The organism is Oleisolibacter albus, assembly GCF_003336875.1.
GTDB lineage: Bacteria > Pseudomonadota > Alphaproteobacteria > Azospirillales > Azospirillaceae > Niveispirillum > Niveispirillum album.
The window spans coordinates 230,522-287,272 of record NZ_QGNJ01000006.1 but is presented as its reverse complement, the minus strand read 5'-3'; the positions used below and the strand labels follow the sequence as shown (position 1 = coordinate 287,272).

The window sequence follows — 56,751 nt, the reverse complement described above, 5'->3', positions numbered from 1 at the left end:
GCCCTGATCTATGTGGTGGCCATGGTCCGCATGAGCGGCGGAGCCCTGCCATGACGGGTCCGGACCGGCTGACCGGGTCCCCCACCGGAACCCCTGCCGGGACCGGCACGGACGGGCAGGGCGGCGGTCGCCGCAACGCCCGCCTTGCCCTGGTGCTGGGCGGTGTCGTGGCCGGCATGGTCGGGCTGTCCTTCGCCGCCGTGCCGCTCTACAGCCTGTTCTGCAAGGTCACCGGCTTCGGCGGCACCACCCAGGTGGCCAGCGCCGTGTCCGAGCGGGTGCTGGAGCGCACTGTGGAGGTGCGGTTCAACGCCGATGTCAATCAGGGGCTGCCCTGGGCCTTCCGGCCGGCGGTGCCATCGATGAGCGTGAAGCTGGGCCAGCCGGCGACCACGGTGTTCCATGCCACCAACCTGTCGGACAAGCCCATCGTCGGCAACGCCGCCTATAACGTCACCCCGGACAAGGCCGGCCTGTATTTCAGCAAGATCCAGTGCTTCTGCTTCACCGAGCAGCGGCTGGAACCGGGCCAGTCCGTGGACATGCCGGTCTATTTCTTCGTCGATCCGTCGCTGGACGACGATGCCAAGATGGCCGACGTGAAGACCATCACCCTGTCCTACACCTTCTTCATGGCCCCGGACCAGACGGCGGCGCTGGCCGTGCCGGTCCGGCCTGTGGCTGGGGCCGGCACGGATGCATCGGCCCAGGCCGCGCATCTGGATGGACGCCCGGGTACGGGGCGGCCGAACTGAGCAGCTGAGCGGACCGGCCCGGCGCGCCGGAACCAACCCAAGAAAAAAGACGTCACACGCGATTTGCGAGGGGAAAAGAGATGGCAGAGGTTCAGGCCCATACCGGCGGCGGTCCCACGGAGGGGATCAAGCAGCCCTATCATCTGGTCGATCCCAGCCCCTGGCCCCTGCTGAGCTCGTTCTCGGCCGGCCTGCTGGCTACCGGGGCCGTGATGTACATGCACGACATGGGCTGGTACCTGCTGGCTGCCGGCTTCGTTGCCATCCTGGGCTGCATGGTCGGCTGGTGGCGCGACGTGGTGAAGGAGTCGGTGGTCCAGAAGGCCCATTCCCCGGTGGTGAAGATCGGGCTGCGCTACGGCATGTCCCTGTTCATCGCCTCGGAGGTGATGTTCTTCGCCGCCTTCTTCTGGGCCTTCTTCGACGCCAGCCTGTTCTACAACGAGCCGATCCAGGTGGACCGCCTGGCCGCCACCGGCGGCGTCTGGCCGCCCAAGGGCATCATCCCGGTCAACCCGTTCGATCTGCCCTTCATGATGACGGTGATCCTGCTGCTGTCGGGCACCACCGTGACCTGGGCTCATCATGCCATCCTGGATGGCGACACCAAGCAGGCCGTGCGGGCGCTGGCCATCACCGTGCTGCTGGGCGTGATCTTCAGTGGCTTCCAGGCCTACGAGTACCACCACGCCGCCTTCGCCTTTAACCAGAACGTCTATTCCTCGGCCTTCTACATGGCCACGGGCTTCCATGGCTTCCATGTGCTGGTGGGCACCATCTTCCTGGCGGTCTGCCTTGTCCGCACGGCCAAGGGCCATTTCACCCCGCAGAGCCATTTCGGCTTCGAGGCGGCGGCCTGGTACTGGCACTTCGTCGATGTGGTCTGGCTGTTCCTGTTCGTCTCCATCTACTGGTGGGGTGGCGGCGGCGCCTGGACGACCGCCGGCCATTGATCCCCGGGGCGCGGCCGGAGCCGGCGGGCGGACAGACCGCCTGCCGGCTTCGGCCCGTCTGTTTTCGGGCTGCCGTTTTTCGGCCATGGTTGGACGTCAGTCTGGGGCATCGTGCCGTCAGGCCCGTGTCCTCCGCCTTCCGTTCTCCGCTGTCCCACCCCGCCCGGTCCTGGATGACGTCGCCCCCCGCCTGCCTGCCGCCGTTGCATCCGGTCCCGCCGGGAGTGGTGTCATGAATGCGCCCGCCGGCCGCCGGCGTTTCCGCCCCACCCTGGGATCGAGCCTGGCGACGCTGCTGGCCCTGACGGTCCTGGTCGGGCTGGGCACCTGGCAGATGCGGCGCCTGGACTGGAAGACGGCGCTGATCACGCGCATCGAGGCCCGCATCCACAGCGCTCCCGAGCCGCTGCCTGCCACCGTCGCCGATCCCGCGGCCTGGGATTACCGCCCGGCCACGGTCACCGGCACCTTCCTGCACGACAGGGAACAGGTCCTGGGACCCCGCACCATGGCCGGCCCGGACGGGCTGGCACGCATGGGCGTGCATGTGCTGACGCCGCTGCAGCGGGCCGATGGCGGCGGCATCGTGCTGGTGGAGCGCGGATGGGTTCCCGCCGAACGGCAGGACCCGGCCAGCCGGGCCGAGGGGCAGGTGGCGGGTCCGGTCACGGTGGCGGGTATCGCCCGCCTGCCCCAGGGCCGGTCCTGGATGCAGCCGGACAACCGGCCGGGGGACCGCTTCTGGTTCTGGTACGATCTGCCGGCCATGGCCGCGGCGGCCGGGGTCGGCGCGGTGCAGCCGGTGATCCTGCAGGCCGGTCCGGCGCCCAATCCCGGCGGGCTGCCGGTGGGGGGGCGCACCGTGGTGCAGATCAAGAACGACCATCTGTCCTATGCCCTGACCTGGTACGGGCTGGCGGCGACCCTGATCGGGGTCTACATCGCCTTCAGCCTCCGCCGCGATCCCGCCTGATCCCGCCGTCATGAGAGCCGCCCCATGAGCAGCCCCGCCTACCGCCGCCTGGAAGCCCGCTTCGCCCGCCGGTCGGCCTTGCAGGGGGCCATGGGCATCCTGACCTGGGACAGCCGCACCATGATGCCGGACACGGCCGGCCCGTCCCGCGCCGAGCAGCTGGCGGCGCTGGAGCATACGGTGCATGGGTTGCTGGTCGATCCCGTGGTCGGCGCGCTGCTGGCCGAGGCCGAGGCGACGGCCCAGGGGGATCTCAGCGACTGGCAGCAGGTCAATCTGCGGGAGATGCGGCGCGAGCATGATCTGGCCAGCGCCCTGCCGGGGGATCTGGTCGAGGCCGAGGCCCGCGCCGTCAGCCACTGCGAGCTGGTCTGGCGCGAGGCCAGGCGCAACAATGATTTCGCCCTGCTGCAACCGTCGCTCCAGGCCGTGCTGGCGATCAAGCGCGAGGTCGGGCAGCGCCGGGCGGCGGTGCTGGGCTGCGGCGCCTATGACGCCCTGCATGACGAGTTCGAGCCGGGCAGCCGCGGGACCGAGTTCGGTCCGCTGTTCGACGCCTATGCCGCCTGGCTGCCGGGCTTCCTGCAGCGGGTCGAGGCCCGGCAGGACGCCGAGCCGGCCCCGCTGCCCATGGACGGGACCTTCCCGGTGGCGGCGCAGCAGGAACTGGCCCTGTCGATCGCCCGGCGCCTGGGCTACCACGGCCGCATCGACCCGACGCTGCACGCCTTCTGCGGCGGCGCCACCGGCGATGTGCGCATCACCAGCCGCTTCGACGAGGCCGACTGGTTCAAGTCACTGAAATCCAGCCTGCATGAGACGGGCCATGCCCTGTACGAGCTGGGCCGGCCGGCGGACTGGGCGGCGCAGCCGGTGGGCCGCGCCCGCGGCCTGGCCGTGCATGAGAGCCAGAGCCTGACCTTCGACATGCAGGTGGGGCGGCATCCCCGTTTTCTGGAGTGGCTGGCCCCGCTGCTGGCCCAGGCCTATGGCCGCTCCGGCCCGGCCTGGACGGCCGACAATCTCAAGCGCCGCTTCCGCCGGGTCGAGCGCAGCTTCATCCGGGTGGATGCCGACGAGGTGACCTATCCCGCCCATGTCATCCTGCGCTGGCGGCTGGAACAGGCCATGATCGAGGGGCGGCTGGATCTGGCCGATCTGCCCGATGCCTGGAACCAGGGATTCCGCGACCTGCTGGGGGTGACGCCGCCCGATCTGGCGCGCGGCTGCCTGCAGGATGTGCACTGGTCCTGCGGCCTGTGGGGCTATTTCCCCACCTACACGCTGGGGGCGATGATGGCGGCGCAGCTGTTCGACGCCGCCCGCCGCGGCCTGCCCGGTCTGGAGGACGATCTGGCCCGCGGCGACTTCGGCCCGCTGGTGGATTGGCTGCGTGCCCATGTCCACCGCTGGGGCCGCTTCCGCTCCAGCCGCGATCTGCTGCTGCAGGCCACCGGCACGCCACTGGACGCCGGCCTGTTCCAGCGGCACCTTGAGACGCGCTATCTGGCCTGAGCCTACGATCGGCCGCAAGGCCGCCCCCGCGGGAGACGATCCGTGTCCGCCTACACCACCCTGGAACGCCGCTTCGCCCGGCAGACGGCGCTGAACGATGCCATCGGCATCCTGGACTGGGACAGCCAGACCACCATGCCCGACGGGGCGGCCGATGGCCGGGCCGGTCAGCTTGCCACGCTGCGGGTGCTGGCCCACGAGGCGGTGACGGCCCCCGACATGCCGGATCTGCTGGCCGCGGCGGAGGCGGAGCTTGCCGGCGGTGGTGGTGACGATTGGCGGCAGGCCAATCTGCGCGAGATGCGGCGGCACTGGGTCCATGCCGCTGCCGTGCCGCCCGCTCTGGTCGAGGCCAGTTCCCGCGCTGTTTCCGCAGCCGAAATGATCTGGCGGACGGCCCGGGCCGACAATGACTTCGCCGCCCTGCTGCCGGCCCTGCGCACGGTGGTGGAGCGCCAGCGCGAGATCGCCGCGGTCAAGGCGGCGGCGCTGGGTGTCGATCCCTATGACGCGCTGCTGGACGAGTACGAGCCCGGCGGACGCGCTGCCCGCATCGACGGCCTGTTCGACAGGCTGGGCACCTTCCTGCCCGATTTCACGGCGGCAGTGCTGGCCCATCAGGCGGCACAGCCGGCCGTTCTGCCGCTGCCCGGCCCCTTTCCGGTGGAGACGCAGCGCCAGCTGGGGCTGGCGCTGATGCGGGCGGTCGGTTTCGATTTCAGCCGCGGCCGGCTGGATGTCAGCCTGCATCCCTTCTGCGGCGGCGCCACCGATGATGTGCGCATCACCACCCGCTATGACGAGGCGGACGCCACCCGCGCCCTGATGGGCGTGCTGCACGAGAGCGGGCACGCCCTCTATGAGCAGGGCAGGCCGCGCGACTGGCTGGCCCAGCCCGTGGGGGCCGCCCGCTCCATGAGCCTGCATGAGAGCCAGAGCCTGCTGATCGAGATGCAGGCGGGCCGGTCCCGCGCCGTCCTGACCTGGCTGGCGCCGCTGCTGCGGCAGGCTTTCGGCGGAACCGGTCCGGCCTGGGAGACCGACAATCTGTACCGGCTCTATACCCGGGTCGAGCGCAGCCTGATCCGGGTCGATGCCGACGAGGTGACCTATCCCGCCCATGTCATCCTGCGCTACCGGCTGGAACGGGCCATGATCGGCGGCGATCTCGATGTGGCCGACCTTCCGGGCGCCTGGGCCGAGGGCATGGACCGGCTGGTGGGCGTGGTGCCGCCGGACGACCGCCAGGGCTGCCTGCAGGACATCCACTGGTCCTGCGGCCTATGGGGCTATTTCCCCACCTACACGTTGGGCGCCATGACGGCGGCCCAGCTGTTCGATGCCGCCCGCCGGGTGCAGCCGGACCTGGAGCCGGCCTTGTCCCGCGGCGATTTCAGCCCGCTGGTGGGCTGGTTGCGCCGGTCGGTCCATGGCTGGGGCAGTCTCCACGACACCGACACCCTGCTGACGCGGGCCACGGGCTCGCCGCTGGACGCCGATATCTATATGGGGCATCTGCGCCGCCGCTATCTTGGCGCAGACTGACCGCTTGCCGATGCGGCCAGATCGGCCAGTGCCGCGGCGACCTCGCCGCGCAGCCAGCTGTGGGCCGGGTCGGCGCTGACCCGGGGATGCCAGCTGATGGCCAGGGTCATGGGCGGGGTCGGGACGGGCAGGGGAAAGGCGGCCACGTCCAGGGACAGCTGCGTTGCCAACAGGGCCGGGGCGGCAGTCACCAGATCGGAACGGGCGACCACGGCCAGGGCCGCCGTGGCGCTGGGGACGGTCAGCAGCACCTGACGGGCCAGCCCGTGGGCGGCCAGGGCCCTATCGATGGGACCCTCGGCCACGCCGCGCCGCGTGGCTGCCACATGGCCGGCGGCAGCGAACACCTCCATCTGCGTCAGCGCGGGCAGCCGGGGATGCCCCGGGCGGGCAAATCCGACCAGTGGCAGGTGCAGCACGGTCCGGGTCACGATTTCCGGAGCCCAATCGTCTCCGCGGGCGCCGATGTCCAGATCGATGCGGCCGTCGCGCAGCGCGTCGCTCTGCTCCTCGCCTTCGGGCAGCAGGCACAGGCGGACACCGGGGGCCTGGGCTGCGATGCGCTCCAGCAGGGGGGGAGCCAGCACCGCCGCCAGATCCTCGCTCGCCCGCAGGGTGAAACGCCGGTCGAGCCGGGCCGGGCTGAAGCTGTCCGGCGTCAGCACAGCGCGGGCCTCGGCCACCAGGGCGGCCACCCGTGGCTTCAGGGCCAGGGCGCGCGGCGTTGCCACCAGCCCGCGGCCGGCCCGGACCAGCAGCGGATCGCCGATAGCCAGACGCAGCCTGGCCAGGGTCCGGCTCATGGCCGGCACGCTGCGGCCCAGCCGTTCGGCGGCCATGGTCACGCTCTCCGTCTCGATCAGCAGGTCGAGGGCGGTCAGCAGGCCGAGGTCGATCAGTTGCAGATTACGCAAACAAAGATACCGATCATCTCAATTTCCGCAATCGAGGCTAGGCGGGAGGATGGGGCGCGTCAAGACAACGGAGTTTCCCCCATGTCCACCCTGCATATGCCCCGCTTCCGCGCGCTGCTGGAGCGCCTCTATGCCGCCGCTGCCGCCCGCGATGGCGCCATTATGCCCGCGATCATTGCTGATGCCCGCCAGCGCGGGATTACCGATGATGCCGTGCTGGCCCCCGCGCTGGATAAGGCCTTCCTGGCCGTTGCGCCGGAGGTGGGGCGCCTGCTGTATCAGCTGGTGCGGCTGCGCCGTCCCACCCTGGTGGTGGAGTTCGGCACCTCCTTCGGGCTGGCGGCCCTGCATATCGCGGCCGCCCTGCGTGACAATGGCAGCGGGTGGCTGATCAGCGGCGAGATGGAACCCGGCAAGGTGGCGGCGGCCCGCCGCCATCTGGCCGAGGCCGGACTCGAGCATCTGGTGGAGGTGCGCCAGGGCGACGCGCGGGAGACATTGGCCGGGATCGACGGCATCGACCTGCTGTGGCTGGACGGGTGGAAGACCCTGTACCTGTCGCTGCTGCGGCAACTGGAGCCGGCCTTGTCCCCCGGTGCCCTGGTGGTGGCCGACAATCTGACCCTTCTGCCGGAGAAGATGGCCCCCTATCTGGCCCATGTGCGCAATCCGGCCAACGGCTATGTCTCGACCATGCTGCCGCTGCATGACGGGCTGGAACTCTCGCTCCGGGATGCGGCGGGGAGATGCTGATCCCGTGTCAGCCGGCGGCGCGGATGGGGGCAGGGTCGGGCGCGGGGCTGGCCTGGGCGGCCGTCAGCGGCGTGGTGCTGAGGATGGTGAAGCCTTCCGCCGTCGGATAGCGTCGCAGGGCCCGGGCCTGGGCGGCCTCGGCGTCCAGGCCCCAGACGCGGAACTGGCGTACCCCGTCCCATGGCGCGCCGGGCTGGTCCGGCGCCTGGATGCTGACAGCCCAGGGCTGATCGCCGGGAATACAGCGCTCGTCCAGCACCACCAGCCGGTTTTCGCGCCGCATGACCGAACGCATCTCGGCCTGGAGATCCCGGATGTCGCGGCGCAGGTCGCGCAGGGATTGTTCCACCTCCCGCTGTTCCCGCAGCAGCAGCAGCGAGTCCCGGGCCAGACGGCGCAGTCGCTCCAGATGGGCCTTCTGCTTCAGGGTCAGGGTGCGGTAACGCGCCTGGGCCCGGCGCACGCGGCGCAGCGATCCGTCCGCGGCCAGGGCGGCCGCGGCCACGACCGAGAGCAGCGCGATGGCCAGGGTCGACGGCATCAGCCCTCCCCCGGCAGGGCGTCATCCGCCTGTTCCAGCCGGATGGTCAGCAGGGTGAAGCCCAGGGGCGGCGGGTAGAGCCGCTGGATGGCCTGCCGGGCGTCTTGGAGATTGTTGGCCCAGGCTTCCACCGGCTGCGGCTGGGCCCATTCGCCGTCCAGGGAGGGATGGCGCTTGTTCTCCGCCAGGGCATGTTGGACCTGCCGGTTGATCAGCCAGGCGCGGAAACGGTGCGGCCCGTCCGCCGCGCTGCCGACCAGGCGCAACGGCGCCTCGGCCTCGCGCCGGGCATCGGCCAGCATCTTCTCCAGGGTGAAGCGCTGTCGTCGTTCCTCGCCCAGCTCGCCCTGGCGCGCGGCCAGCGTCGAGCGGCGTTCGCTGACCCGCAGCTCGAACCGTCCTTCCAGCCGCGCCAGCACGGGCATCATGGCCTGTGCCCGCCGGATCTCCGGCCGGCCCTCGACCGAGGACTGCACCAGCTTCCCGACCAGCAGGGTGAAGAGGTAGGCCGCCGCTGCAAAAAGGCTGCCCAGCATCAGCGCGTGCATCGGACCGTCCGCTCGCTCACTCCGGCGGGTGCCATCCTATCATTGCGCATGGCCCGGTGGAATGTTGCGCTTTCCTGGGACGATATGGTCTCGGCCCGCTTCGGACGCAGATCGGGTGGCGGGGATGCCGCGCTGTCACGGGGAGGCGCCACATGGGAGACTTGTCCGCAGCGGGGCCTGCCAAGCGGGCCGGGGCGCTTGCGCGAGCCGGTGCCGGCTCGCTAGGGTACCGGCCGCAGGCCCGGCGCGGGATTGCCCAGGAGGAGCGGGTGAGGTACGTCAGCACGCGGGGACAGGCCCCCGATCTTGCCTTCGATGATGTGCTGCTGACGGGACTGGCCCGCGATGGCGGCCTGTATGTTCCGGCGGCCTGGCCGCATTTCGGCCCCGATGCGCTGCGGGCCATGCGCGGCCTGCCCTATGACGAGGTGGCGGTGCGGGTCATGCTGCCCTTCCTGGGCGGCACCATCGCCGAGGACCGGTTCCGCGCCCTGGTGCGGGACGCCTATGCCGGCTTCGCCCACCGCGCCGTGACGCCGCTGGTGCAGCTGGACCAGCGCCTGTGGGTGTGCGAGCTGTTCCACGGGCCGACACTGGCCTTCAAGGATGTGGCGCTGCAACTGCTGGGCCGGCTGTTCGACCATGTGCTGAGCCGGCGCGACCAGCGGGTGACGGTGGTGGGAGCCACGTCGGGCGATACCGGTTCCGCCGCCATCGAAGCCTGCCGCGACCGGGAGCGGGTGGACATCGTCATCCTGCATCCCCAGGGCCGCACCAGCCCGGTGCAGCGCCGGCAGATGACGACGGTGCTGTCGCCCAATGTGCACAATGTGGCGCTGCAGGGTACCTTCGACGACTGCCAGGACGCGGTGAAGGCCCTGTTCAACGACCAGCCCTACCGCGATGCGCTGCGGCTGTCGGCAGTGAACTCCATCAACTGGGCCCGGATCATGGCCCAGATCGTCTATTACGTGGCCGCGGCCGTGGCGCTGGGGGCCCCGGACCGGGAGGTGGCCTTCGCCGTGCCCACCGGCAATTTCGGCAATGTCTATGCGGCCTATGCCGCCCGCGCCATGGGCGTGCCGGTGGCCCGGCTGATCGTCGGGACCAACAGCAACGATATCCTGGCCCGCTTCTTCGCCAGCGGCACCATGCAGGCGGCCGGGGTGGTGCCCACCATCAGCCCCAGCATGGATATCCAGATCTCCAGCAATTTCGAGCGGCTGCTGTTCGACCTGATGGACCGGGACGGTGCCGCCGTGGCCGCCAGCATGGACGAGTTCCGTGCCCAGGGCCGCTTTGCCGTCAGCCAGGGTCAGCTGCGGCGGGCGCTGGCCCTGTTCGAGGGCCGGCGCTGCGGCGAGGAGGAGACGCTGGCCACCATGACTTCCACCTGGGCGGAATCGGGCTACATGCTTGATCCGCATACCGCCGTCGCCGTGCATGCGGCCCGGGCCTCGTCCCTGGACCCGTCCATTCCCGTGGTGGCGCTGGCCTGCGCCCACCCGGCCAAATTCCCCGACGCGGTGGAGCGTGCCACCGGGGTGCGCCCCGGCCTGCCGCGTCATCTGTCCGACCTGTTCGAGCGCGAGGAGCGCCTGTCCGTGCTGCCCAATGATCTGTCTGTGTTGAAAGAGTTCGTCCGTACCCGGTCGCGCGTCACCGGAGCCCAGGCATGAAGTCCGGTATCCGCGTCACCACCCTGCCCAACGGCCTGCGCGTCGCCACCGATCCCATGCCCCATGTGGCCACGGTCACCGTCGGCCTCTGGATCGGCGTCGGCAGCCGGCACGAGCCCGATGCCGCCAACGGCGTGGCCCACATGGTCGAGCACATGCTGTTCAAGGGCACGCCGACCCGCGACGCCTTCCGCATCAGCGCCGAGATCGAGGATGTGGGCGGCCATCTCAACGCCTATACCGGCCGTGAGCACACCACCTATTACGCCAAGGTCCTGAAGGAGGACCTGCCGCTGGCGCTGGGCGTGCTGGCGGACATGGTGCAGCATTCCCTGTTCGATGCCGGCGAGCTGGAGAAGGAACGCCAGGTCATCCTGCAGGAGATCGGCCAGGCTGAGGATACGCCGGACGACATCGTCTATGACCATTTCCTGGCCACCGCCTTCCGCGGCCAGCCGCTGGGCCGGCCCATCCTGGGCACGGCCGAGGTGGTGGGGGCGCTGCCGCGTCCGGCCCTGACCGACTATGTGGCCGGACGCTATGTCCCGGCCAACATGGTGGTGTCCGCCGCCGGCAATGTGGAGCATGAGCAGCTGGTGGAGCTGGCGCTGCGCCTGTTCACCGATCTGCCGGCCGGCGACGGGGCACGGGCCGAGCAGGCCCGCTACTGCGGCGGCGACTTCCGCGAGGAGCGGGACCTGGAGCAGACCCATGTCATCCTGGGCTTCGATGGGGTCGGCAGCCACGATCCGGACCTGTACACGGCCTCGGTGCTGTCGACCCTGCTGGGCGGCGGCATGTCGTCGCGCCTGTTCCAGGAGGTGCGGGAGAAGCGCGGCCTGGTCTATGGCGTTCACAGCTTCACCTGGACCCTGGCGGACAGCGGCGTCTTCGGCATCTATGCCGGCACGGGGCCGGAGCGGGTGGGCGAGCTGGTGCCGGTGATCTGCGACGAGGTGACGAAGCTGACCGCCACCCTGGGCGAGGAGGAAGTGGCCCGCGCCCGCGCCCAGCTGAAGGCCAGCCAGCTGATGAGCCTGGAAAGCACCACCAACCGGGCCGAGCAGCTGGGCGGCCAGTTGCTGGTCTATGGCCGCGTCATCCCCACATCCGAGGTGATCGCCCGCATCGATGCCGTGGATGCGGCGGCGGTGAAGCGGGTGGCCGGCCGCATCTTCGGCAGCCGCCCGACGCTGACGGCCCTGGGTCCGCTGGCCGGGCTGGAGGCCTATGACCGCGTCGCGGCGCGGCTGGCCTGAGGGGGGAGGCGGCGGTGATCCGGCTGTTCCCCGAAGGCATCCTGTCCCCGCCGGCGCTGCGCGTCGACGGGGAGCGGGTGTTCATCCGCCCCGCCCAGCCCAAGGACTGGCGCGCCTGGGCGGAGGTACGGGAGGGCAGCCGCGATTTCCTGTCCCCGTGGGAGCCGACCTGGCCGCCCGACGCCCTGACCCGCGACAGCTTCCTGCGCCGGGTGCGGCGGCAGGCGGTGGAGTGGCGTGAGGACGAAGCCTACAGCTTCCTGGTCTTCGCCCAGGTCGGTGAACAGCCGGTGGGCGGCATCAGCCTGACCAATGTGCGCCGCGGCGTGGCCCAGATGGCCTCCATGGGCTATTGGGTCGGCAAGCCCTATGCCCGCCACGGCTTCATCAGCGAGGCGGCGCGGCTGACGCTGGGCTTCGCCTTCGGTCAGCTGGGCCTGCACCGCGTCGAGGCCGCCTGCCTGCCCACCAACGTGCCCAGCATGGGCCTGCTGCTGAAGGTGGGCTTCCAGCGCGAGGGCTACGCCCGCGCCTATCTGCGCATCGACGGCAAATGGGCCGACCATGTGCTGTTCGCCATGCTGAAGGACGATTTCCGCTAAGGCGCCTCTGTCCGGGGCGCGCCTCCGTTCACCCCGGCCTACAGCGGGAATTCCCTCCCGCGTTCTGCCCGCGCTGCCAGGCACCCCGGGCATATGACGCCTCGGTCCTGGACCCACGACCCGCAGGCGGTCGCCATTTGACGGTCAAGGGGAGCGGGCGGATTTTTCTTCAAATGCGAGTGCGGGGTGTGAGAAACTCGCGTGAGTTGTTCAAGGTGTCCACGATGCTGTCGCCAATGGAGGCATCCCGACATGATCCATGCCGCTGCCAGTGGACAGTCTTGGCACCCACCGATGGACGCACCGGAATGGCTCTGCTGGATTCCCAGACCAACGCCACTGTCTATGGCATGACCCCGTTGCTGACGGGAGAGGATTTCCAGCGCTTGCAAGCGCTGGAACACGCGCTTGCCGATCGTTTCACCGTCGCCTCCCCCTTCGTGCCGGTGGCCGGGCAAGCACTTTTGCAAGGCGGGCAGGGGCTCGCCGTCTACGGTATCGCCACGGCAGGGACAAACCGGATTGAGGGCAAGGAGCCGAGTTATGATCTCAATACCGAGATCGCGGCTGAATATGCTGTCGGCCATTGGCGCAGCAGCCCTTTCTGGCAGTTCAGCCTGGGCCTTGTGCGCCAGCTCTATCCGGCGGCCGGGGATGAGGCGCTGATCGCGGGGACGGACGACCCCGATTGTCTGCGGCCGTCCCAGGCTGCCCGCTTCGCCTATGGCAATATGTATCTGCTGGGGGATTCGGCGAAAAATCCGGATGCCGCGCTCCGTCAGGCGCAACATGGACTCTGCTTGGACTTGCTACGCCGACAGCTGGCGCTGATCCCCGCGGCTGCGCTGCTGTTCCTGGGTGGGGATGAATTCGATCGGGCCGAAGATCTGTTCGGTGCCGGCGGCTGGCATGCGGACAAAGCGGCCGGCACCCTCCACAAGGTCGTCGATGGCCGGCTGGTCCTGTGGTGCTACCACCCCGCCACGCTGCGCTACCGCGGCATGACAGACGCTGCGGGACCCCATATCCTGGCCCTGGTGCGGGAGCATTTTGTCCGGACTCCGGCTCCGCACTGATGGCGGCCGATCTGACGGCGGCCGGCCGGGCCAGGGGCGGGGTGGGCCTGTTCTTCGCCGTGCCGACAACGACCCTGCTGGTTGCCCGCCAGCCCCTGGACTTGGCCGTCCTCTATGGTGATTGGTGGACAGCCGAAGCCGGACATGACGCCGTCTGGGCCTTTATGCGCCGCCATGGCGCCGACTGGCTGCGCTCCCGCGGTCTGACTCCAGTGCGAGAGGTCGACTATCTGGACGTGCCGCGTGGCCGGGTGGTGGTCGACTCCTCCGGGAACGCCGCCGCCATTGCCGATGCCCGGTTTCCGCCGGCATGGCGGGAAGCCGTGGCGGCGGCGTTCGGTTGGTCGCCGATCACGGTATGGCGTCGGGACCGGCATTATCTGACGCGGCCGCGCCCCTGGCCAGCCGCCCCTACACAGGTGGTTGAGGTTGCGCTGCTGCCAGGCGGTGCGATGCAGGTACGCACGGATGACAGGGCAGGCGAGGTGCCGACGGGGCGATCTGGCGACCGCTGAGAACAAGCGGGCCGGGATAAGCACGTTCCGGGCGATGCTGGGCTGCGCCTCCGTTCACCCCGGCCTACGGGCGACGTTTCTTCCACCCGTTTCTGGCGTCATCCTCCGCGCAGGCGGAGGATCCAGGGGGCGCAGCAGGTCGGAGCGTCGTTCCAGCCTCCCTGGATGTCCGCCTGCGCGGGCACGACGCGGGGGGGCCGTCGGTCGATGGGCGCTCCCCGACGGGCGACCTGTCCCGCCCCCCCCCCGACGTGCCCTTCCCGGTGCAGGCCGTCAGGCGTGGCCGATCTCGGCGGAGAGTGTGGTCAGGCTGACGCCGAGCTTGGCGATGGCCCGGTCCCATTTGCTGTCCAGGTCGGCGTCGAACAGGATCTCTGCATCGGCGGGGGCATAGAGCCAGCCGTTGGACTGCATCTCCTGGTCCAGCTGGCCGGGACCCCAGCCGGCATAGCCCAGGGCCAGGAAGCCCTGGCGCGGGCCGCGCCCCTCGGCGATGGCGCGCAGGATGTCCACCGTGGCCGTCAGCGCCACCTCGTCATCGACCATCAGCGTGCCTTCGCGCACATAGTCGGTGGAATGGAGCACGAAGCCGCGCCCGGTTTCCACCGGCCCGCCATAATGCACGCGCTGGTCGGCCATGGAGCGGTCGGCCTCGATGTTCAGCTGGTCCAGCAACTCGTCGAAATTCAGCCCGTCGAACGGACGGTTGACCACCAGTCCCATGGCCCCGTCCGCCGTGTGCGCGCAGACATAGACCAGCGTCCGGGCGAAGCGGGGGTCGGGCATCTGCGGCATGGCGATCAGCAGCTGGCCCGTCAAATGGCGGCGGATCTCTGGGTCCTTCATGGGCGATTTGCTCATCCGGTCGGCTCGCTTGCGGTCGACGAAAGCAGGGGCTGATCTCTGTCGGGTGACCCTTTCTCCCTGGTCCGGCAGCAGCCTAGCACAGCCCGACCCGACCCTCCTATGGCTCCTGTGCGGCCGTTCATGCCGGGGAATAGCTTGAAAACCCCCGGCGGCGGCAAAGGTTACTGCCGGGGCGCGAAAGCGGCCAGTGCCGTGCGCGCTTGCTCTGGCCGAGCCGCCGACATAGAAGGACGGGAACGCCCGTTCAACCCCCCGGGGAGATCCATGATGAGCATCAAGGTTGGCGACCGCATTCCCGCCGTCACGCTGAAGCACCTGACGGAGTCGGGCATGCAGGAGATCGGCACCGAGGATTTGTTCAAGGGCCGCAAGGTGGTCCTGTTCGCCGTGCCCGGCGCCTTCACCCCCACCTGTTCGGCCAAGCACCTGCCGGGTTACGTGGAGCAGGCCGAGGCGCTGAAGGCCAAGGGCGTGCAGGAGATCGTCTGCATGGCCGTCAACGATCCCTTCGTGATGCAGGCCTGGGGCAAGGCCAACAATGTGGCCGGCAAGATCACCATGCTGCCGGACGGCAATGGGACCCTGACCAGGGCGCTGGGGCTGGAGATGGACGGCACCGCCTACAATCTGGGCCTGCGCAGCCAGCGCTTCGCCCTGGTGGCCGAGGATGGCGTGGTCACCGGCCTTTATGTCGAGAAGCCCGGCGCCTTCGAAGTCTCCAGCGCCGACTCCGTGCTGAAGCAGCTCTGAGCGCCTCAGGGTCTGGACTGGTGAAGGGGCCGCACCCGCAGGGCGCGGCCCTTTTTCGTGTGCCGAGGAGGACGCTCTCCCGGCGGCAGGGGAGGAGGTTGATGATGGACAACGGGTCTCCGCCGGCCGCCGCAGAGCCGTCGCCGCCCACGGTGGCAGCCCTGTTCACTGGATTTCTCTGGCTTGGCCTCAGCGGCTTCGGCGGCGTGCTGCCGCTGGCGCGGCGCCTGCTGGTGGAGCGGCGGCGCTGGCTGAGCGCGGAGGAGTTCACCGACCTGCTGGGGCTGTGCCAGTTCCTGCCCGGCGGCAACATCATCAACCTGTCGGTGGCTGTCGGGCTGAAATTCCGCGGGACAGCGGGCGCGGTGGCAGCGCTGGTCGGTCTGATCGCGGCGCCCACGCTGGTGGTGGTGCTGCTGGGGCTGGTCTATGACCGCTTCCAGGCGGATCCGCATATCCGCCACCTGTTCGCCGGTCTGGCCGCGGCGGCGGCGGGGCTGCTGCTGGCCCTGGCCGTGAAGATCGCCCGGCCGCTGTGGCGCCGGCCCCTGTCGCTGCTGATGGCGGGGGGCGGCGTGGTGGCCATCGGCGTGCTGAACCTGCCGCTGCTGCCGACGCTGCTGGTGCTGGCGCCGCTCAGCATCCTGACGGCCGGGAGGACCGGGCGATGACGGCTGTCCTGCTGGCGCTGGCGCTGCTGTTCCTCCAGCTGTCGCTGCTGGCCTTCGGCGGCGGCGTCACCATCCTGCCGGAGATGCAGCGGCAGGTGGTGGAGGTGCATCACTGGATGACGGCGCAGGAGTTCGGCGCCCTCTATGCCCTGGCCCAGGCGGCGCCGGGGCCGAACATGATGGTGGTGCCGCTGGTGGGCTGGCATGTGGCGGGCTGGCCCGGGCTGCTGGTGTCGTCGCTGGCCAAGTTCGGCCCGTCCTCGCTGCTGACGGGCCTTGTGTTCCGCCTGTGGGAGCGCTTCAAGGACCGGCCCTGGCGCCGGATGGTGCAGGCCGGTCTGGTGCCGGTGACGGCGGGTCTGGTGGCGTCCAGCGCGCTGGTCATGACCGAGGCGGCGGCGCAGGATTGGCGGCTGGCTGTCATCGCCCTGGCTGCCGCTGCCGCCACCCTGGCGACGCGGCTGCACCCGCTGTGGGTGCTGGCGGCCGGCGCCCTGGCCGGGCTCGTTGCCGGCGGCGGGTAGCGGCATCCTGGTGCCAGTCGATGTACCGGAACGAGGCGTCCGCTTCTCCCACAAGCTTCGGTTCAGCATCTGGGGCGGTGACAATGCCGGTCGCAATGTCTGGATGCGCGGTGGGCAGGGATCAGGTCTTCGGGGTGCCTCATCCAGGACCGGGCTGTCGCGTCATGCCAACTGCGATATGGCGTGGCCAACCCAGGCGCGCTATGCATCGCAGAGCGCCGGCTGGCCTGACCACAGGCCGGGGCGGCCGGGATGGGCTGGAGGCGGTCTGGGCGGCATGGAGCAGATCAATTTTCTCGGCGGCTTGATTCTGGGGCTGGCCAGCACCCTGCATTGCGCCGCCATGTGCGGCGGCATCGCCGGCAGCCTGCTGCTGATCCTGTCTCCGGCGGAGGCGGGACGGCGACCGCTGCTGTCCCTGGCCGGTCTGCAGGCCGGACGCATCCTGGCCTATATGCTGGCGGGTGCCGCCGTCGGCTCCCTGGGGGCGGCCTTCTACGGCCTGTTCGATCAGCGCGACGCCTTCCGGGTCATGCAGTGGGCGGCCGCCACCACCCTGGGCTGGATCGGGCTGTCGCTGATGGGGCTGGTCCCGTCCCTGAGCCTGTTCGACCGGCTGCTGTCCCCGCTCAGCCGGGCCTTGGCCGGCCTGCAGCGCCGTGGTCCCCTGGCAGGCCCCCTGGCTGGTATCCTCTGGGGGTTCCTGCCCTGTGGCATGGTCTATGCCGCCCTGTTTTATGCGGTGATGTCCGGCAGTGCGGCCCAAGGCATGCTGGTGATGGCCGGCTTCGGGCTGGGCACCCTGCCGGCCGTCACGCTGGCGGCGTTGGGCTATTCGCGCCTTGTCCGCTGGGCCCGCCATCCCCGGCTGGGCCGGGTCATGGGAGCGGTTCTGGTGTTGCTGTCGCCGGTGGCGTTGCTGGTGCCCATGCCCGCCGTCGATCTGCTCTGCTGAGGGCGGGCTGGTCCGCCCTCAGCCCTGTCCCGGAACCGGGGGCGTCAGATCTCCTGCAGCCGCAGCGGCGCCACGGTGAGGGTTGCGGGGTCGGAGAGGGACTCTGCGCCATCCTCCACATGGCCGGCCAGCCGCCAGGATTGCCCGTCGCCGCGCACGTGCAGATCGTACCAGCCATGGCTGGCGGCGAAGTCGAAGGTCAGGCTGGCCGTGCCGCGCGGCTCCAGCGTCACGCTGCGGGCCGCCTGCCCATAGGCCATGTCGTCCACACTGAGGCTGATGCGGCCGTCGGTGGCGTTGGCCAGATGCAGCGTTGCCATGTGCGCCTGTCCCTGCTCCAGCCCGGCGCCGAAGCGGTTCGGACGCCCCGCCAGCCGGCGGTGGAAACCGTTGGGGCCGAGGATGAACAGGTCGCCGCCGGTCGTGCCCGCCAGTGGGGCGGCCAGACTCTGTCCGGCGCCCACGGTGTAGCGGGCCGGGACATCGGTCAGCCGGTCCAGTGCATAGACGTGGAAGACAGCCGCCCGCTCGCGGCCGGTGTTGCGGAACAGCAGCCGCGGCGTTCCCCCGGCCTCCAGCGCCACATCCAGCAGATAGGGGGTCGGGCGGCGGCGGCGCGGCCCCGGCTCCTGCGCCGGGTTGGTCAGGGTGGCCGGCAGCGGCGGATCGAAGCCCTGAAGTCCCGCCGCACGATCGGACAGGGGGCGGGTTTCCGGCAGCTTGGCCAGGAAGGCGCTGCTGTCGCTGCGGTCGAAATCGAAGCACGAGGTCAGGTCGCCGCAGACGGCCCGGCGCCAGGCGCTGATATTGGGCTCATGCACGCCGAAGCGGGTCTCCAGGAAGCGGATGACGCTGGTATGGTCGAACACCTCCGACGCCACATAGCCGCCGGTGCTCCAGGGCGAGACCACATACATGGGCACGCGCGGCCCCAGCCCATAGGGCCGGTTGAGATAGGGCGCATCCTTCTCGTCCTGCGAGCGGACATGATACTCGTCCTCGGCGGGCACGGTGGTGCCGCCGATGCTGCGGGCGGGGTCGTTGGGGTCGCGGGCCGGCGGTGCCGGCGGCGGCGCATGGTCGAACAGCCCGTCATTCTCGTCGAAATTGAGGAACAGCACGGTCCGCGCCCAGACATCGGGATTGGCCGTCAGCGCATCCAGGACCCGGGCGGTGTATTCGGCCCCCTGCAGCGGGGTCGAGACGCTGGGATGCTCGGAATAGGCGGTCGGCGCCACGATCCAGGACACCTGGGGCAGGGTGCCGGTCATGACATCCTGTTTCAGGTTGGTCAGGGTCCGCGTGCCGAGGGTCCGCCGGGCCAGTTCGGCCAGGGGGCCGCCGGCAGCGTCGCGGGCGGCGCGATAGACCTTGAAGCCGACCAGCGGGTTGTCACTGAAATTGTCGGCCATGTCCTCATAGATCTGGAAGCTGATGCCGGCTTCCAGCAGCCGCTCGGGATATGTCGTCCAGCTGTAGCCGCCATGGCCCAGCGGGTCGGCGAAGCCGTCATAGCCGTTGTCGATGGCCGGGCCGTTGCCCTTGCCCAGCGGGTCGTGCGTGCCGGTCCAGATATAGAGCCGGTTGGGGTTGGTGCTGAGGTGCATCGCGCAGTGATAGGCGTCGCACAGGGTGAAGGCCTCGGCCAGGGCATACTGGAAGGGAATGTCCTCGCGCGTGAAATAGGCCATGGCATGGTTGTGCTTGTGGTGTGGCCATGCCCCCAGCCGGCCATTGTCCCAGGCGGCCTGACTGTCGGGGAAACTGTGCGGCGTGCCCAGCGGCCGGACCAGGCGGAAATCCTTCTGGGTGTCCAGGCGGAACGGTGTCAGCAGCGCCGGGCCGGGCTTGCCCGGTTCGGCCGGCTGGACGAACACGGTGCGGTCCGGGGCCTGGGGCAGGGGCGGTGCCGGAATGGCGAAGCGGTCACCGAAGCCGCGCACCCCGTTCATGGCGCCGAAATAATGGTCGAAGGCGCGGTTCTCCTGGGTCAGGATGACCACATGCTCCACATCCCGGATGGTGCCGGTCCGCCGGTGGGGCGCGATCGAAAGAGCGCGCGCGATGGACGGCATCAGGGCGCTGGCTGCCCCGCCGCCCGCCAGCACGGTGCGCATGAAGGTGCGTCGGTCTTGGCGAAGGTCCATCGTTCCGGTCCTTTCGAATGTGCCGGTCAAGTCGGGCGGGCGGAGGGATGGGCCCTCCGCCCGCCGTTGGTACATCACGTCATCAGAAGTCCAGGCTGACGCCACCGAAGAAGGTGGTGCCGCTCTGCGTCACGTTGTGCAGACGGTGATAGATGCTGTTGAACTGGATTTCCTTCTCGTTGGTCAGGTTGATGGCGTCCAGCGTCAGCTTCAGGTTGGGTGTCAGCTTCACGAAGGCCGCCGCATCGACATAGACGGTGCCGTCGAAGCCGTCCTTGCTGGCCGGATTCTTGCCGTCATAGCGGCTGCGCAGGTAGCTGGAGCGGTAATTGGCCGACATGCGCAGGCCCCAATCCTCGGTCTCGTAATAGAGGGTGCCGTTGGCATTGGTCTTCGACAGGCCGGTGATCGGGCCGTCCAGGCCGTTGAGTTCGGTGTTGGAGTCGATCAGCGTCGCATTGACCAGGACGCCCAGATTGTCGAACGGGGCGGGCAGGAAGTCGAAATTGGTCTGGGCGGCCACTTCAAGGCCGTCGATGCGGGCATCCGCCAGGTTCACCGGCTTGGAATATTCGGCGATGACCGTATCGGCGCCCAGACCCGGCAGCATGGCGAGCGGCAGGCCGGTGGCGCTGAACGGCACGTTGTACAGCGTTTCCGTGGTGATCAGGTTCTTGATGTCCTTGTGGAACACACCCACGGACACCATGCCGATCTTGCCGAAGTACCATTCGGCCGAGAGATCGAAGGACGTGTCCTTGTACGGCTTCAGGTCGGGATTGCCGACGCTGACGAAATACTCGCCGCTGGAGAATTTGACGCTGCCGGCTGCGGCCATGGAGGACAGGCCGGGGCGGTTGATGTTCTTGGCCGCGGCGAAGCGCACCAGGAAGTCGGGCATGACTTCCAGCGTGGCGTTCAGCGCCGGAAGCAGGCCGGAGTAATCCGACGTGGTCTTGTTGCTGCCCAGCGGCGTGTAGTTCTTGTCGATGATGTCGCCGACGCTCTCGGTGTCGGTGAAATAGGCGCGGGCACCCACATTGCCGCGGAAGCGCATGCCGCCCAGGGCGCTGTCCCAGTCGAGCTGGCTGTAGGTGGTGGTGGTTTCCTCGGTCACGCTGTAGGTGTTCTCGATGTCGGTGGCGCCGGCCACCGTATGGTCGAGCTTGTACTTGGCGAAGGCCTTGTCGTAATCGCCGGTGATCCAGGACTGCTTCTTGTTGCTGGAGAAGATGTAGGCATAGTCGGTGACGGCGTCGCCGGTGAACTGGTGCGCCTGGCCGTCATTGAAGATCTCCGACCCGCTGGTGCGGTAGCGCCGCCAGGCGGCGCCGGCGCGCAGCTTCAGCCAGTCGTTCAGTTCGTAGCGGCCGTTCAGCACGCCTTCGCCCAGGCTGGTCTTGTTCCAGAACTCACGGAAATAGAATTCATTGAAGCTGTAGCGGGAGACGTCGGTCGTGTCCCAGTCATAGACATTGGTGGCCGAATCGCCGTCGGCGGCATAGGTGGTGGTCATGCCACCCTTGGCCTTCATGTACAGCTTGTCGTCATAGGGCGTGGTGTAGGTCGAGCGCTCATAGCCCACATGGCCGTCGATGACGAGCCGGCTGGTGGCTTCCCAGGTGCCGGTCAGGGCGATCTGGTCGAACTTGTTCTTGTTCTGCGACCGGCGATGCTCGCTGGCATAGGTGGCGTTGTCGACGTCGATGGCGTTGACGAAGTTCGAGCTGTCCCAGCTGATCGCATTGATCTTCGAGTTGACATCGAAGGCGACGGAGCCGGAGGTCGTATCCGGCCGCGTGGCCAGATGGTACTCGTCACGGTCGGTCTTGAACTGGCCGTGCAGCCCGTCCAGGGTCAGCCGCACGCTGTCGGTCGGCTTCCACTCCAGGGCTGTGGTCAGGCCCAGCCGCTCCTGCTTGGCATCCCACACCGACAGGCGGTTGCCGGAGGCAAACACCAGATCGCCCGACAGGAACTTGGCCTTCTGGTCGGCGCTGAGCGCGGAGATGTCCAGCCCCTTGGCCACGTAGTCGGCCATCTTGGTGGCGCTGAGCTGGCTCGGCGAATAGGTGTTGTAGCCCTGCTCCTCGGTCTTGCGCTTGGAATAGGCCACCGAGAACAGGGCGCCGAACTTGTCGTTCCAGTTCTGGCTGATCATGGCGGCGACGCGGGGCTGGGCGTCTTCGGTATAGGTGTTCGTGCCCAGCTTGGCCGTGACCGCGCCCTTGGTGCCCGTGTCATAGTCCAGGGGCTTGGCCGTGAACAGGCCGACCGTGCCGGCCATGCCGCCTTCGTTCTGGGCGGCCTGATAGGTCTTCTCCACCTCGACCTTGGAGAACAGCTCCGAGGCGAAGATGTTGAAGTCGAAGGCACGGTCGCGTGAGCGCTGGCCACGGCTGTCCATGGCCGAGTCCACATTGCCCAGCACTTCCATGCCGTTCAGCTGCACGCGGGTATAGTCCGGGCCCAGGCCGCGCAGGGTGATGCGGCGGCCTTCGCCGGCTTCACGGTTGATGGCGACGCCGGGCAGGCGCTGCAGGCTTTCGGCCAGGTTCAGCTCGGGGAACTTGGCCATGTCCTCGGCGACGATGACATCCTTGACGATGTCGGAGTTCTGCTTCAGCTCGCGGGCCTTGCTCAGCGCCTGCACATAGCCGGTGACGACGATCTCCTCCAGGGCATCGGTGGACGCGGGCGCATTCTGTTGCGCTGGCGCGGCCTGCTGTGCCCAGGCTGCGATCGGCATCAGGGCCGTGGTCGCCGCCAGCAAGGGCAGCAGTGCTGACTTTCTCCGGAACATGGAAACCCTCTCCCCCATAGGTGGGACGGCCCCCGGCCGTCCGATCGGGGCAGACACTATGCGCAAGCCATGACAGCTGTGTGACAAAATGTGAGAATCATGTGTTGTTGTGTTGGATTTTGTGACTTTCATGGGCGGGTTGATGTGGATATCATGCGGGAATGAGCGACACAGACAGCCTTGGCGGCAAAACCGGCACGCGTCCCACACAGGCCGCACGGTTGAACTTGTTCATGAAGCTTCTCGAGGAGCGGGGCCATTGCTCGATCACTGAACTCGCGGCCCATTTCGACGTGTCGGAGGAGACGATCCGGCGCGATATCCGCCAGTTGGAAGGCAGCGGCCGGGTGCAGAAGACCCATGGCGGCGTCTCCATCCCCAGCAACCAGCTGGAGGCGCCCTATCGCATCCGTCTGCGCGAACAGTCCGAGGCCAAGCAGCGCATCGCGCAGCACGCCGCCCGCATGGTGCATGAGGGCATGACCCTGCTGCTCGATTCGGGCACCACCTGTTTCTGGCTGGCGCGGGCGCTGGCGGGCCTGCGCGACCTGACCATCATCACCAACAGCGTGGAGATCGCGCACGAGGTGGTGGGCCGGCCCGGCCAGCGTCTGTTCCTGGCCGGCGGTCCCATCAAGCCGGACTACCACGCCGCCTTCGGGCCAGAGGCCATCGCCTTCTGCCTGCGCTTCGTGCCCGATATCACGGTGATGTCCATGGGCGCCATCGACGGGGTGCGTGGCTTCCTGGACTTCGATGCCGACGAGGCCATGTTCAAGCGCTCGCTGCTCGATCAGTCGCGCCGCGTGGTCGTGCTGGCCGACTCCACGAAATTCACCAAGGCGGGCTTCATCCAGGTCGCCGGCTTCGCCGATGTGCGCACGCTCTACACCGATGCGCCGCCGCCCGAAACTGTGGCCACGGCGGCCCAGGCCCATGGCATGGGCATCGAGGTGGCGGACTGAGCCGGCGCCTGCCGGGCCGCCGCCGGGCGCGTCGGCGGCCGCCGATCTCCTCGGTTCAGCGCCCATCCCGCCAGCGCCCGGCCCGGCGCAGCAGGCTGCGGGTGACCAGCGCCCAGAGCAGACGCACCAGGGCGCCGGTCCCGAAGATCAGCATGGCCATGGCTGCGGCGGGGGCGGTGTCGCCGGCATCATCCATGGCCAGCACCGCCAGGGCGGCCAGCATGCTGTCGGGATCATAGAGGAAGACCACGGCCGAGACGGTGGTCAGGGCCGCCAGGAACAGGTAGGACGCCATGTCCAGCACCACCGGCAGGGCCAGCGGCAGCGTGACCCGGCCCAGTGTGACGGCCGGCGGCACCTTCAGCGCCCGGCCCGCCTCCTCCAGTTCCGGGTCCAGGCGGCGCAGGGCCGTCATCGCCGACAGGTGCGGCACGCTGTAGTAATGGGCGATGGTGCAGACCACCAGCAGTGTCAGGGTGCCGCTCAGCGGCCGCAGCGGGTTGGCCGGATCGGCCAGGAAGAAGACATAGCCCAACCCCAGCACCAGCCCCGGCACGGCCAGCGGCAGCAGCGCCAGCCCGTGCAGCCCCTGGCGCAGGGCCATCGGCGCCCGGCCCTTCACCACCAGCCAGGCGGCGGGGAAGATCAGCGCCGTGCCGAACAGGGCCGTCAGGGCCGCCAGCCGCAGCGAATTGCCATAGGCGGTCCAGCCGCCGCCATCCATCAGCTCGAACCGGTAATGGGTCAGCACCGGCGTCAGGTCATAGGGCCAGAGCCTGGCGAAGGAGGCGAACAGCGCCGTCGCCGGGATCAGCAGCAGGCAGAAGGCCAGGGCGCCGCAGAACAGCAGGAAGAAACCGTCCACCCAGCGGTTGGGCGCCGGCACCAGGGCCACGGCCTTGCCGCCCAGGGACGCCGCCGGGCGCCGGGCCATCAGCCGGTCGGCCAGGAACGCCAGCAGGGCCGGCAGCAGCAGCAGCAGGGCGATCACGGCGCCGCGCTGGAAATTCTGCTGGCCGATGACCTGACGGTAGATGTCGGTGGCCAGCAGCGGCGTCTGCCCGCCGATGACCTTGGGCACGCCGAAATCGGTGACGACCAGCGCGAAGACCGCGACGAAGGCCGAGACTAGACCGCCACGGACCGAGGGCAGGGTGACCGTCAGGAACCGCCGCCATGGCCCCGCCTTCAGGGCCCGCGCCGCCTCGTAAAGCCGGGCATCGGCCAGCGACAGGGCGGCGGTGAGGATCATCACCGCATGGGGGAAGGTCCAGAACAGCTCGCCCAGCACGATGCCGATCGGGCCATAGATGCTGTGCCCGCCCAGCATGCCCTTCAGCCAGCCCTGATTGCCGAACAGATAGACCAGGGCGATGCCGGGCAGCAGCGACGGCGCCAGCAGCGGCATCTGTGCCACCAGAGCGAACAGGCCGCGCCCCCTCATGCGGGTCCGCGTCAGCCCATAGGCATAGAGGAAGGCCAGCGCCACGCAGAGCACGGCGCTGAGCGCCGACAGCGCCAGGCTGTTGCCCAGGGCCGCCGACAGTGCCGGATTGCCGAGATAGTCACGCAGATTGTCCAGCCCGACAAAGTGCCCGGCCCGGTCCCGCACCGCCTGGGACAGCACCGCCGCCAGCGGCAATGCCAGCGCCAGCAGCAGGAACAGCAGCGGTGCCGCGACGGCCAGCAGCGATCCCGGCCGCGGCAGGACGGATCCGGCCGGCAGCAGGCTGCCCAGGCGCCGCGGCGACGTCCGGGGCAGGGGAAGCGGCATGGTCATTGCGCACCGTCCCCGGCGAACAGGCGCAGACGGTCCAGCGGCAGCCGCAGCCGCAGCCGCCGGCCCGGCTCCAGCCCGCGGCCCAGCGGCCCCCAGGCCGGTTGCAGCGTGGTCAGGGTCAGCGCGGCCAGGGCCGGGTCCGGTCGGGCCGGATCCTCCAGCCCCAGCTGCACCATGATCTGGGCGCCGCGATATTCGCTGTCCAGCACGCGGCCGGGCAGGGACAGATGCCCGTCTGCGACCAGCGGCGCCGCGAGGTCGCCATCCTCCAGCCCCAACCATTCCGGTCGCAGGCACAGCACCGGGGCAGGTCCCGCCGCCGGATCGGCGGGCAGCGGCAGGGGCCAGCGGCCGAGACGCAGACCGCCATCCGGCGCCCGCGCCAGCGGCAGCCGGTTCATGGCGCCGATGAAGCCGGCGACGAACAGGCTGGCCGGCCGCTCGTACAGGTCCGACGGGCTGCCCACCTGTTCGACCCGGCCATGGTTCAGCACCATGATGCGGTCGGACAGGGTCAGCGCCTCCTCCTGGTCGTGGGTGACCATCAGCGTGGTGATGCCCAGCTGGCGCTGCAGCCGGCGCAGTTCGGCCCGCAGGTCGCGCCGCACCTCCGCATCCAGGGCCGACAGCGGCTCGTCCAGCAGCAGCAGGCCGGGGTTGGGCGCCAGGGCCCGGGCCAGCGCCACCCGCTGCTGCTGGCCGCCGGACAGCTGGCCCGGATATTTGCCGGCATGGGCGCGCAGGCCGATCAGATCCAGCATGGCCTCCAGCCGCGTCCGCCGTTCCGGCCGTGGCAGGGCGCGCAGCCCGTAGGTGATGTTATCGGCCACCGTCAGCGTCGGGAACAGGGCATAGGACTGGAAGACGATGCCCACATCGCGCCGTTCCACCGGCACGGCGGTGACATCGGCACCGTCCTGCCGGATGCTGCCCTCCGTCGGTGGCGCCAGCCCGGCGATGGCGCGCAGCAGCGTGGTCTTGCCCGACCCGGACGGCCCCAGCAGCGTCACGAATTCGCCACGGCGCACCGTCAGATCGACGCCCTCCAGGGCCGTGAACGTCCCGAAGCGCTGGCCGACGCCCCGCAACACCAGATGGGGGGCGTCCTGGGGGGCTTCCCCCCCTTCACCACGGACAGCGTTCATTTGGCTTCCGACTTGGCATCGTAGCGGCGCGACCATTCGGTCAGGATGCGGTCGCGGTTGGCGGCGGCCCAGGCGAAATCCTGCCTGGTCAGCCGCGTCTCCAGATCGGCGGGGATATGGTTGTGCTGCGGCTGGACCTCCGGCCGGGCGACGATGGCGAAGCTGCGGGCGTACAGGGCATTGGCCTCCGGCGTCGCCGCCCAGTCCAGCAGCGTATGGGCCGCGTCGAGCTTGGCCGTGCCCTTGACGATGGCCACGGCCTCCATGTCCCAGCCCAGCCCTTCGGCCGGCAGCACCAGCTCAATGGGGGCGCCCTGGTCGATCAGCTTGGCGGCACGGTATTCGAAGGACAGGCCGATGGCGAATTCGCCCGTGGCCGCCTGCTTGCACGGCTTCGAACCGGAATGGGTGTAGCTGGCGATGTTGCGGTCCAGCGCATCCATGAAGGCCCAGCCCTTCTCCTCGCCCATCATCTGCAGCCAGGCGCTGACCATCAGGAAGCCGGTGCCGGAGGAGGCCGGATTGGGCATGGTGATCTGGCCCTTCCAGGCCGGATCGGTCAGATCGGACCAGCGCGCCGGCACCGCCAGGCCGCGCTTCTCCCGCTCCGTGCGGTTGACGCACAGGGCCGAGGACAGCACATCCATGCCGATCCAGTGTGGCTGCGGCCGCCCGTCGCGCAGGGCCGGCTTCACCTTGTCCAGCCCGGCCGGGGCATAGCCGTCCAGCAGGCCCTCCTGGTCCAGCAGCATCAGCGAGGTGGCGGCCACGCCCATGACCACATCGGCATTGGGGGCGGCCTTCTCCGCCAGCAGACGGGCGGTGATGACGCCGGTGCTGTCCCGCACCCAGCGGATCTCCACCTCCGGGTGCGCCGCCTCGAACGCCTCCTTGTAGGCCTTCAGCTGATCGGCCTCCAGCGACGTATAGACGGTGAGGCTGGTCGCCGCCCACGCGGCCGGTGCCGTCAGGCCGAGGGCCAGGGCAAGAGCGAAGGACAGCAACGAAAGTGAACGGCGCATTGAGGGCACCTCGGGAACAAACGGAACGCGAGCGCAACATCCGCGGGCCGGGGCACCGCCTTTGTTGCGGCCGCACCATGGCAGGGGGGTGACGTATATTGGAAATCCATCGTATCAATGGCCAGCATAGATCCAGCCTATAGGAGATCCCGGTGCTGCATACCCAGCTGCGTGCCTTCCACTGGGTGGCGCGCGAAGGCAGCTTCACCCAGGCGGCGCGGGCCCTGTCGATCTCGCAGCCGACCCTGTCGGCGGAGGTCAAGGCGCTGGAGGAGCGTTACGGCCTGCTGCTGTTCGTGCGGGAGCGGCGGGGGGTGGCGCTGACGCCCGCCGGCCAGACCCTGCACGAGATCACCCACCGCCTGTTCGCCGCCGAGCAGGAAGCCATGGAACTGCTGGCCGGCCACCGCGCCCTGACCGGCGGCACCTTGAATGTGGGGGCGGACGGGCCGGTGCAGGTGATTCCGTTGCTGGCGGAATTCACCCGCCGTCATCCCGGCGTCAAGCTGCGCCTGTCGCTGGGCAATGCCGAGACGATCCGCCGCGACCTGCTGGAAATGCGGCTGGATGTGGCGGTTCTGGCCAGCCCGACCATCGACCCGCGCCTGACCGGCCTGCCACTGGGGCGGGAGCCGGTGGTGCTGATGCTGCCGGCGGAGCATCGGCTGGCCGCCGCCGCCAGCGTGGCGCCGGACGATCTGCGGGCGGAGCGCATCCTGATGCGGGAACCGGGATCGATGACGCGCCGCGTGGTGGAGCGGGTGCTGGCGGAGGCGGAACTGACCCTGCCCGACACCATCGAGATCGCCTCGCGTGAGGCGCAGCTGGCGGCGGTGAAGGCCGGTCTGGGACTGGCCTTCATCTGCGAGGCTGAATTCAGCGGCGATCCGGCCCTGACGGTGCGGCCGCTGCACGGGCTGAAGCTGGAACTGGACGAATATGTGCTGTGCCTGCGTGAGCGCAGCCGGCTGGGCAGTGTGCGCGCCTTCCTGACTGTGGTGGAAACCATGTCCGGCACCTGGCCGCATCCCGTCTGGAGCACCGATCCGGCGGAGTGACAGAACGCATAACGATATAAAGAAGTCCTTATGTGTTGTTGACGCTGTGGCGGCGCTGCGCTAGCGTCTCATGGTCATGGTTCCCCGGCCCGCCCTGGCGGTGGTGCCGGGGCTAAGAGGGAAGCCGGTGCAAGGCCGGCGCTGCCCCCGCAACTGTCAGCGGCGAGCGTTCCGTCCAACATGTCACTGGGGTCCTCGCGGCCCTGGGAAGACCGGGCGGCAGGCGAAGACCCGCGAGCCAGGAGACCTGCCATGAACAGATAACGTCCACGGGCGGGGTGTCCCGGTGTGTCGCCTTGGCAGGCCGCATCGGATCCGTCCGGGGCCTGCCTGTCGCGTCCGCTATGGCCTTTGCCCCCATCCATCATGGGGTCCATGCCAATGTCCAATCTTGCCATTGCCACGCTCGGCGTACCGCGTATCGGTCTGCGCCGCGAGCTGAAATCCGCCCTGGAGAGCCACTGGGCGGGCCGCACCGATGCGGCGGAGCTTCTGGCCACGGCGGCCCGGCTGCGCGCTGAAAGTTGGCGCCGCCAGCAGGCGCTGGGGATCACCCATATTCCCAGCAACGATTTCTCCCTCTACGACCATGTGCTGGACCTGTCGGTCATGGTCGGTGCCATTCCTGCCGTCTATGGCTGGCACGGCGGCCCGGTGCCGCTGTCCACCTATTTCGCCATGGCGCGCGGAACCCAGGGCCGGCCCGCGGGCGATCCGGCCGGCGATCATGGGACCGGACCGGGCTGCGATTGCGGCGGGGATCACGCCGTGACAGACGGTGTGCCGGCGCAGGAAATGACGAAATGGTTCGACACCAACTATCATTTCATGGTGCCGGAGGTGGAGCCGGGCCAGCGCTTCCAGCTGGCCGGCACCAAGCCTGTCGATGAATTCCTGGAGGCCAGGGCGCTGGGCATTCACACCCGCCCGGTGCTGCTCGGTCCTGTCACCTGGCTGCTGCTGGCCAAGTCCCGGCAGCCGGGCTTCCGCCCGCTGACGCTGCTGGAGGATCTGCTGCCGGTCTATGCCGAGGTGCTGCGGCGCCTGCGGGCGGCCGGGGCAGACTGGGTGCAGATGGACGAACCCTGTCTGGTCCTGGATCTCGACGGGGCCGCCCGCACCGCCTTGCGCCGGGCCTATGCGGTGCTGGCGTCGGCGGCACCCGGACTGAAGCTGCTGGTCGCCAGCTATTTCGGACCGCTGGGCGACAATCTGGACACGGCACTGTCCTTGCCGGTGGCCGGTCTGCATCTGGATCTGGATCTGGTCCGCGGTGCCGGCCAGCTGGACGCGGTGCTGGCGGGACTGCGCCCGGATGCCTGCCTGTCATTGGGCGTCATCGACGGCCGTAATGTCTGGCGTGCCGATCTGCCGGCCCTGCTCGACCGCATCGCCCCGGCGGTGCGCCGGCTGGGAACGGAGCGGCTGATGCTGGCCCCCAGCTGCTCGCTGCTGCATGTGCCCATGGACAGTGACGCCGAGGTGCAGCTCGATCCGGAGCTGCGGAGCTGGCTGGCCTTCGCTGCCCAGAAGATGACGGAACTGGCCGTGCTCGGTCGGGCGCTGACGGAGGGATCCGACGCCGTGGCGGCGGATCTGGCCGCCGCGGCCAAAGCCGTCCACGGCCGCCGCACCTCGCCGCGCATCCATAATCCGGCCGTGGCGGCGCGGCTGGAGGCGGTGACCGCGGACATGGCCCGCCGCATCCCCTATGCCGAGCGGCGCTGGCTGCAGGCGCAGCGTCTGCATCTGCCGGTCTTCCCCACCACCAGCATCGGCTCCTTTCCCCAGACCGACGCCGTGCGCAAGGCCCGCGCCGACCATGCCAAGGGCCGGCTGTCCGCCGTGGAGTATGAGACGTTCCTGCGGCAGGAGACCGGAGCGGCCATCCGCTGGCAGGAGGAGATCGGGATCGACGTGCTGGTTCATGGCGAGTTCGAACGCAACGACATGGTCCAGTATTTCGGCGAACAGCTGGAGGGTTATGTCTTCACCCGCCATGGCTGGGTGCAGTCCTACGGCTCGCGCTGTGTGCGGCCGCCGATCATCGTCGGCGACGTGTCGCGGCCGCGGCCGATGACGGTGGGGTGGGCCGGCTATGCCCAATCCCTGACGGAACGGCCGGTCAAGGGCATGCTGACCGGGCCGGTGACCATGCTGCACTGGTCCTTTGTGCGGGATGATCTGCCCCGTGCCACGGTCTGCCGCCAGATCGCCCTGGCCCTGCGCGATGAGGTCACCGATCTCGAGGCGGCGGGCATCGCCATCATCCAGATCGACGAACCCGCGCTGCGCGAAGGGCTGCCGCTGCGGCGGGCGGACGGACCGGCCTACCTGAACTGGGCGGTGGAGAGCTTCCGGCTGGCGGCCTGTGGCGTGGGGCCGGCGACCCAGATCCACACCCATATGTGCTATTCGGAGTTCAACGACATCATCGCCGCCATCGGTGCCCTTGATGCCGACGTCATCTCCATCGAGACCTCGCGCTCGAAGATGGAGCTTCTCGACGCCTTCGCCGATTACCGCTACCCCAACGAGATCGGACCCGGCGTCTATGACATCCACTCGCCACGTGTGCCGACGGTGGCGGAGATGGTTGATCTCCTGGTCCGGGCCGGGAAGAACCTGTCCCCCGATCAGATCTGGGTCAATCCCGATTGCGGACTGAAGACCCGCCGCTGGGAGGAGGTGAGGCCGGCGCTGGCCAACATGGTGTCCGCCGCCCGGACCCTGCGCTCGCAGGCCTGATCCCAAGGCCCGGTGATCGTGGTCGATCACCGGGCTTCTCGGGCCAGTCGCGGTTTCAATTCGCGGCCGGGCAGGGCTGGCCGATACGGGTGAAGCCAACCCCGCGCTCGCCCAGGAAATCCATGACATCCGTGGCCGCCAGGGCGAAGCCGGCGCGGGATGCCTGTTCGACCGAGACATTGATGAAGCTGTTGATGCCGATGACGTTGCCACAGGCATCCACCAGCGGCCCGCCGCTGTTGCCGCCGGAAATGGCGGCGGAATGGGCCAGGGTCATCACGCCCCGGCCGCTGTTCTGGCGGGCCATGACCTGCCCCTGGGAAAAGGCCAGTTCCGGCAGCGCCGTCAGATCCCCGCCGATCAGCGCGGTGAAATTCTGGTCGTTGGCCAGAAGCAGCCCCGGATAGCCGGCGGCCACCACATCGTCCAATTCGCTGGAGAAGCCACTGAGGCCCAGGGTGACAGCGGCACCGGGGCCCTCGATTTCCAGGACGGCATAGTCCCGCTGATTCTGGGCGGAGGTCGGCGCCATGGCCACGATGCGGGCGCGGCGCGGCGTGTTGGTCCCGCGCCCGACCACGATGACCGTCCCGTCCTTGGCCTTCTCGATGACATGATAGTTGGTCAGGATCAGTGTGGGACTGATGAAGAAGCCGGACCCGCTGTCCTCCCCGGCGATCACCAGCACCACGGCGGCTTTCAGCCGCTCCACCAACGCGGCGCGTGACAGCCGGCGTGGTGTGTCCGGCTCCGGCTTGGCCGCCTCGGTCGCCGTTCCGGTCTTGTCCGGCGACGGGGCCGGGGGCATGCCCGCTGGTGCCACCTCCGCCGCGACCGGCTTGGCCGGCGCGCTGCCGGGCGGCGTTGTCGGCGCGGGGGGCGCCCCGGCGGCCAGAAGGGCCTCCGCCTCGGCGCGGTTCTGGCAGATGTCGCGGTCCAGCATGGCGCGCAACGCCTCGATCCGCGCCTGTTTCGCGGCCGCATCGGGGGCCGGCTGGCCCCAGGCGGTGCCGGCCAGCGAGACCGCCAGGGCAAGGACGCCAAAGGCCGTTGCGCTGCCCCACCGCTGCCTGAACCACCGTCCGAACCGCTGCCCGATCAACCCCTGCCGCATCACCCGCTCCCCGCACAACAAAGCCAAAGCGGAGGGTCCGTCCGCTCCCGCGCTCCGGGCCGGACGGACGCCCCTGCCGGTTGCCCGGCCGTCAGCGCTTGACGGCCAGGTCCACCTCCTGCTCCAGCGCTTCCTTCTCCTTGCGCAGAGTCTCCAGCTGCCGCGCCTTCTCCCCGTCATCCAGGTACGGATTCTGCTCGGCCAGGGCGATGCGCTTCTTCAGGCTCTCCACCTGCTGCTTCAGCTTGCTGGTGTCCTTGCGCGCCGTGCTCAGCTTGGCCTGCGCCTTGTCCAGGTCGCTGTTCAGGGCGGCCAGCTTCTGCTCGGCCTGGGTGCGCTGGCGCGCCACGGCCTGCTGCTGCGCCGTCAGGCGTTCGACCTCACGCTGGCGCTGCACCTGCTGGTCCTGGGCGTTCTCCAGCGATTGCTGCTTGTCCTGCAGCCGCTGCTCATAGCCGCCGGAGGTGATGCCCTGGACGCCGGACAGGAAGCCGCCCTTGGACGGGTCGGCATCGGTCTGGCAGGCCGACAGCAGCAGGCTGGCGGCCAGGATCGCGCCGACGCGCGTCATTTGTGTCATGCTGGTCATGGTCTGTTTCCTCAGCCGACGCGGGAGACCTTGCGGCGCTGCACCAGCGTGTCCACCTCGCCCTGGAGCGCCGCGATCTGCGTGCGCAGGGCCTGCATTTCCTTGTCCATCTGCTGCTGCTGGGCCTTGTTGCCCAGGGCGGCGGCCTGCTTCTGGATCTCCTGCAGGTCCTCCTCCTTCTTCTTCAGCCCGTCGAGGGTGGCCAGCAGCACCTTGCGGTTGCTGTCCACCGCCGCCATCTGGCGCTTGGCGTCGGCCACCGACAGGGTGCCGGCGGCGATCTGGCCGTCGATCCGCTCCATCTCCTTCATGTCGCTGGCGATGACCTGGCGGGCATTGTCGGACAGGTCGGCCAGGCGGGCATTCTCCGTCTGGACGTCGGCGATCATGGAATTGTACTGGGCTTCGGCCGTGGCATATTGTTGCTTCTTCTTGGCGATGTAGTTGCCGGCCACGGCGCCGACACCCGCCCCCGCGGCCACACCGATGGCCACATCCTTCTTGTTCCCACCGGAGGCGGCGGCGATCAGACCGCCGGCCAGCGCGCCCAGCAGGGCGCCCTCGACCACGGTGGATTCATAGTTCTTGGCCTGCTCACGCAGGGCCTGCTCCTGCGGTGTCAGCGGCCGGCCCGGATCGCCGCTGGTGGTGGCGCAGGCTGTCAGCAGGAAGCTGGCTGTCACCGCGGTGGCGATGGCGCGGTACCCCTTGGAAAGCGTCATGATAATCTCCCCCATCTCCGCGTGAGTATTTAGAACTTGGACCAATCATCCAGCCACTGGCTGCGGCTGACCTTTCCGTCCTTCTGGTATCTGCTGATGTGCTCGATATGCTTCTTCAGCAGCGGCACCAGCGAGGACAAACCAAGACTGTTCAGTTCGACTGTCAGGATTTCTGCCTGTTTGGCGATGGTGTCGGCGGAATAGTTGCCGGCCGTGCCGATCACCGTGTCGGCGTAGTATTTCAGGTTGTCGGTCAGGGCCGCCTCGTCGGTCTTCAGCTGCTCGGCCATGCTGCGGGTGCGCTCCTCGTCCGGGGCGCTGGCCTGCCGGCGTTTGACGATGTCGCGCAGGCCGGCCACGGCATGGCCGTCGTCGCGCAGCTTCTGGCCCAGGAAGGCGCCCAGGCGCAGGGTGGTGCGGGCCGAGCGGTCGCGCTGCTCGTCGCGCTCGGCGATGTTCTGGCGCAGGGTCAGCCCCAGCTTCTCCAGCCGCGCCTTCATGGCCGGGCTTTCCGCCGCCTTGGTGATGATGCCCAGCTCGTCGATCGGGTCCTCCGCCGCCTTTCCGGCCAGGGGATCGGGTTTGACGGCGTCGGCCTTGGACACGCTGCCCAGCCCCTGCCACGCCGCCTGGATCTCCTTCAGCCGGGCCGGCGAGGTGATGACCGGGCCGGCGACCACCAGACGGAAGCCGGTGGTCTTGACGCGGCGGGGACCCTCGCCCTGGTAATAGGGCACCTCCTGCCGGTAGGCGCTGCGGATATCGGCTTCCGCCGTCAGGTAATTGCCGCCGCGGACCACGAAGCCGCCGGCCTGCCCATGCAGCCGGCCCAGCTTGCTGGCGCGGAACGGGTCCAGCACGATCTCGTCGAGATTGCCCAGAATATCGTGCAGCCCCAGCGGGTTGGGCTTCAGCAGCCCGGTCAGCTGCGGCTTGCCGTTGGCCGACTGGCTGCCGCCATACCAGACATAGGCGCCCAGCCCCTCCGGCATGGGGAACAGCCGTTCCTGGAAATCCGCGGGCGACACGGCCCCGCCGCCGCGGGCCGCGAACTCCCATTCCGTTTCGGTGGGCAGGCGGACGAAGCCCGCCTCGTCCCCGTCATGCGGCAGCCTGTCCTTGGCGTGGGCGCGCAGCCACAGGCTGTATTTGTCGGCGAAGGCGACGGCGTCGATCCAGCTGACGCTGCCCTGGGCCATGCGTCCCTTCATGGACGGCGTCGGACAGGTCTCCGCCGTCAGGGCCTGGTACTGCAGCTCGCTGACCTCGTACTTGGCCATCAGGATGTAGCGCTTGGCCTTGCCGTCGGCGAAGCTGCCGGCGATCTGCACCTGCCGCGACGCCTCGGCATAGCCCTGGGCCGCGTCGCTGCCGCCGATGGTCACCTGATAATCGTCCAGCGGGCCGCCCGACGGCACCACCACCTTGCGGAAGGCCATGGCCCCGTCGCAGGGCAGCGGCAGGATCACGTCGTCCGGCAGCGGCACCGGGTTGTAGAGCTTCTCCTCCCAGCCCGCGGCCACGGCCGTACCGGTCAGGCCCGGCAGGGCGGCCGCCAGACACAGGGCCAGCACGCCTCCCGTCCTAGAGATCGCGCAGACTGTCCGCCGGATCGATCGTGATCGCACGGAATCCTCCGATGAATGAGGCCGTCAGAGCCAGGAGCAGGGTGGAGAGCAGGGCCAGCAGCGCATGGACCGGGGCCAGGCGGCAGACCAGCGTGTCGGCGGGCAGGCCGCTGGCGAACACGGCGTTCAGCAGGGCGGCGACGCCCAGGAACAGCAGCAGCGACAGGCCGGTGCCCAGGCCGGCCACCAGCGCCGCCTGGGTGGCCGGGAACAGTGACACCGCCGTGACCGGGAAGCCGACAAGGCGCAGCAGGGCCAGATCGCGGCGCTTGCGCTCCACATTGGCCCACAGGCTGGCGGCCAGCGACACCAGGAAGCCGCCGACCGCGATCAGCGCCAGCGTGGCGAACAGCACCGACAGGGCGCGGTCGACGGCGCGGACCAGATCGATCTCCGCCGCCTCCGTCTGCACCTCGAAGCCCTGCTGGCGCAGCCAGCCGGCCAGACCGGCCACGTCGTCCAGGCTGCGGGCGAACAGGCGGGCGCTGGCGAAGGGGGGCAGCTCGCCCGTCGTGGCGCCGGTCCCGGCCCCCAGGAACGGCACGGCGAAACCGCTGCGGTAGCGCTCCGCCGCCGTCAGCAGGTCCGGGGACACGAAGACGGTGTTGCGTCCGCCCTGCGCCTCCGGCACCACGCCGACGATGCGCAGGCGCAGGCGCAGGACCTCCTGCCGCTCCTGCAGGCGGCGCGACAGCAGCGCCGCCATGCTGTCGCCGCTGCGGACGTTCAGGGCATCGGCCACCGGGCGGCTGACCAGTACATCCAGCGGCGTCTCCGGCTGCGGCAGGCCGGCCAGCAGCGGGTCGCCGGGGGCTGTGGGCTGCATCGACAGCGGCGGCAGGGCGCGCCCGCCGGCATCCATCACGTCCAGCGTCGCCGCCAGCGAGCGGGTGCGGGGCACGGCGAAGGCCACGTCGGGACGGGCGCGCAGCGTTGTGAACCAGTCCGGCGCCAGGCTGTAGCTGCCGACCAGCCGCACCTCGCGCGTCAGGGGATTGGCCACCAGCTTGTCGGTCATGGCACTGACGATGCCGAATTTCAGCCCGAACAGCACCAGAAGCGGCGACAGCACCGCCACCAGCCCGGCCACCAGGCACAGGGTCATCCGCCATTCATGCGCGGCATCGCGCAGGGCCAGCAGCACGGCCAGACGCAGCGGATGGCGCAGCGACGGCTGCACCGGGACCGGGGTTGGCGCCGGCATCAGCCCGTTCCCCCGAAGCGTGTGGTCGGGACGGCGGCCCCCGCCACCGGCTCGGCGCGCAGGCGGCGCAGCGGCAGGCGGTCCAGCATGTCCCAGTCGTGGCTGACCAGCACCAGCGTCGTGCCCAGCGCCCGCACGGCCTCCAGCAGCAGGGTGACGATACGGCCGGCCGTATCGGGATCGACGGAGGCGGTGGGCTCGTCGGCCAGCAGCAGGGCCGGGCGGTGGGCCAGGGCGCGGGCGATGGCCACGCGCTGCCGCTCGCCCACCGACAGGGCGGCGGGGCGCTTGTCCAGCAGCGGTGTCAGCCCCAGCGTCTCCACCAGGGCTGGCAGGTGGGGCGCATCGGCGCGCTGTCCCAGCAGCCGCAGCGACAGGGCGATGTTGTCACGCACCGTCAGGAACGGCAGCAGCCCGCCCGTCTGCAGGATATAGCCGATGGCGCGGGCGCGCAGCCCGGCCATGGGGTCGGCCCCGCCGCCCTGCCACAGGGCACGGATGTCCACGGCCCGGTCCGGCCCGCCCAGGACGAAGCGGTCGGCCTGTCCCGGCCGCAGCACCAGCCCCAGCACGTCGAGAAGCGTGCTCTTGCCGCAGCCGCTCGGCCCGGTCACCGCCACCGCCTCGCCGGCGGCGATGTGCAGCCGCGGCACTTCCAGATGGAAGCCCCGTCCGGCATCGCCCCGGCGGCAGACCAGCCCCTCGATCTCCAGCATGGCGCCCGGTCCGTCAGGGCATCAGGTCGAGCGGCACGGGATAGACGCTTTCCCCCGGGTCGGCGCCATTGTCCAGGGCCACCCAGCGGTCCACATCGTCATGCATGACCTGATAGAGGCGGAGCTTGCGGTTGACGTCGTCGATGAAGGCCTGCTGCTGGCCGATGCTCCAGGCCGTCCAGGTCTCCTGGTCCAGCTGCAGCACCTTGCTCTGATAGGGCAGGTCCTCCAGATACTCGCCCATCAGCCCCAGATCGGCCAGCCGGGTGGCCTTGGGATCGTTGATGGCGTTGGGGTCGCGCCCCAGCACCGCCGCCGCCGACCGCATCTTGTTGAAGAACTCGGCCGGCTCGAACCGGGCGGCTTCCGCCGCCTTGGCGATGCTCTGCAGCACCGACTGCATGTCGCTCAGCTGGTTGCGCGTCAGCAGCACGCGCACCTCGGTGGTGGCCACGTCCGGCTTCGCCAGATCGCGGTCGCTGATCCAGGCCTTGAACAGCGGCGGGGCCTGGGTGCCGGCGGTGCGGCCGAGATAGGCCAGCTGCATGGCATGGCCCAGCAGGGCGGCCTCGCGGCGCATGCGCTGGGCGGGATCTTCCTTCGCCGGGTCCGTTTTCCCCGGATCCGCCTTGGCTGGATCCGGTTTGGCCGGCGCCGCCTTCGGCGGGGAGGCGGTGGTGAAGCCGGCGGCTGCGGTCTGGGCGCTGCCGGCCACGGCCTGGCCGGTGGCGGCGGCCTTGACATTCTCGGTCAGGGCGTCGGCCAGCGTATCCACCAGCGTGCCGAACCTGCCGACATCACCGGTTTCCACGGCATAATAGAGCGGGGTCGGCAACAGGCTGTGCTGGCTCAGCACCCGGTACTGCTGCTCGGCCTCGGCGTGGTTGTCCTTGCCCTTGGGTGTCTTCAGGTGGAGCGTATAGAGCGCCACGCCGCGATAGGCGGCCTCCGCCCGCACCTGTTCCGCATCCAGCCCGGTGGCCGACAGCGGGTCCTTGCCCGGCAGGGCGCCGGCATCGGTGATCAGCACGATGTAGCGCCCGCCGAACTGGGCCCAGGGCACCTCGGTCAGCGCGGTCATGACGCCGGCATAGGCGTCTTCGCTGAAGCGGGCGCTGGACACGGTGGCCTCCTTGACCTCGGCCACGCGCTGCATGAAGTCATCGCCACCCTTGACCTCGGCGGGGTTGGCGAACAGCTTGGCCGTGTATTCCAGCTGTGGGGCACCCTTCAGGCTGGAGCGGAAGCCCACCATGCCGAAACGGACCTGATCCCCCAGCCCGGCCTTGCCGATCTTGTCATAGATGGTCTTCACCGCCTGCCGGGTGCGGTCGATGTACGGCCCCATGGAGATGGTGGTATCGACGACGAAGACCACGGAGGCCGAGAAGTTGCGCAGCAGGCTGGCCTGCGGCGCGCCACCGGCCGCCGGGGTGCTGGATTGGGCGGCACCCGCCTGGGCCGTACCCGCTTGGGGGGACGCGGCCGGGTCATTGCGTGAGACCGAGGCCACCTCCAGCAGGCGCACGCGGTGCCCGCTGCCGGAGAAGGTCTCCTCCACCCCCAGGATCGGCAGCAGATAGAACTTGTCGCGGATGTCCACATAGGTGTCCGGCTCGACGGCCACCACCTTGGGGTCGCTGCCGCCGGACAGGATCTTGCTGCGCAGCGGCGCCACGGCTTTGGCCGGGTCGTCCGTCTCCAGCAGGCCGGCCAGATCCTCCCGCTGGGCGAAGAACAGCGAGCGGTCGCGGTTGGCCGGATTGGTGAAGGCCAGGGCCAGCTGCTGCTTCCAGGGCAGAGTCATGTCCGCCTGCACCCAGCCGTCGGTCTTGCCCTTGGCCGTCAGCCCCACCTCCAGCCATTCCGTGCCGGCGACCTCGCGCCGGTCATAGACATAGAAGCGGGTCAGGGCCGGCTGGGCCGCGCCCGGCCCGTCGCCGGGCGCGCGCTTCAGCACCAGACCGGGCCGGGCCAGCACGCGCTGGAACAGCGTCTGCTTGCCCGGCATCAGCAGCGGGTCGCGGGCCTGGGCGGCGGGAAGGGGCAGGGCCAGGACCGTCAGCGCGGTCAGGGCGCCGGCCAGCAGGCGGCGGGCCGGATTCATTTCAGCGTCTCCAGCATCTTGGCCGCCTCGGCATCGCCGGCATCCCGGGCCTTGGTCAGCCAGGCGATCCCCTGTTCGCGCTGCTGCGGGCTGAGGTTGAGATCGATCAGCAGCTTGCCCAGCCGGCGCTGCGCCAGCACGTCGCCGGCCTGGGCCGCCGGCTCGTACCAATAGGCGGCCGTCTCGGCATCGGCGGCGGGCAGGGGGCTGGTGGTGGGCGACCAGCTCTCCGGATCGTACATGCGGGCCAGGGCCACCAGTGCCTCGGTCTGGCCGCCGCGGGCGGCGTTCTGGAACAGCAGCATGGCCAGATCGGCCTTGCCGCGCTCCTGCATCTGCTGGCCGGCCTGGAAGGCGTCGGCCGGGCTGGGATTGCCCTGCAGGAAGCGGTTGATGTCGGCCAGCGTCTCCAGCCCGGCCGGCGCCGCAGCCGCTTGGGGGGCGGGCGCCGGGATGGCCGGTGTCGCCTCTGCCTCGGCCGTCTTCGGCGCGAAGGGCGGCACCTTCAGGTACCAGGCGGCGCCGGTCATGCCCGCCAGCAGCCCGGCCAGCCCCACCAGCCAGGGGATCAGCCGGGTCAGGCCGCCGGAGCCGGTGTCCGGCTTGTCGATCGGCCTGTCCACCGGCCCGGTCGTCCCGGTGGTCGTCACCGGCGGCTCGCCGGCGGTCAGCACCGGGGGCGGTTCCAGCGGGCCGGGCGGCAATGGGGAAGGCGGCGGCTGGACCGGCCGCGGTTCGGGCGCGCGGCTGCCGCCGCCGCTGCCCGTGCGCACATCGCTGCCGATGGTGACCTTGGCCGGCTCGTCCCGGCCGTCCAGGCGGAACAGGTACTGGAAGCGGATGTTCGGCGGCGCCCCGACGATGCTGTCCACGATCTCGGGACCGAGCGGCACCTGCAGGTCGCCGCCCTCCACCCGGGCGCCGGACAGCGGCAGCCAGCGTTCGCTGGGTCCCCAGCTGCGGTCGGCGTTGAGGTAATGGCCGTCGCTGTTGCGGGCGATGCGCAGGGCCAGATCGCCGGGAAGCGTGGCGATGCCGGCGATCCGGGCCAGGGCGTGCCCCGGGCCGCGGCCGGCATCATAGGAAAGGTCGACACGCAAGGGCATCGGTCAGGCTCCGGCAGGACGGTGTTCGGATCGGTCGGCGATCAGGGCCAGGATGGCGCCCATGCGCTCATTCTGCTCCGGGGTGATCTCGCTGCCGGCGGCATGGCCGGCATTGTTGATGGCGGTTTCCCGGAAGGCGTCGAACCAGCCCAGGATGTAGCGTTCGGTGAAGCGGGCGCTGTCGTCGCTCAGCACCGGCAGCCCGTCGGGCGGCGGCGGCGCGATGAAGCCGTCGGCCACCCCGGGGACCGCCTGGGGCGATGCGCGCCCCAGCCAGTCCACATACTCGTTGATGATCATGCAGGCGATGCGCACCTGCTGGTCGGCCAGCCGGCTGCGGGTGGTGCCGGCCTGGGCCTCGGCCTCGTCCAGGGCCCGCACCAGCCTTTCCTCCAGACGGTTGCGCAGGGCGCCGGTGATGATCTCGTCGGCCAGCCCCTGCAGCATGTCCGCTGTCATCCCCACATAGGCCAGCACGCCGTGGCTGTCGGGCAGGCCGCGCAGCTGCTTGATCCAGGCGGTGATGCAGGCCTTGGCGAAGCGGGCGGCACGGCCCGTCGCCGGGGTCCCCGCCGTCTTGGCGCCGCCCAGAACCACCAGCCCGCGCTTGGCCGGTGCCGCCTCGCCGCCATCTTCCTCGGCCTGGACATAGAGGGAGCGCAGATGCTCCGGCCCCGGCTGCAGCAGCCGCAGCAACTCGCCGAAGAAGGTGGCCTGTTCGGTCAGGGCGGTGGTGACCTGCTCGGCCAGCAGGCGCTTGCGCGCCACCGCGTCGGCCCCATCGGCCCGGTAATAGCGGCCCAGCTGCACCTCGACCAGATCGTGCCGGATTTGCGCCACCTGCTCGGCGATGCGCTCCAGCTTCACCTCCAGCCGGGCCACCTGGCGCAGATAGCCGGCCAGCCGCGACATGCCGCCGTCATTGGGGCGCAGCATGGCGTCCCAGGCCTCGGCCGTGTCGCGGATATGCTGGGCCGTGCGCGGGCTTTCCAGCAGCGTGCGGCGCAGATCGGCCAGGGTCTGCTGCCGGCTGGGCAGCAGCCCGGTCTCCTGGCGCTGGCCGTCGGTGTCGATGAAAGCGCCGGCCATGCCGGGGCGGCGGACCAGGAACAGATTGTCGAACGGGCGGCCGGCCGCCCAGTCGTTGACCCAGCCTTCGCCCTCGAACCGCTCCAGCAGCACCTGGACGATCAGGTTGTTCCAGCCGATCCGCAGCAGGTCGTCGGGCTTGCCCAGCTCGCCGGAAATGCGCTTGTCGAACTTGGTGATGGCCCAGATCAGGCCGGGCTGGCGCTGCGCCCGCCGCTCCGGGGTCTCGCCCTGGGTCAGGCGGATCCAGCTGCTCAGGGCGTCGGCCACCTCGGTGACGTTGATCTGCTCGTCGCTGGGGGTGCAGAAGATCAGGACGTTCATCTCCTGATCGTCGGTGTAGCGCTCGAACAGATAGGCGACCTTGCCGCGCAGCAGCAGTTCGCCCAGCGCGTCGCGGCTCTGCAGCTTGGACTTGGCGTCATCCAGGCTTTCCACCTTCAGCCGGGCGCGGTAGCCCGGGAAGTCCAGCAGATCGACCTCTTCCAGTCCGCTCTGCCGCGGCGCGTCGGCCAGACCGAAATACATCTCCACCGCCAGCGCGGCCAGCAGCGACCGCGGCAGGTCGGCGGCGGCGCCATAGCCGTCCGCCGTGGCCGGCAGCAGGCTCAGCCGGTCGGCATCGTCCTGGCCCAGCCGGAACATGATGTCGACATTGACGATGTTGTCGAGCTGGGTCAGCCCGCCGGACCCGTCGGGCTGCACCAGCGCCGTCAGCGGCGCGAACACCCGCTCGGCATGGCCCACCCGCTCCAGCCCGGCCCGCAGCTTGATATAGGTGTTGACCAGATCGGGCACCCGCCCGAACAGCGGGGCGAACAGCTGCGCCCGGTCCTGCGCCCCCAGATAGGGGGCCAGCGCGATGGCCGTGGGCCAGAAATCGCCCTTCAGCGGCTCCATGCGCACGGGGAAGCGCTTGCTGAAATAATCCATGACGTCCAGCACGTCGTCGGCGGTCAGGCCGGGGACGGGCTGGGGCTGGCGCCGGTGCTGCAGCGCCTTCAGTTCGGCATGGATGGTGGCGGGGTCGGTGTCCAGCCGCACCTTCTTCTCATCGAAGTCGCAGAAGAAGGTGTTGCCCAGGATCTTGATGATGTCGGCTTCCGACAGCAGCTTCAGCTCCACCGGATAGCCGGCGGGAACCGTGCGGGCACGGCGGGAGAAGCGGGTGACCAGGCCGGTGGCCTCCTTGCCGCCCCCCGGCGGATTGACATGGTCGATGAAGTTCAGGCGCTGGCCGTCCATCACCGTTTCCAGATCGCCGTTGGCGCCGCTGGCCAGGGCGGAGATCAGGTAGGACTTGCCGGCCTGCGACAGGCCGAAGAAGCCGACCGACATGGGCCGGCGCGCGGCGGCGCCCAGGCGCCGCAGCTGGTTGCGGTGGCGGCGCAGCTGCTCGACCAGCCCGTCGGCGTCGCGGTCCAGCCGCTCGGCGCCGGGCCGGACATCGGCCACCCAGTCGATGGCGCGGCCGATGCCGCGGCTCATCTCGTCGCAGCGTTTGGAGAGGGTGTCGGATGAAGCGTTCACGGGTCGTCTCTCCTCAACGGACGATGCTGCCGGTGTCGAGCCAGTAGCTGTTCTCTTCCAGCCCGACGGCGTTCAGCGTCATCAGCCGCACCCGCAGGGTCTTGGTCGACAGGGCAACCCCGGCGGAGGACAGTACCTCCGCCACCTCCACCGTGTCATAGGGCCGCCGCTGGCGTTTCAGCCGCACCTTCAGCACGGCCCCGTCCTGGGCGCCGCGGTCCAGGGCATCGCGGGCGCGGTTGCGGCTGTCGCCCTCCTCCTGGCGGAACTCCAGGCGGTAGAGCGGGGCAGCCCCCCAGCGCGGGCTGGACAGCTGCCGGAACCCCAGGGTGATGGGGCCGCGCATGTCGAAGCTGACGCTCTCGTCCAGCTCGTAGGTCTCGTCATCCAGGTCGATGCCGCTGTAATAGACGTCCTCGTCCTTGATGGTCATGTTGCGGTCGACCATGCCGATATGGCGCACGGTGGAGGTCAGCTTCAGGTTCTGGGCCTGGAAATAGAAGTTCGGCAGCCGCCGCTCGCGGCAGAGCATGCACAGCGTGGCGCCGACGACGGCCGTGGTCTTCGGGTCGACGATGCGGTGCTGGCTGCTGAACGGGTACCAGTCGCCGGTACGATAGTTGTGCAGCGGCAGGATGCGGTCGGGCGGCAGCGGCAGCAGCGCCCGGAACACCGACAGGATGCCCGGCAGCCGGCTGGGCCGGCCGCTCAGCAGCAGCCAGTCGCAGTCATAGAGGTTGGCCACCTCGCACAGGGACTGGATGGTCTTGCAGATCTCCATGTCGCCATGCAGGAAGAAATCGTGCAGGCGGTGCAGCCGCGACGGCACCCGCACCGACAGCAGCTCGAAGCCGCCGACACCGGCCACCTGGCGCACGCAGCGCCGGGCATAGTCGCAGACCGCGGCGAAGGGCTCGTCATCCTCGATGCCCAGCATCTCGCGGATGGTCAGGGTCTGCTCCTCCACCGGGGTCAGCGGATTGTAGCCCTCATAGGCCTTCAGCAGATGCAGGGCCAGCGGGTACAACACCTGCACCGTCAGCTGCTGGCGCAGCACCTTTTCCTGCACGTCGGAGGCCTCGGCCCCCATCATGCGGGAGATCACCGGGCCGGGATCGGTGACGGAGGCCTCCTGCAGCGCCGTCTCCAGCGCCGGGATCAGCAGACGGTTGATGACCTCCAGCACGATATCGTCGCCGGCCACCTTGAAGCCGTCGCGGAACACCTGCCGGGGTTCGATGAAGACGTTGGCGCCGCGCCCCTGGTCCAGCCGGTAATCGGTGATGACCAGATCGGTGGTGCCGCCGCCGATATCGATGGAGGCGATGCGCAGGCTGCGCTCCTCCCGGTCACCCGGCCGCGGCTTGCGGGCCGCCTTGAAGAACTCGGCCGGGCGGCCGCCGAAATGGTTGATGATCTCGCTGTAGAGCCAGACCACCTGGGCGCAGGTCGCCTCGTCCCACTGGATCAGGATGGTGGGCAGCGGCGGATAGCTATCGGGGTCCGGCTCGCCGAAGCGGGGCACGGCGTCCAGCGGATGCCAGCCCATGGCCTTCCACACCAGGGCGATGGCCTGGCGCACGCTCGCCTCGAAGATCTGCCGCTCCGGCTTCGGCATGGAGGGCGGGACGGTCAGGATGACCGAGCGCAGATGGCGCGGGAAATGGGACTGGCGCTGCTTCATGCGCTGTCCCGGGCTGTTCATCTGGATCAGCGCCTGGGCCAGCACCTCGGCCAGCATGAAGGTCATCAGGGCGCTGCGGCTGTAATTGGGGTGGAAGACCGGCAGGTCGTCCGGATTGTCGTACAGCGCCTCGCCCAGATCGTTGATCAGGTCGCCGAAGGGCGACGCCGTGGCCAGCGGCTCGGCCTCGCCCTTGTTGAAGGCCTCGTTGAAGCGCCAGCCATGGACATAGCGCTCCTTGTCCCAGAGATAGCGCTTGGGGCTGGACAGGCCGGTGGAGCCTTCGGTGCCGCGGCGGCGGGCGGCCAGACGGGCCGCCTCCGGGCCGACGCGGGCGATGGTCGGCCACAGGAAGCTGTTGCGCCCGCTCTGGCAGGAATAGTCCACCTTGCCGAACACGGCCTCGGCGAACTCCACCCGGCTTTCGAACGGGTCCTCATAGATCATGTGCGGCCGCGACAGGTCGCGCAGTTGCAGGATATAACGGTCGCGCAGACCGTCCTGCTCCATCGGGTGGTTCTCCACCAGGATGCCCACGGTGCGGCTGTTGCCCACATCCAGGGCCAGATCGACCTGGATCGGCTCGCCGGCGCGGTCACGGCTGTTGGACAGCAGCGCGAACACCGGCACCGGCCGGTCATGGGTGCGGCCGGTGCCGCGCAGGCTGGACCCGATCAGCCACAGCAGGTTCAGATAGTGCTGCTGGTGCTTGCGCTCGCGGGTCAGCTCCTCCTCGATGCTCTCGGCGTCCATGCGCAGGCGGGCGCGGGCGTTCTCCTCGAACAGGTTGGCCAGCCAGTCGTTGACCCAGGGCAGATCCAGATAGGGCGTGGGGTCATAGCCGCGCCAGGCCAGGGCGTATTTGGCCGCGCCCTGCTGCACCTCCTCCATGGTCGGCGCCAGATAGGCGGCGCCCTGCTGCAGGCGCTCGTCGGCATTGGTGTCGAAGGCCAGCACCAGCCGGTGGGTGTGGCCGTCCTCGTCCTCGCCGTCGCGCAGCGGCACCAGCCGGGCGCGCGCCCAGTTGGTCGGCCCGGTGTCGAAGCGGTTGCTGCCATGGATGCGCAGGATCGGCACCGGCAGCCAGACATCGCCCAGCAGTTCCAGCGAGGTGCGGAGGTCCGCCTCGTATTCCGGCTTGACCCGCCGGGTGCTGCCCGGCTCGCAATAATCGCCATCGACCAGGTCCAGGCGCACCAGGGCGCTCTGGCTCTGGCTGCGGGTGAAGCCGCCGGGCGCCAGCCCGCGCATGTTCAGGGTGATCCCGAAATCGACGAACTGGATGCCGCTGCGGACGATCAGCGAGATCTCTTCATCGAAACCAACCAGCCGCGGAAGCGTCATGTCTTGTCCTCGAACCTGTTCGACGTCGGGTTCACTTCACAACCTGGACCTGGAACTGGGCGCCGCTGCCATGGGCACCCTGGCAGGCCGCCGTGCCATCGGCGCCGGGACGGCACTGCACGGTGGATGGCTCGAACACCTGGCCGTCGCCGCAATCGGCGACCGCCGTCTGGTCGAGCAGCAAGGCGCCGCCCGCCATGCGGGCCGCCATCGGTCCCTTGCACTGGGTGCCGTCGCTGCGATGGACGGTGACGGTGCCCTTGCCATCCTGGAAATCATAGGTGACCTCCAGCGGCCGCCCGCTGAGACTATCCATCAGGCTGGTGCGTGACCGCCAGTGCCCGTTGAGGAAGTCGACGCTGCCGTCGCGCTGGGCTTGTTCCGGAATGCGCAGCGGCGTCTCCGGCGTGGGCGGAACGCCGGGGGCGGGCGGCGTGCCCGGCATCGGCGGTGTGCCGGCCGGGTCGGGCAGGGTCGGCGGCGGTCCGGCCGGCATGTCGCCGGACGGCGGGGCTGCGGGCTGTGGCGGCGTATCGGGCGGGGTTCCGGCCTCGTTGCCTCCCGGAAGGGACGGCGGGGTGACGCCCGGCATGGACGCGCCCGGGTTGGGCGCACCCGGGGCAGCCATACCCGGGACCGTCCCGCCGGGCACGGCCACACCGGGCACAGCCACACCGGGGACCACGGGACCAGACCCGCCGGGCACGACGGGAATGGCGGGCAGATCCGGGGACCGCGGGGCGGACAGGTCCGGCAGTCCGGGAATGGGCACCGACGGCACGCCCGGCACCCCGCAGGACCGCAGCAGCCAGGACAGCAGCACCAGGGCCAGCAGCAGTCCCAGCAGGCCCAGCAGCCAGTGCCACCAGGGGCGCCGCGGGCGGTCGACCAGCAATCCGGTCTGGCCCGTGGCAATGGGCACGGCCACGCCCGGCGGGTCCGTGGGAAGCACCGGCAGCTCGGGCGCCACGCTGCCGGCCAGAGGCTGGAACCCCCAGAAGGTCACCACGGGCCGCCCGGCCACCAGATGGATGTGGTTGTCGTCGGGAAACTCCAGCACATGCGGCAGCATGCTGGCGAAGACCTCGGCATCGCCGCGCGGCTGTCGCGCCAACAGCGCCGCCGCATGGGCCTGCAGGCGCGCCCGGCGCTGGTCAATCTCGGCCTTGGCCGCCGCCCGTTCCTCGGCACTCATGGCCGACCAGGGCACCACCGGGCCGGGGAAGGGCGCGTACCAGTCCACGCCGGTGCCCGATCCGTTCACCTGCGGGATGGCCAGACAGGCGGCATCCTCCTCCTGCAACTGCCGGCGGATGCCGGCACGCAACTGCGGTGCGGCGGACAGGACGGTGCGGCCATGGGCACCGAGCGGGCGGTAACGGGCCAGCGTGTCCTGGGCCAGCAACGGGCCGGCGCCCGGGGCGGGCTGGGTCGCGGTCATGACGGCTCCTGCGGTAGGGCGGAACAGGTGGCGGCCTGCCCGATGGACTGTTGGAAATCGGCCAGGGTCGAGGGGGCGAAGACGCTGCCGCCCGTGGCCTCCGCCACGCAGCTGGCGGCAGCGCCGCCGGACAGGTCCACCACATTGATGGTCAGCCGGGGATTGGCGGCCTTGAGGGCTCTGGCCTGGGCGCAGGGATCGCCCTGGCAGCTCTCCTCCCCGTCGGAGATCAGGGTGATGACAGCGGGGCCGTTGCCGGCCAGCATTCCGGCCTGCCGCAGCCCGTCGGCCAGCGGCGTACCCAGCTCCGGATTCATGGCAGCCACGGTGTGCAGCAGCGCGTTCCGATGCCCCCCGTCGAAGATCCCGGCGGTCCTGGCTCCGCGGCAATGGCCGAAGGTGACCAGCCCGATGTCGGTCTCCCGCGGCAGGCCGTCGACCAGATGCGCCACTGCCGTGCGCGCCGCGCCGATGCGCGCCTCGCTCTCCGGCGTCATCCGCATCAGCAGTTCCATCTGGGCTCCGGCCAGCACGTCGCCGGCCTGGACCCGGTGATAAAGCTCGATGGCTTCCGGCGTCATCGGCAGGCGCATGCTGCCCGAGGTGTCGACCAGCAGCACGACGCGGCCGTGCGTCAGCACCGACCCGGCCGGGCAGGTCGGTTGCGCGTCGGGCCACACGCACCAGCCCAGCGTCAGCAGCGGCAACAGGGCCAGTGGCGTGAACCGCCGGCCGGGCGGCGGGGCCGGGCCGTCGCGGCGGGGGGGCGGCGGTGGTTCCGGCACGGCTTCCGGCGGTGCCAGCCCGGGTGTCGGCGTGCCGGGCACAGGGGCGAAGCCCCAGAAGCTGACGACGGGACGGTCACCGACGATGAAGACATGCGCATCGCCGGGATGGCACAGGGCCAGACGCAGCAGCCGGGCATAGCCCTGTTCCTCGCCGCTGCCGCCGGCCAGCCGGTCGGCCAGGGCCTGGAACTGGCGGTCGGCGGCCTCCAGGGCGGCGCGGACGGTCTGCTGCTCGCCCGCGTCGGCATCCAGCAGCCGGCGCACCGGCCCGTCCAGTGTGGTGTGCCAGTCGATCCGCTCCCCGGATTCGGAGGCCTGCGGCACGGCCAGGATGCCGGCCGCCTCCGGCCCCAGGCGCCGCGCCACCACGGCCCGCAGCCTGTCCGCCACGCTGTACAGCACGATGCCGTCGGCCCCCAGGGGGCGGAAATCGGCCCGCGCGCCCGAGGTGATGCGGCGCAGCGTCATCCGCCGCTCCCCTGGCAGTGGGGCGGCAGCACCGGCTGTTCATAGGCCTCGCGCAGCAACTCCTCGAAGGAGCGCCCGTCGAGCACGGACAGCACCTTGCCGCCGGTTTCCCGGGCGATGCAGGTGGCGTCGGAATCGCCGGAGGCGTCGATATAGTTGATCTTCAGCTTGGGTTTCTGCGCCTTCAGCGCCCGCGCGACGGCGCAGGGGTCGCCACCGCAGCTGTCCTCCCCATCGGAGATCACGACGATGACGGCGGGCACGTCACGGCCATCGACGATCGTGCCGGCCCGCTCGATGCCGCGGGCCAGCGGCGTGCCGGACTGCGGCCGGATCGACCGCAGCACGCCCGCCAGTTTCGGCCGCTCGGCGTTGGAATAGAATTTGAAGTTGTCCGTGCCGGGGCAGTCGCCGAACACCACCAGCCCGGTGGACACGTCGGCGGGCAGGGTGGACAGGGTCTGGATGACCGCATCCTCGGCCACGGCCAGCCGGCTGTCCTTGTAGGCGGCCTGCTTCAAGCGTTTCTGCGCTGCCGCGCGGACCTGCGGATCGGGGCTCTCGCTTTCCCGCAGCAGACGGGCGATCTCCCGTGTCGGGAACTGCGCCGGCAGGCCCATGCTGCCGCTGGCATCCAGCACCAGAACCACTTCCGGCGCTTCCCAGATGGGGCGCTGCGGCGGACAGGCCTGGGCCGTCGCCTTGGGGGGGGCTGGCTTGGGTGACGGCTTTGCGGCCGGCTGCTTGGCGGCTGGGGCCGGATTGGCCGGTGCCGGACTGGCCGGTGCCGGCGCGGGTGTGACCTCGGCCTGCGGCGGCGGGGCAGCGGGCGGCGTGGCGGGCGGCGTGGCGGGCGGCGCGGTGGGGGTCGGGTCCGGTGCCGGACCGGCCGGCACTGCCGGCGCGGTCTCGGGACCCATGTCCGCGCGCGGTGCCGGCGTCCTGTCCGGAGGCGTCACCGGGGCGGGGCAGGCCTTCAGCTTGTCGCGCAGCGCCTGTTCCAGCCGGGCGATCTCGGCGTCCGAGTCGGCGGTCGGGTCCGCCGGCGCCGCCGGAAGAGGCTGGTCGCGCTGGGGCAGCAGCGACGGCACTCCCAACGGCGCACAGCCGCGCAGTCCCAGGGCCAGGAGCACCAGCAGCAGCACCAGCCCCAGCAGCGGCCACAGCCACCGCCGCCAGCCGCCCGGGGCGCCATCGGCCGTCGCCATGTGGCCGGTGGCGGCGCGGCCTGCCGCCGGACCGACGGAGGCCGGAGCGACAGACGCCGGAGTCGGGCCGGCCGACACGGGCGGGGGGACGGCGGGGGCCGCCGGCAGGCCGGCACCCGGCAGGTGCCAGTTGATCATCACGGGTTGGCCGCCGACGGCAAACAGATCCTCCGGCCGGGGGCGGCGCGCCAGGGCGCGCACCTGCCGGGACGCCTGATCCTGGCCCTGGGCCGTCAGCCGGTCGGCCAGTCCGGACAGGGCGTGCAGCCGCTCATCCAGCAGGGCATCGAGGCGCCGCTTCTGGACCGGTGCCAGATCGGCGGCCCGGACCACCTGGGCGGCGAGGTCCGAATACCATTCAAGCTGGCCGGAGCGGATCTGCGGACGCGCCAGCAGGCCGGCGACCGTCGGTGGCAGATGGGACTTCAGCAGGCCGGACAGAAACGCATAGGCGGCGGAGATCGGCTGACCGTCCGCTGTCCGAGGTTCCGCGCCCCCTGCGGGTCCTGCACAAAGTCTGACCTCGAACGCCATGTCGACTATTCATTACGGCTAGTCCCCGGGTATACATATCCATAAGACCAATCTGCGTCCACCAGTTTAGCCTGGGTTGGCTTCATCAACCCGCCGCCATCGCGCCGATACATGCGCGGATCCGGCCTGTGCTTAAAATGTTATTTAAATCGGGGACAGAGGATGCAGCCCGCACAGCTTCTCGACCGGCACGATTTGGCCGATTACCGGTTCGTCGGTGCTGCCGGGCATGGTGCCACCGCCAATGCCGAGAAGCTGCTGCATCTGGTGGCGCGGCGCCTGTCGCCTGATCTCGCCACCCATTTCGCCCTGCCGAAATTCAACGAATACGGGTCGGAGGTGTCCTGGTTCTCCCACCGGCCTGGGGTGGTGCGCGCCTTTACCGCCCTCGAGGACGGGGAACAGGGGCAGGTCCTGACCGTGCTGGCGCAGGCCCATGACCGCATCCGCGGTCTGGCCGCGGATCTGGCGGCGGGCGGCGGGCAGGACAGCCGCCTCTATGGCGCCCTGTTGCCGCTGATGTTGCTGGCGCCTGTCCCGTTCGAGGAACAGGTCTGGATGGTGGACGGGCAGCCGGTCATCGTCTCCTGGGGCATGCAGAAGGGCGGCGTCCAGCCGCCGCCCGACCAGTTGGGCGGGTTCATCCGCGACTGGCGCGACCGGCTGGCCCAGCGCCGGCAGCGGGCGGAAGCGGCGGCCCGGGCCGAGGCGCAGGAACGCACCTTCCTGAACCGGCTGTTCCGCGCCGGGGCCGCCTCGGGCGCCGTCGACGTCTCCCTGATCTGGAACGACGTCAACGACCTGGATCTGCATGTGGAATGCCCGGACGGGTCGCGCATCTGCTTCGAAAGCAAGTCGGCCTGCGGCGGCCTGCTGGATGTGGACCGCAACGCCTTCGCCAGCGCGCTCACCGCCGAGCCGGTGGAGAATATCAGCTGGCACACGAAACCCACCCGGTCCGGCACCTATCGTGTCGGCGTGCATTTCTTCCGCCAGCATGACCCTGGCAAATCCACCAGCGCCTACAGTCTGCGCCTGAAGCTGGGGGGGCGCGTCAGCGCCTTCCAGGGTGAGATCGCCGTCGGCGCCTATCAGCAGGTCACCGACTTCGTCATCTGACAGCCCGTCCTGGCCCCATCCCCCGGTCAGAAGCTGTAGCGCACGCGGCCGGTGACGGTGCGGGGGCTGCCGGGGGCCACCCACAGCCGGGCATAGGAGCTGGCGTAGTAGCGGCGGTCGAACAGATTGTCCACGTCCAGCGACAGGCGCAGCGCATCGGTCGGCGCCCAGGCCGCCATCAGCTTCACCAGCGTGTAGTCCGGCAGGGTGAAATCCACGCCGGTCTCGCCCAGCCGCTTGCCCACATAGGTCAGGCCGCCGCCCAGGGTGACCACGTCGCCGCTGGAGCCGGTGAAATCGCGCGTCAGCATCAGGCTGCCGCTGTGCCTGGGGATGTTGATCAGCCGGTCGCCCTCGCGGATCGGCAGGCTGAAATTGGGGTCCAGCATGTCCTCGGCCACCTCGGCATCGGTGTAGGCATAGGACAGGTGCAGGTCCAGCCCGGCCGGCAGGCGGGCATCCACATCCAGCTCCACGCCCTTGCTGCGCGCCTTGCCGATGGCCAGGGAATAGCCGGTGTTGACCGGATCGGCGGTCAGGATGTTGGTCTTGGTCATGGTGAACAGGGCCAGCGTGCCGGTGATCGACCCGTCCAGAGCGGCATATTTGCCGCCGACCTCGTAGCTGTCGCTCTTTTCCGGCCTGAACGGCTGGTTGTTGAAGCCGAAGCCGCTGTTGGGCCGGAAGCCCGCGCCATAGCCGCCATAAAGCGACAGCGTGTCGGTGAGCGTAGAGACCAGCCCGGCCTGGGGGCTGAATTCCCGATAGGCGTTGCCGAGCCGCCGCCCGTTGACGCGGTTGTGGATGGACTGGTCGAAATCGTCGAAACGCCCGCCCAGCCGCAGTTTCAGCGCCTCCGTCAGGTCGATCTGGTCCTGCACATACAGGCCCCAGGCCTTCTGCCGCTCGAACTTGTCGTCCAGCGTGGCGTTGGGCGCCGGCTGGTTGCCATAGACGGGCGCGAAGATGTCGATGGCGTTGCTGGCGGCGGTCACCGGCTGGCCGGCGCTGTAGGCCGGCGGACGATAACGCCGCTGCACCTGGTCGATGTCGAAGCGGTCGCGGTCGGCCCCCAGCAACAGATGATGCGTCAGGCCGGCGGTCTGGAACCGGCCGCTGATCTCGCCGCGCAGCACCAGATAATCGGTCTCGAAATCGCGGTAGCGGCGCTGGCGCGCCAGCAGGGTGCCCGTCTCCTCCAGGGTCTGGCGGCTGCCGGCCAGTTCGGCCTCGGTGGAGAAGCCCTTGAACGAGGTGTCGCGGTAGCCGGCTCCCAGCAGCAGGGTCCAATCGTCGGACAGGTCGTGCTGCAGCTGGGCCTGGTGCCCCAGCACCTTCACCCGCATCGGTCCGTCCGCCGGCTCGCCCAGGAAGCGGGAGCGGGGCAGGGCGCCCAGGTCGCCATCCACCGCGGCGATGCCGCGGTCGAACGGCACCTTCTGGTCCACATACTCGGCCTCGTAGCTGAACGAGGTGGCCTCGCCCAGGCGGGCCAGCACCGACGGGCTGGCGGTGTATTTGCGGCTGTCGATGCTGTCGCGGAAGCTGCCGGCATCCTCGGCGGCACCGGTCAGGCGCACGGCGATGCGGTCGCCGACCGGCCCGGTGACATCGCCTTCGACGCGATAGGTGTCATAGCTGCCGGCCGACACGGCCACCGATCCCTGCGGGGTGAATTTCGGCTTCTTGGTGATGATGTTGACGGTGCCGCCGGGCTCGCCCCGGCCGAACAGGGCGGAGTTCGGCCCCTTCAGCACCTCGATGCGCTCGATGTTGGAGGCGTCGCGCAGGCCGCCGTAGCCGCGGCCGTTGTTGAAGCCGTTGACCAGATAGCCGCTGGGGAAATTCTCGTCACCGACGAAGCCGCGGATGGCGAAGCTGTCCCACAGCCCGCCGAAATTGTTCTGCCGGGCCACGCCGCTGCTGAGCTCCAGCGCCTCGGCCAGCCCGGTGACGCCCGCCGTCTCCAACAGGGCGCCGTCGAGCACGCGGATGGATTGGGGCGTCTCGATCAGCGGCACGTCGCTGCGGTAGGCCTGACGCTGGGCCACGACCACGATGTCCTCCAGCGGGGCGGTCGTGCCGGCCGTTTCCGCGGCCTGGGCGGGGGCGGCGGTCTGCAGGGCGACGCAGGCGGCACCGGCCGCCAGAAGGGGGCGCAGCCCGGAACGCAGCATCTTCATTGTTGTCCTCAGGGGTCTACAGGTCGTGGGGGGCCGGCAGGCCGGCAGGGGAGACCCGTGCGGGTCAGAGATATTTCAGCCAGCGCAGGTCGCGCCGGCGCTGTTTCAGCCGGGCGAACCAGGCGGTCGGGATCGACAGCGGCACCAGCAGCAGCAGGAACCAGAGCCAGAGCGTGGCGACCGACTCCACGCCATAGACCGATCCCTGGTTCAGCCCGAACAGGGCCACGGCGCCGAGATAAAGCGCTCTCAGCACGTAGAGATGCAGCAGATAGAAGAACATCGGCGCGCCGCCGATGACGGCCAGCCAGCCCAGGACGCGGCTGTCCTTGCCGCGCGTGAACAGGGCCAGCAGCAGGGCGCCGGGCCCCAGCGTGGCCAGCAGGAACAGCAGCGATGGCGGATACTTCGTCAGCGCCAGCACGGCGATCAGCGTGCGCAGCCCGTCCGGCCCGGCCTGCCAGCTGCGGTCGCCATAGAGATCCGGCAGCCGCAGCACCAGGAAGGCCGCCAGCATCCCCGCCCCCAGCAGCAGCAGCCGGCGGCTGCGCCTGGCCGGGTCGCAGCGGCTGCCGCCGCCGAACCAGGGGCCGATGGCGTGGCCCAGCAGGATCACCCCGATCCAGGGCAGCACGGGATATGTCGTCTTGGCGATGGCGCCGCCGCCCAGCTCGATCACGGCGCGCTGGTGCAGCATGGCCCACAGGGGAAAGCCGGTATCGCCCGGCGCCAGCACGATGCCGTCCAGCAGATTATGGCCGCAGACGATGACAAGGCCGAGGGCGATGCGGGCCGTCCGCGGCAGATGGATCAGGGCGGACAGGGCAAGCATGCTGATGCCGATGGCCCAGATCACCTGCAGCCAGACAGTCCGGGGCGGGAACTGCGCGCTCCAGGCGAAGCTGACCAGGGTCAGCTCCAGCACGATCAGGAACAGGCCGCGCTTCAGCAGGAACAGCGACGTCTCCCGCGGGCTGTGCGACTGCCCGTAGAGCCAGGCCGACAGGCCGGTCAGGGCCACGAAGATCGGGGCGCACAGGGTGGAGAGCAGGCGGGTGAAGAACAGGGCCGGATCGACGCTGGCAGCGTCCACCGGGTCGCCGACCTGATGGTGCAGGAACACGGTCTCGCGGATATGGTCCAGCAGCATGATCAGCATGACCAGCCCGCGCAGGGCGTCGATGGCCACCAGACGGGTCCGTACCCCGTCGCGCGGCGCGTCCATGCGGATGGCGCCGTTCTCAACTGCCGCTGTCATTCCCACCCGTCCCCCGACCCACTCTGTCCCCGGCAGCTGCGCTGCACATGCCCATTTGTCATTGGATGTTACGATATAACATACGTTGGCAGGCCTGCCGCAAGAGGAAAGCGGCTTCGCCGGCCGCACCGGCCGCCGGGCCATCGGTCGAGAGGGGGAAACCCGGGCCGCGTGCCGCCCAGGGCTGCGGGGTCAGGTGTCCTGTCGTCCGCCGCCGGGGGCGGCCACATCGTCGATGCCGCAGACGGCCTGGATCACCACATGCGGACGGCTGCGCAGGGCGAAGGGGCGCAGGGTGATCCGTCGCTGATCCGCCAGTTGCTCCACCGCGTCCTGCACGGCGGACCGTTCCAGGTCCAGATGCCAGGCGATGCTCTCCAGCGACACGGCCACAGCGCCCGGTTCCAGCAGCCGGCCCCGGCAGAAGGCGGCGACACGGTCGGCAAGCGGCGGCTCCGACATGGCGGATGCCGCCGGGCTGCGGCCGGCGGGCGGCGGTCTGCCTGATGGTTGTGCAGGGGGCGGCGCGGGGGGCGCCATCGCCCGTCCCGGCCGCAGCGGGATGACCATACCCATGGCACTTCCTCCGACATGCTTTTCTGCCGGACCCGGTCCGGCTTATCCCTCAGCATGCTGGCCGCCGTACCTCGGCGGAAATATATTGAGTCAATCCGGTCCATAGCCGGCATCAATGCTGCGTGTGCGCCATGAGCCTGTGTTCACCATGACCCTGGCCGGCCTGTCCCTGCGGGATCTGGAATATGTGGTGGCGGTGGCCGACCTGCACCATTTCGGCAAGGCGGCCGAGCGCTGCGCCGTGTCCCAGCCCTCGCTCAGCATCCAGATCCGCCGGCTGGAGGAGCGGCTCGCCATCACCCTGTTCGAACGCAGCGCCCGCGGCGTGCTGCTGACGCCGGACGGCAAGCGGCTGGTGGCCCAGGCCCGGATCGTGCTGCAGGAGGCGCAGCGCTTCATCGATCTGGCTCAGGGGCTGGCCCAGGGACAGGCGGACCTGCTGTCCGGCCCGCTGCGTCTGGGCGCCATTCCCACGCTGGGTCCCTATCTGTTTCCGCGGCTGCTGCGCCCGTTGCGCCAGGCCTTTCCACGCCTGCAGCTCATCCTGCACGAGGTGCGCACCCAGGACCTGCTGGAACAGCTCCGCGCCGGAGAGATCGACGCCGCCTTCCTGTCGCCGCCGGTCGATGCCCATGGGCTGGTGCTGGAGCCGCTGTTCTTCGAGCCGTTCCTGCTGGCCCATTCCCCCGGTGCCGCCGCGGCGGATTTCGGCCGCCTGACGCTGGACTCGCTCCCGGCTGAGGGGTTGATCCTGCTGGAGGAAGGGCATTGCCTGCGCGACCAGGCGCTGCTGCTGTGCAGCCGGCGGCCCGCCGGTTCGGCCGGGCGCCACGCCACCAGCCTGGATACGCTCCGCCACATGGTCGCCGCCGGGGAGGGCTGGTCGATCCTGCCAGCCCTGTGCATTCCCGACCCGGACCCGCTCCGCGACCTGCTGCGTCAGACGCCGTTCGACCGGCCGGATGTGGGACGCTGGATCAGTCTGGCCTGGCGCGCCAGTTCGCCCCGGCCCTGGCAGTTCCGGACCCTGGCCGCCCTGGTCATGGATTGCGCCGCCGGCTGGTGCCTGGCCGATGGCCGCCGCCTGGGCCGGGCCATGGGCGGCGGTGTGGAGGAGTACGGCGCGGAAGGGCCGGGGGGCGAGGGGCAGGAAGCGAGGGGATGACCCCGCTGGTCAGTCCCGGCGCCGCGCCTGCAACTGCGCCGTCAGCCGTTCGAAGGCAGCCAGCGTCTCCTCGCTGACATGGTGCTCGATGCCTTCGGCATCGATCTCGGCCGTG

The 56,751-nt window shown here is 69.8% G+C and carries 47 protein-coding genes and 1 riboswitch (2 of these 48 only partly in view); of the genes, 21 read left to right on the top strand and 26 right to left on the bottom strand.

Going from position 1 to position 56,751, the window contains the following annotated elements; translation table 11 throughout:
• The 6 genes from DK368_RS21750 to DK368_RS10865 all read left to right on the top strand — a co-directional run.
• Nucleotides 1-54, top strand: partial view of a hypothetical protein gene (locus DK368_RS21750; RefSeq protein WP_193552280.1) — the final stretch only. It extends 90 nt beyond the left edge of the window; the window shows 54 of its 144 coding nt (coding positions 91-144); its start codon lies off the left edge, out of view; it ends in the stop codon at nucleotides 52-54.
• On the top strand, nucleotides 51-755 hold the full coding sequence (locus DK368_RS10885) for a cytochrome c oxidase assembly protein (protein WP_114393968.1): 705 nt from the start codon (nucleotides 51-53) through the stop codon (nucleotides 753-755). The genes DK368_RS21750 and DK368_RS10885 overlap by 4 nt, the downstream gene beginning before the upstream one ends.
• Nucleotides 756-835: 80 nt before the next feature.
• A complete protein-coding gene (locus DK368_RS10880) occupies nucleotides 836-1,708 on the top strand; it encodes a cytochrome c oxidase subunit 3 (RefSeq protein WP_114393967.1) in 873 nt (290 codons plus the stop codon).
• Nucleotides 1,709-1,940: 232 nt separating this feature from the next.
• On the top strand, nucleotides 1,941-2,681 hold the full coding sequence (locus DK368_RS10875) for an SURF1 family protein (RefSeq protein WP_114393966.1): 741 nt from the start codon (nucleotides 1,941-1,943) through the stop codon (nucleotides 2,679-2,681).
• 24 nt (nucleotides 2,682-2,705) lie between these two features.
• Nucleotides 2,706-4,196 carry a carboxypeptidase M32 gene (locus DK368_RS10870; protein WP_114393965.1) on the top strand — a complete coding sequence of 497 codons (1,491 nt, stop codon included), beginning with the start codon at nucleotides 2,706-2,708 and terminating at the stop codon, nucleotides 4,194-4,196.
• A 42-nt stretch (nucleotides 4,197-4,238) separates the two neighbouring features.
• Nucleotides 4,239-5,741, top strand: a complete 1,503-nt coding sequence (locus tag DK368_RS10865; RefSeq protein ID WP_114393964.1) for a carboxypeptidase M32 — start codon at nucleotides 4,239-4,241, stop codon at nucleotides 5,739-5,741.
• Here the strand turns inward: DK368_RS10865 and DK368_RS10860 are convergent.
• Nucleotides 5,723-6,655, bottom strand: a complete 933-nt coding sequence (locus tag DK368_RS10860; protein WP_240002440.1) for a LysR family transcriptional regulator — start codon at nucleotides 6,653-6,655, stop codon at nucleotides 5,723-5,725. The genes DK368_RS10865 and DK368_RS10860 overlap by 19 nt on opposite strands.
• 81 nt (nucleotides 6,656-6,736) lie before the next feature.
• Between DK368_RS10860 and DK368_RS10855 the strand changes: the two genes are divergently transcribed.
• Nucleotides 6,737-7,408 (top strand): O-methyltransferase, encoded by a 672-nt coding sequence (locus DK368_RS10855; RefSeq protein WP_114393963.1) that lies wholly within the window; start codon nucleotides 6,737-6,739, stop codon nucleotides 7,406-7,408.
• 7 nt (nucleotides 7,409-7,415) lie between these two features.
• Here DK368_RS10855 and DK368_RS10850 read toward each other — a convergent pair whose 3' ends face one another.
• A complete protein-coding gene (locus tag DK368_RS10850; RefSeq protein WP_114393962.1) occupies nucleotides 7,416-7,949 on the bottom strand; it encodes a hypothetical protein in 534 nt (177 codons plus the stop codon).
• Nucleotides 7,949-8,497 carry a hypothetical protein gene (locus tag DK368_RS10845; protein ID WP_114393961.1) on the bottom strand — a complete coding sequence of 183 codons (549 nt, stop codon included), beginning with the start codon at nucleotides 8,495-8,497 and terminating at the stop codon, nucleotides 7,949-7,951. Before DK368_RS10845 ends, DK368_RS10850 begins: the two co-directional genes overlap by 1 nt.
• Before the next feature lie 269 nt (nucleotides 8,498-8,766).
• Between DK368_RS10845 and thrC the strand changes: the two genes are divergently transcribed.
• The 5 genes from thrC (at nucleotide 8,767) to DK368_RS10820 (ending at nucleotide 13,628) form a co-directional block, all read left to right on the top strand.
• Complete coding sequence (thrC, locus tag DK368_RS10840; protein WP_114393960.1) at nucleotides 8,767-10,176, top strand: threonine synthase; 1,410 nt, start codon at nucleotides 8,767-8,769, stop codon at nucleotides 10,174-10,176.
• Nucleotides 10,173-11,435, top strand: coding sequence for a M16 family metallopeptidase (locus tag DK368_RS10835; protein WP_114393959.1), 1,263 nt, complete (start codon nucleotides 10,173-10,175; stop codon nucleotides 11,433-11,435). The genes thrC and DK368_RS10835 overlap by 4 nt, the downstream gene beginning before the upstream one ends.
• A gap of 14 nt (nucleotides 11,436-11,449) precedes the next feature.
• Nucleotides 11,450-12,037: a GNAT family N-acetyltransferase gene (locus tag DK368_RS10830; RefSeq protein WP_114393958.1), complete on the top strand. Its 588-nt coding sequence runs from the start codon at nucleotides 11,450-11,452 to the stop codon at nucleotides 12,035-12,037.
• Between the two features lie 308 nt (nucleotides 12,038-12,345).
• Complete coding sequence (locus DK368_RS10825; RefSeq protein WP_114393957.1) at nucleotides 12,346-13,113, top strand: hypothetical protein; 768 nt, start codon at nucleotides 12,346-12,348, stop codon at nucleotides 13,111-13,113.
• Entirely contained in the window at nucleotides 13,113-13,628 is a 516-nt protein-coding gene (locus DK368_RS10820; protein WP_114393956.1) for a hypothetical protein, read from the top strand. Before DK368_RS10825 ends, DK368_RS10820 begins: the two co-directional genes overlap by 1 nt.
• Before the next feature lie 273 nt (nucleotides 13,629-13,901).
• Here the strand turns inward: DK368_RS10820 and DK368_RS10815 are convergent, their stop codons facing one another.
• Entirely contained in the window at nucleotides 13,902-14,474 is a 573-nt protein-coding gene (locus DK368_RS10815) for a YqgE/AlgH family protein (protein ID WP_114393955.1), read from the bottom strand.
• A gap of 288 nt (nucleotides 14,475-14,762) precedes the next feature.
• On the opposite strand from DK368_RS10815, the gene DK368_RS10810 reads away from it, so the two are divergent.
• From DK368_RS10810 to DK368_RS10795, 4 genes are all read left to right on the top strand, one after another.
• Nucleotides 14,763-15,245, top strand: coding sequence for a peroxiredoxin (locus DK368_RS10810; RefSeq protein WP_114393954.1), 483 nt, complete (start codon nucleotides 14,763-14,765; stop codon nucleotides 15,243-15,245).
• Nucleotides 15,246-15,346: 101 nt separating this feature from the next.
• On the top strand, nucleotides 15,347-15,916 hold the full coding sequence (locus DK368_RS10805) for a chromate transporter (RefSeq protein WP_205028154.1): 570 nt from the start codon (nucleotides 15,347-15,349) through the stop codon (nucleotides 15,914-15,916).
• Complete coding sequence (locus DK368_RS10800; RefSeq protein ID WP_114393952.1) at nucleotides 15,913-16,440, top strand: chromate transporter; 528 nt, start codon at nucleotides 15,913-15,915, stop codon at nucleotides 16,438-16,440. Before DK368_RS10805 ends, DK368_RS10800 begins: the two co-directional genes overlap by 4 nt.
• A 277-nt stretch (nucleotides 16,441-16,717) precedes the next feature.
• Nucleotides 16,718-17,395 (top strand): sulfite exporter TauE/SafE family protein, encoded by a 678-nt coding sequence (locus DK368_RS10795; RefSeq protein WP_114393951.1) that lies wholly within the window; start codon nucleotides 16,718-16,720, stop codon nucleotides 17,393-17,395.
• Between the two features lie 44 nt (nucleotides 17,396-17,439).
• On the opposite strand, the gene DK368_RS10790 is transcribed toward DK368_RS10795, so the two are convergent.
• Both DK368_RS10790 and DK368_RS10785 read right to left on the bottom strand, forming a co-directional pair.
• The gene (locus DK368_RS10790) at nucleotides 17,440-19,542 is read right to left on the bottom strand and encodes a phosphocholine-specific phospholipase C (protein WP_114393950.1); all 2,103 of its coding nucleotides are present in this window, start codon (nucleotides 19,540-19,542) and stop codon (nucleotides 17,440-17,442) included.
• A gap of 82 nt (nucleotides 19,543-19,624) precedes the next feature.
• Nucleotides 19,625-22,345 (bottom strand): TonB-dependent receptor, encoded by a 2,721-nt coding sequence (locus DK368_RS10785; RefSeq protein WP_114393949.1) that lies wholly within the window; start codon nucleotides 22,343-22,345, stop codon nucleotides 19,625-19,627.
• 161 nt (nucleotides 22,346-22,506) lie between these two features.
• Between DK368_RS10785 and DK368_RS10780 the strand changes: the two genes are divergently transcribed.
• Nucleotides 22,507-23,310, top strand: coding sequence for a DeoR/GlpR family DNA-binding transcription regulator (locus DK368_RS10780; RefSeq protein WP_114393948.1), 804 nt, complete (start codon nucleotides 22,507-22,509; stop codon nucleotides 23,308-23,310).
• A gap of 55 nt (nucleotides 23,311-23,365) precedes the next feature.
• Here the strand turns inward: DK368_RS10780 and DK368_RS10775 are convergent, their stop codons facing one another.
• Genes DK368_RS10775 through DK368_RS10765 form a run of 3 tightly spaced genes read right to left on the bottom strand, consistent with a single transcriptional unit; the run spans nucleotide 23,366 to nucleotide 27,257 of the window.
• Nucleotides 23,366-25,090, bottom strand: coding sequence for a putative 2-aminoethylphosphonate ABC transporter permease subunit (locus tag DK368_RS10775; RefSeq protein WP_114393947.1), 1,725 nt, complete (start codon nucleotides 25,088-25,090; stop codon nucleotides 23,366-23,368).
• Nucleotides 25,087-26,235 carry an ABC transporter ATP-binding protein gene (locus tag DK368_RS10770; RefSeq protein WP_114393946.1) on the bottom strand — a complete coding sequence of 383 codons (1,149 nt, stop codon included), beginning with the start codon at nucleotides 26,233-26,235 and terminating at the stop codon, nucleotides 25,087-25,089. Before DK368_RS10770 ends, DK368_RS10775 begins: the two co-directional genes overlap by 4 nt.
• Nucleotides 26,232-27,257 (bottom strand): putative 2-aminoethylphosphonate ABC transporter substrate-binding protein, encoded by a 1,026-nt coding sequence (locus tag DK368_RS10765; RefSeq protein ID WP_114393945.1) that lies wholly within the window; start codon nucleotides 27,255-27,257, stop codon nucleotides 26,232-26,234. Before DK368_RS10765 ends, DK368_RS10770 begins: the two co-directional genes overlap by 4 nt.
• A gap of 152 nt (nucleotides 27,258-27,409) precedes the next feature.
• On the opposite strand from DK368_RS10765, the gene DK368_RS10760 reads away from it, so the two are divergent.
• Both DK368_RS10760 and metE read left to right on the top strand, forming a co-directional pair.
• On the top strand, nucleotides 27,410-28,315 hold the full coding sequence (locus tag DK368_RS10760) for a LysR substrate-binding domain-containing protein (protein ID WP_114393944.1): 906 nt from the start codon (nucleotides 27,410-27,412) through the stop codon (nucleotides 28,313-28,315).
• A 60-nt stretch (nucleotides 28,316-28,375) separates the two neighbouring features.
• Nucleotides 28,376-28,584, top strand: a riboswitch (cobalamin riboswitch).
• Nucleotides 28,585-28,690: 106 nt separating this feature from the next.
• Nucleotides 28,691-31,063 carry a 5-methyltetrahydropteroyltriglutamate--homocysteine S-methyltransferase gene (gene metE, locus DK368_RS10755; protein WP_114393943.1) on the top strand — a complete coding sequence of 791 codons (2,373 nt, stop codon included), beginning with the start codon at nucleotides 28,691-28,693 and terminating at the stop codon, nucleotides 31,061-31,063.
• Between the two features lie 55 nt (nucleotides 31,064-31,118).
• Here the strand turns inward: metE and DK368_RS10750 are convergent, their stop codons facing one another.
• The 13 genes from DK368_RS10750 to DK368_RS10690 form a co-directional block, all read right to left on the bottom strand.
• The gene (locus DK368_RS10750) at nucleotides 31,119-32,177 is read right to left on the bottom strand and encodes a S1C family serine protease (RefSeq protein WP_114393942.1); all 1,059 of its coding nucleotides are present in this window, start codon (nucleotides 32,175-32,177) and stop codon (nucleotides 31,119-31,121) included.
• A gap of 91 nt (nucleotides 32,178-32,268) precedes the next feature.
• On the bottom strand, nucleotides 32,269-32,766 hold the full coding sequence (locus tag DK368_RS10745; protein WP_114393941.1) for a hypothetical protein: 498 nt from the start codon (nucleotides 32,764-32,766) through the stop codon (nucleotides 32,269-32,271).
• An 11-nt stretch (nucleotides 32,767-32,777) separates the two neighbouring features.
• Nucleotides 32,778-33,488, bottom strand: a complete 711-nt coding sequence (locus tag DK368_RS10740) for a glycine zipper 2TM domain-containing protein (protein ID WP_162305987.1) — start codon at nucleotides 33,486-33,488, stop codon at nucleotides 32,778-32,780.
• Nucleotides 33,489-33,517: 29 nt separating this feature from the next.
• Nucleotides 33,518-35,062, bottom strand: a complete 1,545-nt coding sequence (locus DK368_RS10735) for a formylglycine-generating enzyme family protein (RefSeq protein WP_205028150.1) — start codon at nucleotides 35,060-35,062, stop codon at nucleotides 33,518-33,520.
• Nucleotides 35,063-35,072: 10 nt separating this feature from the next.
• Complete coding sequence (locus tag DK368_RS10730) at nucleotides 35,073-36,320, bottom strand: FtsX-like permease family protein (protein ID WP_114393939.1); 1,248 nt, start codon at nucleotides 36,318-36,320, stop codon at nucleotides 35,073-35,075.
• A complete protein-coding gene (locus tag DK368_RS10725; protein ID WP_114393938.1) occupies nucleotides 36,320-37,036 on the bottom strand; it encodes an ABC transporter ATP-binding protein in 717 nt (238 codons plus the stop codon). Before DK368_RS10725 ends, DK368_RS10730 begins: the two co-directional genes overlap by 1 nt.
• Nucleotides 37,037-37,049: 13 nt before the next feature.
• Nucleotides 37,050-39,143, bottom strand: a complete 2,094-nt coding sequence (locus DK368_RS10720) for a vWA domain-containing protein (protein ID WP_114393937.1) — start codon at nucleotides 39,141-39,143, stop codon at nucleotides 37,050-37,052.
• Complete coding sequence (locus tag DK368_RS10715) at nucleotides 39,140-40,249, bottom strand: tetratricopeptide repeat protein (protein WP_114393936.1); 1,110 nt, start codon at nucleotides 40,247-40,249, stop codon at nucleotides 39,140-39,142. The genes DK368_RS10720 and DK368_RS10715 overlap by 4 nt, the downstream gene beginning before the upstream one ends.
• Before the next feature lie 3 nt (nucleotides 40,250-40,252).
• The gene (locus tag DK368_RS10710; RefSeq protein ID WP_114393935.1) at nucleotides 40,253-42,868 is read right to left on the bottom strand and encodes a virulence factor SrfC family protein; all 2,616 of its coding nucleotides are present in this window, start codon (nucleotides 42,866-42,868) and stop codon (nucleotides 40,253-40,255) included.
• Nucleotides 42,869-42,881: 13 nt separating this feature from the next.
• The gene (locus DK368_RS10705) at nucleotides 42,882-45,896 is read right to left on the bottom strand and encodes a virulence factor SrfB (RefSeq protein WP_114393934.1); all 3,015 of its coding nucleotides are present in this window, start codon (nucleotides 45,894-45,896) and stop codon (nucleotides 42,882-42,884) included.
• Between the two features lie 31 nt (nucleotides 45,897-45,927).
• A complete protein-coding gene (locus DK368_RS10700; protein ID WP_114393933.1) occupies nucleotides 45,928-47,337 on the bottom strand; it encodes an SrfA family protein in 1,410 nt (469 codons plus the stop codon).
• Nucleotides 47,334-48,593, bottom strand: a complete 1,260-nt coding sequence (locus DK368_RS10695) for a VWA domain-containing protein (RefSeq protein WP_114393932.1) — start codon at nucleotides 48,591-48,593, stop codon at nucleotides 47,334-47,336. The genes DK368_RS10700 and DK368_RS10695 overlap by 4 nt, the downstream gene beginning before the upstream one ends.
• Nucleotides 48,590-50,335: a VWA domain-containing protein gene (locus DK368_RS10690; RefSeq protein ID WP_114393931.1), complete on the bottom strand. Its 1,746-nt coding sequence runs from the start codon at nucleotides 50,333-50,335 to the stop codon at nucleotides 48,590-48,592. The genes DK368_RS10695 and DK368_RS10690 overlap by 4 nt, the downstream gene beginning before the upstream one ends.
• 162 nt (nucleotides 50,336-50,497) lie before the next feature.
• On the opposite strand from DK368_RS10690, the gene DK368_RS10685 reads away from it, so the two are divergent.
• On the top strand, nucleotides 50,498-51,454 hold the full coding sequence (locus DK368_RS10685) for a hypothetical protein (protein WP_114393930.1): 957 nt from the start codon (nucleotides 50,498-50,500) through the stop codon (nucleotides 51,452-51,454).
• Between the two features lie 26 nt (nucleotides 51,455-51,480).
• Here the strand turns inward: DK368_RS10685 and DK368_RS10680 are convergent, their stop codons facing one another.
• From DK368_RS10680 to DK368_RS10670, 3 genes are all read right to left on the bottom strand, one after another.
• Nucleotides 51,481-53,637, bottom strand: a complete 2,157-nt coding sequence (locus DK368_RS10680; RefSeq protein ID WP_114393929.1) for a TonB-dependent siderophore receptor — start codon at nucleotides 53,635-53,637, stop codon at nucleotides 51,481-51,483.
• A 64-nt stretch (nucleotides 53,638-53,701) separates the two neighbouring features.
• Nucleotides 53,702-54,895: an acetyltransferase domain-containing protein gene (locus DK368_RS10675; protein ID WP_205028142.1), complete on the bottom strand. Its 1,194-nt coding sequence runs from the start codon at nucleotides 54,893-54,895 to the stop codon at nucleotides 53,702-53,704.
• 192 nt (nucleotides 54,896-55,087) lie between these two features.
• Nucleotides 55,088-55,357: a hypothetical protein gene (locus DK368_RS10670; RefSeq protein WP_114393928.1), complete on the bottom strand. Its 270-nt coding sequence runs from the start codon at nucleotides 55,355-55,357 to the stop codon at nucleotides 55,088-55,090.
• A gap of 238 nt (nucleotides 55,358-55,595) precedes the next feature.
• Between DK368_RS10670 and DK368_RS10665 the strand changes: the two genes are divergently transcribed.
• Entirely contained in the window at nucleotides 55,596-56,636 is a 1,041-nt protein-coding gene (locus tag DK368_RS10665; RefSeq protein WP_240002439.1) for a LysR substrate-binding domain-containing protein, read from the top strand.
• A gap of 9 nt (nucleotides 56,637-56,645) precedes the next feature.
• On the opposite strand, the gene mntR is transcribed toward DK368_RS10665, so the two are convergent.
• Nucleotides 56,646-56,751, bottom strand: partial view of a manganese-binding transcriptional regulator MntR gene (gene mntR / locus DK368_RS10660; RefSeq protein ID WP_240002438.1) — the end only. It continues 335 nt past the right edge of the window; only the last 106 of its 441 coding nucleotides appear in the window; its start codon lies beyond the right edge, outside the window; it ends in the stop codon at nucleotides 56,646-56,648.

What these genes read in the sequence shown, in the direction of transcription:
- DK368_RS10680 (WP_114393929.1), bottom strand. Translation starts at nt 53,637, where the DNA reads ATGAAGATGCTGCGTTCCGGGCTGCGCCCCCTTCTGGCGGCCGGTGCC.
- DK368_RS10725 (WP_114393938.1), bottom strand. Translation starts at nt 37,036, where the DNA reads ATGCTGGAGATCGAGGGGCTGGTCTGCCGCCGGGGCGATGCCGGACGG.
- DK368_RS10805 (WP_205028154.1), top strand. Translation starts at nt 15,347, where the DNA reads ATGATGGACAACGGGTCTCCGCCGGCCGCCGCAGAGCCGTCGCCGCCC.
- metE (WP_114393943.1), top strand. Translation starts at nt 28,691, where the DNA reads ATGCCAATGTCCAATCTTGCCATTGCCACGCTCGGCGTACCGCGTATC.
- DK368_RS10670 (WP_114393928.1), bottom strand. Translation starts at nt 55,357, where the DNA reads ATGTCGGAGCCGCCGCTTGCCGACCGTGTCGCCGCCTTCTGCCGGGGC.
- DK368_RS10770 (WP_114393946.1), bottom strand. Translation starts at nt 26,235, where the DNA reads ATGAACGCTGTCCGTGGTGAAGGGGGGGAAGCCCCCCAGGACGCCCCC.
- DK368_RS10675 (WP_205028142.1), bottom strand. Translation starts at nt 54,895, where the DNA reads ATGACAGCGGCAGTTGAGAACGGCGCCATCCGCATGGACGCGCCGCGC.
- DK368_RS10810 (WP_114393954.1), top strand. Translation starts at nt 14,763, where the DNA reads ATGAGCATCAAGGTTGGCGACCGCATTCCCGCCGTCACGCTGAAGCAC.
- DK368_RS10720 (WP_114393937.1), bottom strand. Translation starts at nt 39,143, where the DNA reads ATGAATCCGGCCCGCCGCCTGCTGGCCGGCGCCCTGACCGCGCTGACG.
- DK368_RS10745 (WP_114393941.1), bottom strand. Translation starts at nt 32,766, where the DNA reads ATGACCAGCATGACACAAATGACGCGCGTCGGCGCGATCCTGGCCGCC.
- DK368_RS10880 (WP_114393967.1), top strand. Translation starts at nt 836, where the DNA reads ATGGCAGAGGTTCAGGCCCATACCGGCGGCGGTCCCACGGAGGGGATC.
- DK368_RS10795 (WP_114393951.1), top strand. Translation starts at nt 16,718, where the DNA reads ATGGAGCAGATCAATTTTCTCGGCGGCTTGATTCTGGGGCTGGCCAGC.
- DK368_RS10775 (WP_114393947.1), bottom strand. Translation starts at nt 25,090, where the DNA reads ATGACCATGCCGCTTCCCCTGCCCCGGACGTCGCCGCGGCGCCTGGGC.
- DK368_RS10750 (WP_114393942.1), bottom strand. Translation starts at nt 32,177, where the DNA reads ATGCGGCAGGGGTTGATCGGGCAGCGGTTCGGACGGTGGTTCAGGCAG.
- DK368_RS10740 (WP_162305987.1), bottom strand. Translation starts at nt 33,488, where the DNA reads ATGACGCTTTCCAAGGGGTACCGCGCCATCGCCACCGCGGTGACAGCC.
- DK368_RS10870 (WP_114393965.1), top strand. Translation starts at nt 2,706, where the DNA reads ATGAGCAGCCCCGCCTACCGCCGCCTGGAAGCCCGCTTCGCCCGCCGG.
- DK368_RS10815 (WP_114393955.1), bottom strand. Translation starts at nt 14,474, where the DNA reads ATGAAGGACCCAGAGATCCGCCGCCATTTGACGGGCCAGCTGCTGATC.
- DK368_RS10845 (WP_114393961.1), bottom strand. Translation starts at nt 8,497, where the DNA reads ATGCACGCGCTGATGCTGGGCAGCCTTTTTGCAGCGGCGGCCTACCTC.
- DK368_RS10715 (WP_114393936.1), bottom strand. Translation starts at nt 40,249, where the DNA reads ATGCCCTTGCGTGTCGACCTTTCCTATGATGCCGGCCGCGGCCCGGGG.
- DK368_RS10780 (WP_114393948.1), top strand. Translation starts at nt 22,507, where the DNA reads ATGAGCGACACAGACAGCCTTGGCGGCAAAACCGGCACGCGTCCCACA.
- DK368_RS10690 (WP_114393931.1), bottom strand. Translation starts at nt 50,335, where the DNA reads ATGGCGTTCGAGGTCAGACTTTGTGCAGGACCCGCAGGGGGCGCGGAA.
- DK368_RS10700 (WP_114393933.1), bottom strand. Translation starts at nt 47,337, where the DNA reads ATGACCGCGACCCAGCCCGCCCCGGGCGCCGGCCCGTTGCTGGCCCAG.
- DK368_RS10765 (WP_114393945.1), bottom strand. Translation starts at nt 27,257, where the DNA reads ATGCGCCGTTCACTTTCGTTGCTGTCCTTCGCTCTTGCCCTGGCCCTC.
- DK368_RS10790 (WP_114393950.1), bottom strand. Translation starts at nt 19,542, where the DNA reads ATGGACCTTCGCCAAGACCGACGCACCTTCATGCGCACCGTGCTGGCG.
- DK368_RS10820 (WP_114393956.1), top strand. Translation starts at nt 13,113, where the DNA reads ATGGCGGCCGATCTGACGGCGGCCGGCCGGGCCAGGGGCGGGGTGGGC.
- DK368_RS10885 (WP_114393968.1), top strand. Translation starts at nt 51, where the DNA reads ATGACGGGTCCGGACCGGCTGACCGGGTCCCCCACCGGAACCCCTGCC.
- DK368_RS10695 (WP_114393932.1), bottom strand. Translation starts at nt 48,593, where the DNA reads ATGACGCTGCGCCGCATCACCTCGGGCGCGCGGGCCGATTTCCGCCCC.
- DK368_RS10730 (WP_114393939.1), bottom strand. Translation starts at nt 36,320, where the DNA reads ATGCCGGCGCCAACCCCGGTCCCGGTGCAGCCGTCGCTGCGCCATCCG.
- DK368_RS10850 (WP_114393962.1), bottom strand. Translation starts at nt 7,949, where the DNA reads ATGCCGTCGACCCTGGCCATCGCGCTGCTCTCGGTCGTGGCCGCGGCC.
- DK368_RS10800 (WP_114393952.1), top strand. Translation starts at nt 15,913, where the DNA reads ATGACGGCTGTCCTGCTGGCGCTGGCGCTGCTGTTCCTCCAGCTGTCG.
- DK368_RS10785 (WP_114393949.1), bottom strand. Translation starts at nt 22,345, where the DNA reads ATGTTCCGGAGAAAGTCAGCACTGCTGCCCTTGCTGGCGGCGACCACG.
- DK368_RS10825 (WP_114393957.1), top strand. Translation starts at nt 12,346, where the DNA reads ATGGCTCTGCTGGATTCCCAGACCAACGCCACTGTCTATGGCATGACC.
- DK368_RS10875 (WP_114393966.1), top strand. Translation starts at nt 1,941, where the DNA reads ATGAATGCGCCCGCCGGCCGCCGGCGTTTCCGCCCCACCCTGGGATCG.
- DK368_RS10855 (WP_114393963.1), top strand. Translation starts at nt 6,737, where the DNA reads ATGTCCACCCTGCATATGCCCCGCTTCCGCGCGCTGCTGGAGCGCCTC.
- DK368_RS10705 (WP_114393934.1), bottom strand. Translation starts at nt 45,896, where the DNA reads ATGACGCTTCCGCGGCTGGTTGGTTTCGATGAAGAGATCTCGCTGATC.
- DK368_RS10685 (WP_114393930.1), top strand. Translation starts at nt 50,498, where the DNA reads ATGCAGCCCGCACAGCTTCTCGACCGGCACGATTTGGCCGATTACCGG.
- DK368_RS10835 (WP_114393959.1), top strand. Translation starts at nt 10,173, where the DNA reads ATGAAGTCCGGTATCCGCGTCACCACCCTGCCCAACGGCCTGCGCGTC.